Below are 57,671 nucleotides of genomic sequence, written 5' to 3' on the forward strand. Positions count from 1 at the left end.
TTCTATTGAATGATGATTCGTTAAGAATTTTCGAGAATCGTATGTGTTTCACTGTTTAGTTATCAAGGTTCTTTGTTGTCGTCTCGCTGACGACTTGTTTACTTTATCACATTGTTTTGTTCTTGTCAACAACTTTTTTCGTTTTTTTCAAAACTTTTCAAATTGTTTAATTTGTTTAGTCAGAAGAAACAATTCTCTGTGACAGCTCAGTTAGAATACCACTATAAACCAAATATGTCAACACCTTTTTTCACTTTTTTTATTTTTTTGTGTTATACTGATTAATATCTCTTCAAAACACAGAGATCACATTACAATAATAATAGAAGAAAGAGGTTTCTATCTTGAAAGAACAATCACTATCTCATTCAACAGCAGACACAGCAAATCCTCTGGGATGTGCTCCTGTCGGAAGTCTGATTGCCAAATTTGCAATCCCTGCCATCATCAGTATGCTGGTCAACGCTCTCTATAATATAGTAGATCAGATTTTTATCGGTCAGGGTGTTGGTATGCTTGGCAATGCCGCAACCAATATTGCATTTCCTGTCACCACGATTTCTACCGCAGCGGCCTTACTCCTTGGAATCGGCGGCGCTTCCAACTACAATCTGGAAATGGGAGCCGGCAATGAACGCAAGGCAAGTCAGATTGCAGGAAGTGCTCTGACCACGCTTATCGTGATCGGTGTATCAATAACCATGGGCATTCTTCTGTTTCTCCATCCATTGCTTATCTTTTTTGGAGCAACAGATAACGTTATGCCATATGCCACCGATTATATCAGCATTATTGCTGTCGGACTTCCATTTTTCACCTTATCCGTCGGAGGCAATCACCTGATTCGTGCTGACCGCAGTCCTACATATTCTATGATGTGTACTCTTACCGGTGCGATCATCAATACTATTCTTGATCCCTTATTTATTTTCGGTTTTAAATGGGGAATCAAGGGCGGAGCCTGGGCCACCGTCATCGGTCAGATGATTTCCGCATTTCTGGTCATACTTTATTTTGCAAAATTTCGCAACATGTATCTGGATCGCAGTATGCTGAAACCACAGCTGAAACTGCTAAAAGCAATTGTTTCCCTTGGTCTTGCCGCCTGCATCAACCAGATTGCAATCGCCGCTGTACAGATCGTCATGAATAATATTCTTCGCTACTACGGATCTGTTTCTGTTTATGGAAGCGATATTCCAATCGCCTGCGTAGGTATTGTTTCAAAAGTCAACATGGTTTTCCTGTCCATATGTATCGGAATCTCACAGGGATGTCAGCCAATTTGGGGCTTTAATTACGGAGCCAGGAAATTTGACCGTGTACGACAGACTTACCGTTATTCAGCAGCCACCTGTACAATTATAGCCACTGCGTTCTTTCTCTGTTTCCAGCTTTTCCCCCACCACATCATAGGTATGTTCGGTGGTGGAAGTGATCTTTATTTTAAATTTGCCGAAAATTATCTGAGGATCTTTATGCTTCTTACCTTCGCAAATGGTATCCAGCCAATGTCCTCCAGCTTTTTTACTTCTATTGGAAAAGCAACTCTCGGTATCATTATGTCTCTGACCAGACAGGTTATTTTTCTCCTGCCGCTGGTTATTATCTTTCCAATGTTTATGGGAATTGACGGCGTAATGTATGCAGGACCTATCGCAGATGCAGCCGCCTTTGTCCTTGCAGTTGTTTTTGCCCGCAGAGAACTTGGCGAAATGAAAAAAGCAGCATCCTGAGTTTAACCGCACCCATCAAAGAGGCTGACCGCAATATCGCGGCCAGCCTCTTTTTATAATTGAATGCTTGTAACTATTCAGAAGGTAGTATCCCGCGAGGCGTTTTGGCATGTTTTTTGCCAAAATCTCGAGACATGCAAGGCACTTTGATTGCTTCTGTATATTCTGTATCATATAATCCTGTAAAATTTCACAAAACTACAGTTTATATTCTTCTATTTCTGTTACTCTGTTTCTTTTCCGTTCCTTCCATATCATAAGATACAGTTTATAATCCAGCGAATCACGTGCAATGGTAAAAGGTTCTTCTCTCAGGATTTCTGCACGAATACCCTGCTTTTCTAATTCTGCCTGACGTTTCTTTATCTTTTCCAATGTCTTCTGGTACCTCTGCTCCACATCCTCCCCAAAAAAGCGTCTCGGATAACCGGCAGACGCCTGCCTTAGCCGTTCCGTCAGCAGATCCGCAATATTCCGGTGTTTCGTCCGATGCAGCATAATCGCAAGTCTCTTCGCCCAGAATTTCGACGGATGTTTTCTATATATACTGAGCAGTTTTGCAAAAGAAACATCTCCGCATTCTGCCGCCAGTTCTTCCATCAGCTCAATAGCCTCTTTTGATACATCCCACGGGTTTTCACGCGGAACAATATATTTCTCTGGGACCGCCGGATAACAGCAGTAATTCAATGGTGGAAATTCTGTAAGCACTGCAAGCTTTTTTTCTTCATCTGTACAGTACTCCGCTCCCAGATAGTCATATTTATCTCTCAGAATCGCAAACCTGTATTCCAGCTGACGCAGATATTCATATCCTTCTACCCAGAAATGTCCTGTATATGCGTATTCATATAAATGAACTTCTAAATCCAGCGTTTCAAAAAACAGAGTTACGACCGTATCTCCCTGCCTTACCACCAGAACAAATTCTTCTCCCTGCTTGTTCAAAGACGCTTCCAGTTCTCCCTCATAATCCGCATGATATTCTCCTGTCATCCGGGCATCACGAAATACAAGAAAACTTTCCACTGCATCATTCATCAGATATACCAGACGTATATCCTGTCCCTGCGGCACTTCTCTTTTTGAAGTCAAATCTTCTTTTTGTATTTTTTCTGAAAAAATCAGTTCAAACTGGTCCTGTTCCAAAAGCTGTGCCAGTTTTTTTAGTGTATTTTCTGTCATTTTTTTATCCTAACTGATCTGCCACCTTACACGGCTTCCATTTTCATCCTTGCTTACGATCAACTGATCCTCTATCTCCTGCTTCAACTCCGTCACATGAGAAATGATTCCTATCAGTCTTGAACCTTCCGCCATCTCCTGAAGCACTTTTACCGCCTGGTTTCGCGAATGTTCATCCAGGGAACCAAAGCCTTCATCTATAAACATCATATCCAGATTGACTGCTGCTGAACTCTCCTGAATCTGATCTGCCATGCCAAGTGCAAGAGATAATGCCGCCATAAAGGATTCTCCTCCCGAAAGAGTCCTGACTTCCCTCTCTTTTCCTGTCACTGCAGAATATATCATCAGATCCAGGCCTCTGTTTTTGCCTTCGCCTGCTTTCTCAATATCGTACATTCTGAATTCAAACTGCCCGGCAGACATCTCCCCGAAACGCCGATTCGCCGCATACAAAATCCGCTCCAGATAATACCTTTGCACATAAGTTTCCAGATCCATACGTGCTCCGCTCACATTACCTGAGGCCATGCGGTAAAGTGCATCAATTCGTGCATGCTCCTCCAGAATTTCCGTCCGGTTCTTCAGTCTTCCAAGAAGAATATCCTGAACTTCTGCATTGCTGCTGAATTCCTGTCTGAGATTGTCATACCGTATCTTTACTGCCTGATACTTCTGTTCCGCTTCCTCTTTTTCCTGCTCCAGTTTCTTAAGGTCCGGACGCACTTCCGTTCCTGCTGCCGCCTGGGCCGCTTCCTTTTGAGCCTGAGCCGCAGCCAGGTTTTCCCTGTACTGGTTCACAGCATCCTGGAATTCTTCTGCATCCTGCCGGGTATAGGTTTTGATTGTTTCCTGCCAGTTCTCTTCTGCCATTTTTTTGTTTTTCAGGATAAGCCTGTAATCTCCTTGTGTCTGCTCAGCATGTTCTTTCTGTTTTGGAATTTCTTTCATGTAACGCTGAATCAGTGCTTCTGTCTGTTTCTTTTCACTGACAGCTTTTTCTAAAGTTTTGGAGGCTTTCTGATACTGTTTTTCTGCCTTGTCTCGGAGTTTTCCTGCTTCTGTCAGGACACTCTCTGCTTCTCTCTCTGACTCAAATTCCACAGAATTCTTTAATTCTGTCAGAACAGCCTCACATGCCGCAGATTCTTCTGCCAGTTTCTTGCTTTCTTTTTGGCTTTTATCCAGTTTATCCCGGAGATTTTTCTTTTTGTCCTCAGAATCCTGAAGATTTCTTCGGATTTCTGACATCCGCTCAACCTCCGTCCGGCGTCTAAGAAGTTCTTTTTCTATCTCCTGGTTCCAGGCTTCTATCGCCTCTTTCATCTCCGGTATTCTGGCATCCTCCAAAAGTGAAGGGATATTCCTGCGTATATGCTCCTTAAGCTTTTTGACAGCCTCCAGATACGTATCTTTCCTTGTGTCAAACTCAGCCTTTACAGCCTTCGCATTTCCGGCTGCCTGTTCCTGTTTTTCACGCAGTTTATCCACATCTTCACTCATTTTTTTGAGGTTTTCTCTGGAGATATCCACATCTTCCCCACTCTTTTTGTGCGGATGCGGATGCTCTGTAGAACCGCATACCGGACATGGCTTCCCGGGCTTCAGTTCATCTGCAAGAAACCCCGCCTGCTCATCCAGAAAATGCTGCCTCTTCTCCTCATATTCACTGTTCAGTGCCAGATAGCCGTCCCTTGCCTGTATGTAATTTTCTCTGCACTTCAAAGTCCGTTTCCTGCATGCTTCTGCCTGTTTTCCAAGAGATTCTGCATCCTTAAGTTCCTGCTCGAGCACCTGTTCTTCCTGTTTTTTTGTCTCTGCCAGAACCAGTTTCTTTTCAGACTCAGCCAGTTCTTCTCTCTGTTTCTTCCATATCTGTTCCTTTTCTTCTAATTCATCCAGTTCCTTCTGCAGATCTGCTCCGGCCTGTTCTGCCTGTCTGCATACACTCTTATAATGTGCTGCTTTCCCTTCCTGTGTTTTTATCTTCTCAAAAACCTCACAGGATCTTTTTACTTTTTCCTCTGTTTTCGTATACTTCTGCTGCTTTATATCACGTGCAGCTTTTGTTTCTGCCTCTTCTCTTCTTGCTTTTTCCAGCATTTCTGTCAATAGCGGAAGTTGTCTCTGATGTTCTTCCAGTGTCTTTTCCATTTCCAGAACTGCCTTTTTTGCATCATCTGCACGAATGTGTTTTTCATTGATTTCATAGGCATCCCGAATCTGCGTGATCAGGAAAACCTTTTTATCTATCTTGGATTGCATATCCTGATATTCTTTTATCTTTTGTTCCGCTGCATCAAGCTGGATAAACCAGTTCAAAATCCCCTCTGCTTTTGTGACGGCATCACGTTTTTCATCACGATTCTTTTCTGCTTTAATGCATTCCTGTTCCATTTCACAGGTGCAGTCTTTCAGCCATATGCACAGTGCTCTCAGACTCTCGAGAAGCTCATTCAGCCCGGAGATCTGACCTGCTTCTACCAGTTCTTTGCAGGTTCTGAGCTGATCTGCATCCTCATATTCCTCCGATATCCGAATGCGCCCTGCGTCCCCCTGACACTGCGTTTTCAGAATTGCGATCTCTCGGTCTTTTTCTCTCTTCCTGTTCCCAAGTTCATTCACGATTTCCTGATACATTTCCGTGTTAAAAAGCTTCCGGAATATCACTTTTTTGTCATCTGACTTTGCTCTCAGAAGATCCATGAATTCACCCTGTGCTATCATTGCAACCTGCATAAACTGACCTTTTGTAAGACCCATGATCTCCTGCAGTTTCCTGTCTGTTTCCTTAGATGGATATTCTGTCCCATCCGGCATGACAAGACTTACAGATCCTGTTACTTCTCTCTGTTTTCCCTTTGCCGTACCCCGGGTGATCGTCTTCAGGTGTCTTGGGATCCGTCGAACGGTATAAATTTCCCGCTCCTCATCTCTTCCCTCTGCAAAGGTCAGTTCCACAAAAGGCTCCTCCGCAAAATCAACATACTGACTCTGCAGAACAACTCCTTCTTTTTTGTTTGACGAGGAACTTGCCTCTCCATATAATGCAAACACGATCGCGTCAAAAATCGTTGTTTTTCCTGCTCCTGTATCCCCTGTGATCAGAAACAGATTCTGATTTACTTTCTCAAAGTCAACAACCGTTTCTTTACCATATGAACCAAACGCCTGCATTTTTAATCTCAAAGGCTTCATCTATTTCACCCCCTGAACTGTATGAATCACATCCTGCAATATCTCTTTTTCCTTCTCATCCATATTTTTCAGAAATGAACAGCACAGTTCATATGGATTCAGCAGGGTCTCTGATTTTAATGCTCTTGCATAGTCTGCCTTTCTCTGATTTTCTCTTCGAATCTCCAGCAGATTCGGAAATGCCAGACGAATTCTTTCCTGCATATCGATCACATCCAGATCTTTTTTATCCGTCAGGATCACCGTCACATAATCCTGACTTTTCTCTGCCAGAATCTCTTCCAGTTCCCCTTTTATCACCCGCACCTGATGCAAAGGATATAGCGGAAGTACAGTCGTTTCGACCTCTCCCTTCGCCCCCATTTCGATCATAATAATGCCTTTTTGCTGCTGTGCTTCACTCACAGAACAGGCAAGGGGCGTTCCGCAATAACGCCAGTTTTCATTTCCAAGCTTCATCGGTTTATGGATATGGCCCAGTGCCGCATAATCAAAAATCTCCAGCACATCTGCGGATACTTCATCAATATTTCCAACGGTACGGATCTCTGAATCCATCCGTTCTATTTCTTCCACTTTCTTTCCAACAGGCAGATAAAACTGATGGCTGACAAGCACATTTCTTTCATCCTGATTGATGTTTTCCCGTTCGATCAGTCTGTGCAGTGTTTCATTATAAGAAAGATTATTTCCATTTTCATCTGTTCCCACCACCTGTTTCACCATGGATGGTTTTACAAAAGGAAGCAGATAAAAATTCACTTTTCCATACTTATCTTCCAGCGTAACCTTTTCGATAGATTCATCTTCCGTTCGCGGCGGCTGTCCGATCATGTGCACTTTCTGCCTGGAAAGCACCTTGCGGAAACAATCCACTCTCGGTGCACTGTCATGATTTCCGCTGATCATCATAATCACCGCAGACGGCACGGCTTCTGTCAGTTCCCCAAGAAACCGGTCAAAAATCTCAACCGCCTCTGCGGACGGAACCGCCTTATCATAAATGTCCCCTGCGATCACAATGGCATCCGGTTTTTCTTGGGCTGCCGCTTCAACAACTTCCGACAAAATATATTCCTGATCTTCACGAAGATCCCTGTTCATCAACTTCAGTCCAATATGTAAATCTGACAAATGAAAAAATTTCATATTTATTTCCCTTTCCAGCGATGCTGCTCACTTTGTTTCCTTCTTCTATCATATCATCTCAGTACTTTTGCCGCATCTTTTTCTTTTCGTTATTTATCGGTCTTTGTTTATCTTGTATTTTTCATTTCTTCTTTTATCTTTTGCACAAATCAGAGGCTTTAAAATAGCAAGAAAAAAGTTCCTGACAAAATGCCGGGAACTTTTTTCTGTCTTGCTTTTTATTTTCTCCTTTTCAGTATCCTTGTCTGCAGCGGAGCCATGACTTCGCTCTCGGTTCCATAGAGCAGTTCATACTCTGCCGGAACAGCAACCGTCTGTGGTTTGCGTGCATAGTTCTGGATGAAGAGGTATTCGGTATCTTCGCTCTCTCTTACCGTTACGGAAACGCCTTCCGGAATGAATTCAACTGGTGATTTCAGGCCGGCTTCTGCTGCTGCTCTGCCGTAGAAGTCCTGATAGAATCCAAGTTCCATATCCGCGCATACATAGTATACATGACCTTTACCAAATGCTTTGTGTGTCAGCACCGGATATCCCTGATAGAAGTCCTCGCCGTAGCGCATCAGTACTTCTGCATCGGAAACTTCAACCAGTTCGCAAAGGTTTTTGCAGGTATATACATTGCTGATCTTAAGATGATTTCCGGTTTCCGGAATTGCGTGGTTTTCTTCCCAGTCATACAGAGCATCGATCTCTGCACTGCGGATTCCTGTTACGTCCATCAATCCATATGGCGTTCCGTCAAGGAAGCACTTGTCTGTTCCGTCTACCAGTCCGGACCAGTAGGAAAGCACCAGAGTTCCACCGTTTTCTACATAGGTGCGAAGTTTTTTCTCGTATCCGTCTTTGAACATATATGCCATCGGAGCTGCCAGAACTTTGTAGTCTGCAAGGTCATGTTCCATTGCGATAACGTCAACATTCAGGCCTTGTTCTCTCAGTGCACGATAGTTCTTCTGCACGTTTTCACGATAATGCATATCTACATTTCTCGGTCCCTGCACATCCGCAATTGCCCAGTCGTTTTCACGGTCATAGAGAACAGCTGCCTGTGATCTCATAGTGGTTCCAACCGTCTCCTGGATCTGTTCCAGAACTTCTCCGACTTCTGTTACTTCGTGGAAAACACGGGTATCATCTTTGCCATAATGGTCGATCACTGCACCGTGGAATTTCTCGGAAGCACCCTGGCTCTGGCGGAGCTGGAAATACAGCACGCTGTCAGAACCGTGAGCAACTGCCTGCAAAGATCCTGCCAGAAGCATTCCCGGTTTCTTAAGTTTATTGATCGGTTTCCAGTTCGTCGCAGATGGACAGGATTCCATAAGAAGGAACGGTGCTTTCTTGATGCTGCGCATCAGATCGTGCTGCATTGCCGCATCAACAGCTGTGATATATTCCTCTTTTTTGTGCCATCCCGGATAGTTATCCCAGGATACAATATCCAGAACATCCTTGAATTTCTTGTAATCCAGACCGTCATAATCATACATCAAGTTTGCGGTTACAGGAAGTTCAGAACCACCCGCACGGATCGCATCGACCTCATTCTTGATAAAGTCAATCGTCTGATCGGTGACAAAACGTTTCCAGTCAAGCTTCAGTGCATGAAGTTCATTTTCCCCTTTTGTGGACGGGCTTTCAATCTGGTTAAAGCTGTTGTAAATATGACTCCAGAATGTGGTACACCAGCTCTTGTTGAGGTTTTCGATCGTGCCGTATTTCTCTTTCAGCCATTCACGGAACTTTGCCTGGCACAGCGGGCAGTGACATTCTCCACCGAACTCATTGGAGATGTGCCACAGCATAACTGCCGGATGGTTGCCGAATCTCTCGGCTAATTTCTTATCGATCGCATGGACTTTTTCTCTGTATACCGGAGAGGTAAAACAATGATTATGTCTGCCTCCGAAGAATCTTCTGGTTCTGTCCGGATCCATACGAAGGACTTCTTCGTACTTGTCTGCCATCCATTTTGGTCTTGCTCCTGACGGAGTTGCAAGAATGGTATAAATCCCCTCTTTATAGAGATTATTGATAATTTCTTCCAGCCAGTCGAAGTTATATTTTCCTTCTTCCGGTTCAAGAACAGCCCAGGAAAAAATCCCTACCGATACAGTGTTGATATGTGCTTTTTTGAAATATTCGATGTCTTTCTGAAGGATATCCGGGCGGTCAAGCCACTGCTCCGGGTTATAATCTCCACCATGAAGGTAACGTCCGTATTTCATCTGTTTCGCCATGTTGTCTCCTCTTAAAGTCCTTTAAATACAAAGGAAAATTCCATCTTTTTATCGGTTTCCAGTAAATATTCTTCGTGTGTGCGTGCTCCCCAGCTGTCATCTCCACCGATTCCCATCTGGTCTTTTGCAACACGTACAACAGTGTAATGAACCTCCGGAAGTTCGTATGGATGCATTGCATTTTCCATCTCATGCGGAGTGTATGGAAGTGCTGAGAACATCATTGGACCATTGTTCTCATCCATCTCAAAGAGCATTCCTCTTCCCTTGCGGTCAGTTACTTTTGCCCAGCGCACTTCTTCTTTTGCACCACATTCCTGCGGAACCATATATCTTGCAATATTGTCTGCGACTTTGTTTGCATACATGCCAAGTTTTGCTCCTTTTTTACGGTCAGAATAGGTCTCTGCCTCTCCAAGTCCGTACCATTCCACACGATCATAATCTGCATTAAATTTAAAGATCACACCAAATTCCGGCATGTCGCCAAGCTCTTTGACCGGGTCATAAGTAAGGGTTGTCTTTACTCTTCCATCACCGAACACTTCATAAGAAATACTGCATTCACTGAGCGGGGTTGTCGGCATAAGATAGGTGTATGTTACTTTCACTGTCTTTTCATTTACTTCTACCTTCGGCATATTTCCCGGTCCGTATGGTCCCTTGCGGAAGTCTTTGTGGCTCAGATACATGCTGGCAAGTTTCCACTGTCCGTAGCGCATTCCCATAAGATTTCCACAGTCGTTGTCAGTTGGTGCACGCCAGAAGTTTGGTTTCGGAATCGCCTCGATCATCTCTTTTCCGGCATATTTATAGGATACCAGTCCGCCGTTTAATACAGAGAAAAGCACTTCAAAATGTGTGCCTCTGACACCGATATTGTGTGTACTGTGGATTATTTCCACACCTTCCGGGCAGACCTTTTTCGGTTCTTCCACCTTGTATACATACTGTCCAAAAGCCACCTCATGTCCTGCTTCTGCCCATACTTTATCTTCTTTCAGATGGAAGGAGACTGTCACTGCATATTCGCCTGGTTTCTCTTCTTTTGCAAGAGGAAGTGCATAAACTTCTTCACTTAACGGAGCAACTGCTGTCGCAAGAGACGCTTTACGGATTACTTTACCATTCTTTGCAACTGTCACTTTGCAGTCAAACATATCTGTATTTACAAACAGATTTTTGTTGATGACTTTTACGCTGTCTGCACTGACTTCTGCAGTGATGTTCTGATAGTTAAATTTGACTTCCTGCATCTTCGGAGAAGCATCTCTGTTTCCGCCATATGCGATACCATTTCCACTGAAATTGTAGTCTGTCGGACGTTCTCCGAAGTCACCGCCGTATGCCTGAAATTCTTTGCCGTATCGGTCTTTTTTGTAGATAGACTGATCAATATAATCCCAGATAAATCCACCCTGATACTTCGGTTCTGTGTCGGTCAGGTCTGTATATTTGTGCATTGCACCACAGGAATTTCCCATTGCATGTGTATATTCACAGCAGACAAACGGTTTGGAGTCGTCCTTTGCAAGGAACTCTTTGATTGCTTCTACAGACGGATACATCTGGCTTTCCATATCACTGGTATCGTTGTATCTGCGGTCATGGCAGACTCCTTCATAGTGAACCAGGCGGGTTGGGTCTGCCTTATGGAAGAACTGTGACATTTCAAAAATATCCTTTCCTCCAAAGGACTCATTTCCGCAGGACCAGATCAGAATCGCTGCATGATTCTTATCTCTCTGATACATGGAGTTTGCACGGTCAAGCATCATATCCAGCCATTCCGGTTTGTCATGAGGAACGACATAGGTATAGTCTTTTGTAAACTCTGCTGTGTCCCAGGAACCATGAGATTCCAGATTTGTCTCATCGATCATATAGATTCCATACTCATCGCAGAGTTCATAGATCAAAGATGCATCCGGATAATGGCAGGTACGGATCGCATTGATATTGTTCTGCTTCATGATCTTAAGGTCTTTGCGAAGCTCTTCTTCGGAAACATGACGTCCGCTCACAGAACTGAATTCATGACGGTTGACACCCTTGAATACAATACGTTTTCCATTCAGTGTCATAATGCCGTCTTTCATCTCGAATCGTCTGAATCCAACTTTCTGCGGAATCACTTCCTGAAGTTCTCCGGCCTCGTTATAAATCTCCAGTGTCAGGTCGTAAAGCTGCGGATTCTCTGCACTCCAGAGTATCGGATTTTCCACTTTCCATGAATAAAGCTCTTCTCCATCGAGTGCTTTTTCATCTTCGACTACAGTCTCTCCATCTTTGGAAAGAACGATTTTTACTGTACCTTTACCCCAGGTATTTGTTCTGATCTCAAGTGCTGCTGCACCTAAAGTTTCATCCGGGATTGCACGGATCTGAAGATCATAAACATGAACTTCCGGTACTGTATAAAGATAAACATCTCTGTAAATTCCGGAGAAACGGAAGAAGTCCTGATCCTCACACCAGCTGCTTGCTGTCCATTTGAACACCTGTGCTGCAAGTTTGTTCTCACCTTCTTTTACATACTCGGTCAGTTCAAATTCTGACGGTGTAAAAGAATCCTCACTGTATCCGACAAAGTGTCCGTTAAGCCATAATGCAATGCCGCTCTCTGCTCCCTGAAAGGAGATAAAAAGACGTTTCCCCTGCATTTCTTCCGGCACCTCAAAGTATTTCACATAGCTTGCAACCGGGTTAAAATGCTCCGGAATCTCTCCCGGATGAATGTCTTCGTGACCTTCCCACGGATACTGTACGTTGGCATACTGTGGTGCATCATATCCTTCCATCTGGATATGTGCCGGCACGCGGATATCATCCCAGTCTCTGCAGCAATAGTCTTCTTTTTCGAATCCCGGAATTGCACTTCCATAGTTACGGGCATAGTGGAATTTCCAGATTCCGTTGAGATCATAACGGAAGGAAGTTTCTTTTTCCTTCGCTTCCTCTCCATCTCTGTAATATGTATGGTCAGAATGTGCGTCCATTCTTCCATCTTTGAAATACTGTGGATCCTTTACTAAAGAATAATCAAAAGTTTTCATTCTTATCCTCCTGTTATTGGATTTTGCAAAAAAAGGATGCCGCATAATCTGTACGGGACATATTATGCAATATACCCACTGGACCACGCAGCATCCTTTTTTAGTTCATTGTTGTAATCTCTCCCGAATTACTCCATTGCTTCGCAATTTCCGTAATTCTGTAAACATTCGAAATCCGCTGATTTACTTAACCGCTCCGGTAATACCTTCAGCGAACTGTTTCTGCAGTACGAAGAATACGACCATAGTCGGAATGGAACAGAACAATACGCCGCACATCAGCATACCATAGTCTGTTACATAACCTGTGATCAGGTTGGCGATCAACATTGGCATTGTCATCGCTTTGTTATCAGTCATGATTACCTTCGGCCACAGGTAAGAGTTCCATGCATTCATGAAGGTAATAACTGCTGCAGCTGCATATGTAGATTTCATAGTAGGAATGAACATCTGGAAGAAGATTCTTACTTCGCTCAGTCCATCAATACGAGCTGCCTCGATAATATCTACAGGGAAGGATCTTGCGTTCTGACGGAACATCATGATCATAAACGGTGTAGAAATGATCGGAAGGATAAAACCAACTGCTGTATTCAGAAGTCCTGCTTTGGAGAACATCTTGAATAACGGAACCATGGTAGCAACCTGAGGAACCATCATTGCCAGAAGCAGAACGGAGAACAGTCTGTCTTTTGCCTTATCATGATAAACTTCAAAACCATATCCTGCGATAGAGCAGATCAGCAGACAGATCACGGTTGTGAGGATCGCATAAAAGAAAGAGTTTCCAAGTGCTCTCCACAGTGGCTGCTGAGCTGTCAGATTATGGAAGTTTTCCATAAAATAGCTTCCCGGAATAATTCGTCCACGAGATACATCTGTTGATGTATTTGTTGCAGCTGAGATCATCCAGTATAACGGAAATACCGAAATAAATGACACGATGATCAGAAAAATATAGGTAGGAATCAATCTTCTCTGAATTGCTGATTTGTTTTTCTTAGTCACGTGTATCACCTACTTTCAAGTTGATAAATGCAAGTACAGCTACCATAATGAATATAAGGAATGACATTGCTGATGCATATCCAAAATTCGGTACGTTGATAAAACATGTATTGTAAACATAATGGGACATTGTGATCGTTGAGTTCGCCGGACCACCTTTTGTCAGGTTGACAGACTCATCAAACAGCTGCAGTGTACCATTGATAGACATAATAAATGTCATGATAATTGTCGGTTTCAGAAGCGGAACAGTAATCTTCCAGAAAGTCTTCCAGCCGTTGGCACCATCAATCTTTGCTGCCTCATATACAGAATATTCAATATTCTGAAGGCCGGCAAGATAGAATACCATGTTGTATCCTGTCCATCTCCAGATCAGGGCCAGGATGATAACAACCTTGGCACTGGCGGAATTTCCCAGGAAGTTATAGCCGGTAGATAAGATTCCAAGTTTGATCAGAATACTGTTGATCAGACCATCTGTAGCAAACATGGAACGGAAGATCAGTGAGTAGGAAACCAGAGATGTTGCACATGGAAGGAATACACATGTACGGAAAAATCCCTTGAATCTCAGGTCTTTATTGTTAAGAAGCTGTGCAAGTAAGATTGCAAGTACCAGCATGATCGGCACCTGAATGATCAGATACAGAAAGGTATTGGCGATTGACTGCTGAAATACCTTATCAGCCATAATACGTTTATAGTTACTGAAGATCGGTTCTGCGAACCGCATATTTGCTCCGGCACCTGTCTGTAAAGAAATGATAAATGCACGGATCATAGGATAAAAACTCATGATAGCGATCATCAGTGTTGCCGGTAACAGGAATATCCATCCGGCAGCTCTCTGTTTTGCTATCAATGTCATGCCTTTTTTCTTGGAATTCACAGGAACTCCCCCTTTCGAAGCTCAGTTTTGACGCACGACGGAGGACTGCAAGCAGTCCCCCGCCTTCATTAGCTGCAATTTGTGTTTACTTTTAGTCCTGATCAGATTACTCTGTCATCTTGAATGCAAGTGTATCCTGTGCTTCCTGAAGAGCATCCTCTACAGATGCACCATTTACGATATTAATAACTGCTGTGTTGACACATTCTCTTGATTCATAGTGGTACGGTGTTTTTGTGAACTCCGGAATATGAGAAGAGTATTCTACAATTGTTGAGAAGATTGGCTGTCCACCGAAGAATTCATTTGGCTCATTGTAAACTTTAGACTCACCAGCCGGCAGATAACAGGAGATTGCACCTGATGCCGGAAGGATTGCATCATAGAAGTCTGTGCTGGAACCAAAGGTACTTGCAAGGAAGTCTTCTGCGAGTTCTACGTTCTTGCAGTTGGATGTGATATACCAGGAAGATCCACCGTTGTTTGCATAGTTTGTAGCGCTCTCTACATCGTCAACTTTCGGCATTGTTGTAATCTGCCACAGACCCTTCTGGTCTTCTGTAGACATCAGAGTAGCTGTGATCCAGTTACCATTTACGATACCAGCAGCCTCGCCGCCTGTAATTGTTGAGATATATTCATCCCAGTTGTTTACCAGTTTAACAACATCATTTTTAACAAGATCTACATAAAGATTGATGCATTTCTCTGCGACATCATTTCCAACGATATAAGCTTCGCCATCTTCGTTTACGAAGTTAGCTCCACAGGACTGCATCATCATCATCAGAGTATCACCGCCTGTAGCTTCGCTTGTAAGGAGGTATTTGCCTGTTTTTTCATGAAGGTCTTTACCGATTTCCATGAACTTGGACCATGTGATGTCTGTCAGGTCATCCAGTGTGTATCCTGCTTCTTCAAGGACATCTGTACGATAGCATGCAATAACAGCACCGTTATCAAACGGAACACCGTAATGTGTGTCATCTACCATGGAATAGGACTGTTTCAGTTTTCCGAAATCATCCCAGTTAACATCCATATCTTTCAGATCTGTGAAAGCATCCGGATAGCTCTTCAGGTATTTCTGGAAGCTGTTGTCCTGCATAAGAACGATGTCCGGAAGTGTGCTGTAGTCACCTGCATTAGCTGCTGTTGTCAGTTTTGTCTGGCAGTCATCAGAAGATGTCTCAATAACGTCTACTGCAAATCCATCATGATCTTTTGCATACTGCTCACCAGCCATCTGCATGGATTTGATGTTGAAGTTCTGGTCCCATGCCCATACGGTTAATGTGTTGTCATCGTCTGCTGCATAAACAGATGTAGCAGTTCCTGCGAAAGATGCTGCCATAATACCGGTCATCAGCACTGCAAGTAATTTTTTCTTCATATTACATTTCCTCCTTTTATTAAGCGTATTCTTTATTCTCCGAATTGCTTATGAACCGATTATAGCATCCGATTCAATAGGATAGTTTGCATAACCGTGCACATAATGTGCATTTTCGACCATTTTGTATATTTCGCACTATTCATATGCTTCATTTTTGAATTTTTTGTTCGTTTTTCGTATTTCCTCATTTTTTGTCGTACTTTTTCAATAAAAAAATCTTCTCTTTTTGCCAGATTGCACATATTCATGCGGCTCAAGAGAAGACTTTGTTTCTATTTCATAAATTTAACATTCATTTTTTGTACATATTTTACATATTTTATGAGCTTTTATGCAAAATAGACCTTTTGCGGGTGCTGCGTCTTTATGGTATGCAGCATTTCCTCCGTCAGATCAAGAAGAAGTTTTATTTTATTCCCATCCTCAGTGACGATCATCGTGTAATACGGAACATCATCATCATAAGATGTGTAATCATATTTTTTTATTTTTTCTGTTCCGCCATTTTTCTTATATCTGGCAACACTTTCATGCCAGTGAGGTGCTGTCACCTCCATATTTCGAAGTTCCAGAATATGAGCTGTTTTGCGGTATTTTTTGCCATAGATCACATCGATCGTAAGCACATCATTCTCAAGCGTATACTCATAATCCTTTCTGCTGAAAATATCATAAACAAAATAAAGTCCCGCCAGAAGAAAACCTGCCAGCATGAAGGACTGCGAAATCGTGATTCCAAGCACCACGAAGAACACAGCAAAAATAACCATTACTTTTCGCAGAATTCCCGACATGCTCTTTTTCTTCCGGGATACCTGCTCCACTATCTTATAATTGTACATAATTCTCTCTCTTTCTGTCTTTTTCATGTATCGTAACTGTTCAGTCCTCACACAGTCGCGGAACACTTTACCATCCCTTTTCGGAATGAATATTGAAATTCAAAAGCTGCTGCTCATAATTCTCCGGCCGTTTCCTCCATTCAACCGGAGTAACTCCCATTAAATGCTTGAAATTTCGATTAAATGTCGAATTCGTCGTAAATCCACATTTATGTGCAATGTCCGCAACCGGTTCATCCGTTTTCTTCAGAAGATCACAGGCTGTCTGGATCCGCACAGTATTAACATATTCCAGAGGACTTACCTTCATATAAGATGTAAAAACTCTTCGAAAATGTGTCTCACTGATATGACAGTACTTCGCCAGATCTTCTACTCGAATATCCTCCATATAATAATAGGAAACATAATCCAATGCCCGTGTGATCATATTTGTAACTTTTCCTGTTTCTTCTTCCACCCTGTCTTCTTCGGATTGTCTGTTCATTCTTGCAATTTCTGCCAGGAGCGCACCAAGTACTCCTTTCGCTTCCTCCAGGTAAAACTCCTCTCCGTTTCTCATAATATTTAGGATCTCAAGAACTTTGGCCGCAATAGACGGATACTCTTCCTCCTGAAAGAATAACGCCCTGGAATATATGCGCTGGATCATTTTTTCTGCTTTGACCGGACTGTCCAGGATTTTTTTCATAAATCCTTCCACATCTATAAACAGGTATTCCCATTTACTCACTGTTCCAACATCACTGTTTGTCGTGTGTGCATAGTTTGGTGGAATAACCGTAAATTCTCCTCCGTTAAAAAACACCTTATCTTCTCCCAGGATCATATGTCCCTGACCTCCATAACAATATCCTATTTCCAGATAATTATGAAAATGAAGATAATTCACACCGCTCCCATAGGTCTGAACCCATTTCTGTCCAAGAAGTGCCAGAATAGGACTTCCCTCTGACATCTGGTAATATCGAAACTCTATCTTCGGTTTTTTTCTTTTTTTTGCCATTTACTCACCCCGTTTCAGATGTTTACTCATTATTGTACTATAGAATCTCCAACAAAAAAAGATTACCTTTTACAAATTCGGCAATCTTTTTCTGTCGCTTATCCAGGATTATTATTTATTTTTGCTGACCATCTCTCCGATCACATAACACAGTGCTGCAACAACCATACCATTGATGGATGCAATTCCCCATGTGACCACATTTGCCACGACTGCTCCAAGAACGACACCTGCAACTGCAAACCAGTTGACTGTTACGATCTTAAATGTATCTGTATCGTAAGCTTTCTTGTTCATAAAATAAGAAACTACCAGAATAATACCAACCGGCGGCAGTGTACAGTTCAGGATGTTCAGCCATCCACAGAAGTTGTAGTACAGCCATACAGAAAGCAGTGTTCCGATGACACCGGAGATCAGAACCATCGGTTTCTTTCTCTTATTGAAAATATTTGCAAGACCAAGACCTGCTGTATACAAAGCATTGTCATTTGTTGTCCAGATATTCAGTCCCAGAACCAGGATTGCAAGATAGAACAGGTTCAGACGAATCATTACTTCAAAAATATCATTTCCGCCAACAAAAATATAAGAAATTGCTCCGAAGAAGAACATCAGAGAGTTTCCGATAAAGAAAGCAACTACTGTTGCAATTGTTCCCTGTTTACCGTTTTTGGCAAATCGTGTAAAGTTCGGTGTCGCAGTTCCTCCTGATACAAAAGAACCAATCGCAAGTCCTGCACCGCCAATCACACTCAGAGATCCGCTGGATACGGCAAACTGATCAATGATCGTTCCATCTCCCTGTTTTACTGCCATGATCATTGCGACTGTTCCAAGGATTGCAACAAGCGGTACGGCAATATAACTGATGATGGTCAGAGACTTGATTCCAAAATATGCAGATGCCGTCATACATGCTCCCGCAAGCAGGATCAATACCCATTCTACTGTAGTACTTCCGCCAAAAAGTTCACGTGCTACCGGAATCGCAAACATTGCAATACCTACACCAAACCATCCGATCTGTGTGAAGCTTGTTAACGCAGAAGAAATATAAGAACCTTTTTCTCCAAACGCTCTCTTGGAGAGCAGGTCAAGACTTAAGCCTGTCTCTGCACCTACATAACCAAGCAGCCCTGTATAGACACCAAGGATCGCACCTCCCAGAAGAAGGGCTTTGATAAATCCCCAGAAATCAAGTCCGGCTGCCATTTCCTGTCCTACCCACATACTTGCGGAAAAGAACGTAAATCCAAGCATGATCATAAACATTGTCATAAATCTGCGTCGGCTCCACTTCGGAACCGCACACTTTGCATAGTCAATGTCTACAACTCCCTGCTCTGCACTATTTGCTGTTGTCATTTTTTCACTCATCTTTTCTCCCCGTTTAACTTAATCCAGAATATATTTTCGCAGTGCATCCGTAAATTCACCGATACGCTGCTCTGCAAGTTCTTTTAATGTAATATCCTTCATGCTTTCAATATATCCAAGCTCCTGACGATACAGCCACTTTGCATCCGCCGGGCGGATTTCCTGATAATGATTGGCCTTTACCCAGTCTTCATAGCTGATCGGTGTCGGATAACCAAGCTTCTCATCCAGAAGTTCCCTGAAATCAATCTTGTCTGCTCTTTCCTTGATTCCTTCCCAGAATTCCAGAACTTCCTCCACATGCTCATGGATCTCATAACGTCTTGCACCACCATCATAGATGATACATTTTTCAAAAAGAGGACTGCACATGGAAAGTGTCTCTCTTCTGAATTCAGGTGCAACGATACCGCCCTTCCAGTAGAAATCCACATCCGGAAGGTTGATTCCGGAAACACCCTTGTCCTGATATGTGCTGAAGATTCCTTCATAATAAACAGTGATAAATCCTTCGAATTCCGGCCAGAATTCACGGATCTCTGCGGTAAGCTTCTCAAGGATATCGATTCCCTTGGTTCCGCCGATTGTAAAAATAATGATATTACGGAGTCTTGCACCATGATCTCTGTAAAAATCAGTTACATAGCGAAGGCAGTGGATCAGAGTCTCTCCACTTGCAATGATGTCACCGATCATCAGTGTGCTGTCCGGCACCATAGTAAGTTTGCTGTACTTGATCTCCAGGCCTGCGATCTCTTCTTTTTCAAATACACGCTCACTGGAAAGAAAGCTGATATCGTGAACACGGATATGCTCTCTGTAGCATGCCTCTTCCAGAGGATAGTTCAGTGCGCCTCTAAGAATAGAAAGAATATTTGCTGTCGTAACCTTCTTCTGTTCCTTCAGATAATAAAGCATCTGAGAAGTGGAAGAAACAAGGCAGTTGTATACCTCATAACCTACTATTTCCGGTGTATTCAGAAGCTTTCTTGATTCTGCTTCAGAAATAATATAATACTCATTTTCATAATCTCCGCCTTCCAGACGATAGCAGGCAACACCCTGCTCGTCGAACTCCGGCACCAAAACCACATTGTTCCAGTTTTTCATTTGTACCTTTTCCCTTTCCTCTACATTCTTCACTCAAACCTCTTAGTTATTGTTTATTCCATTCACAATAACACATCTACAAAAGAGTATGATGAACTGCCCGGAATGTCAAGTAGAAAAAGCATTTCCAGACATTTTATTCTACACAAAAAAGATCTCTCTGACATCACTGGCATTGAGATCTTTTTTATTTCCAGTCTTCTGACCGGTTTATATCGCTCCCAGAATTTCTCTGGCGTTGTCGATCCGTTCCTTCGAAGGTGGTCTGACACCTTCCAGCGGATAAGGAATTCCTAGCTGTTCCCACTTAAATACACCAAGTGTATGGTACGGAAGCACTTCGACTCTCTCCACTGTTTTTAAAGTATGGATAAAATCTGCAAGCCTGTGGAGATACTCATCTTTATCACTGCCTCCCGGAACCAGTACGTGGCGAATCCACATCGGTTTTCCCATATCTGACAATTTCCGTGCCATTGCCAGAATATTTTTGTTGGACTGTCCTGTAAGCTTGATATGTTCTTCTTCGTCAATCTGCTTGATATCCAGAAGAACAAGATCAGTATACTTCATAAGCTCCAGCCATTTGGAATAAAAAGGTTCCTTTTCTGTGTAAGGATTGGCACTGGTATCAAGAGTCGTATGAACTCCTGCGGCCTTTGCCTGACGGAAAAATTCAATCAGGAAATCAATCTGAAGAAGAGGTTCTCCTCCACTCACAGTGATCCCGCCTTTGTTACCCCAGTAATTCTTATAGCGAAGAGCCTGTTTCAGAAGCTGAGACGGGGTGTACTGCTGCCCCTCTCCCATTTTCCAGGTGTCCGGATTATGGCAGAACTGGCAGCGCATTGCACATCCACTCAGGAATATCACATATCTGACGCCCGGTCCGTCTACTGATCCGAAGCTTTCCAGAGAATGGACATATCCTTTGATTTCTTCACTCATTATTACATTCTGTCGTGGCAGGTTCTGGCAATAACATCCAGCTGCTGCTCTCTTGTAAGGTCGATGAATTTAACAGCATATCCGGATACACGGATTGTGAAGTTTGCATACTCTTCTTTTTCCGGATGTTCCATAGCATCGATCAGTTTTTCTTTACCGAATACGTTAACATTGAGGTGATGAGCACCCTGATCAAAGTATCCGTCAAGTACACGAACAAGGTTCTCTGTACGTTCTTCTTCTGTATGTCCCAGAGCATCAGGGTTGATGGTCTGAGTATTGGAGATACCGTCAAGGGCATCTTCATAGTCCAGTTTTGCAACAGAGTTGAGGGAAGCAAGAAGTCCGTTCTGCTCTGCTCCGTAGGACGGGTTGGCACCAGGTGCAAGCGGTTCGCCTGCTTTTCTTCCATCCGGAAGGGATCCTGTAGCTTTACCATAAACAACATTGGATGTAATGGTAAGAATGGAAGTAGTAGGTTTGGAATCACGATAGGTATGGATGTGTTTCAGTTTCTCAAGGAATGTAGAAAGCAGTGTTGTTGCGATCTCATCTGCTCTGTCATCATCGTTACCATAACGTGGGAAGTCACCTTCTACAATGAAGTCTGTTGTGATTCCGTCTTCGTCACGAACAGCTTTAACTTTTGCATATTTGATAGCGGACAAGGAGTCTACTACGTGAGAGAATCCAGCGATACCAGTTGCGAAAGAACGGTCAACCTTTGTATCGATCAGAGCCATCTCTGCTGCTTCATAGTAGTATTTGTCATGCATGTAGTGGATCATGTTCAGTGTTCCAACATACAGATGAGCCAGCCAGTCCATCATCTTGTCATATTTAGCAACTACTTCGTCATAATCAAGATACTCAGAAGTAATCGGCTGATAGTTCGGTCCTACCTGCTGTTTTGTCTTCTCATCAACACCACCGTTGATAGCATACAGAAGGCATTTTGCAAGGTTTGCACGCGCTCCGAAGAACTGCATTTCCTTACCTGTCTCAGTAGCGGATACACAGCAGCAGATGCTGTAGTCATCGCCCCATACCGGACGCATAACATCATCATTCTCATACTGAACAGAGCTTGTCAGCACGGAGATGTCAGCTGTATATTTTTTGAAGTTTTCAGGCAGTCTTGAAGAATACAGAACTGTAAGGTTCGGTTCCGGAGCCGGTCCCATGTTTTCCAGTGTATGCAGGAAACGGAAGTCGTTCTTTGTTACCATGGAACGTCCGTCCTGTCCCATACCTGCTACTTCCAGAGTTGCCCATACCGGGTCACCGGAGAACAGCTGGTTGTAAGAAGGAATACGGGCGAATTTAACCATACGGAATTTCATTACCATGTGGTCAACAAGCTCCTGAGCTTCTTTCTCTGTAAGAGTTCCGTTAGCAAGGTCTCTTTCGATATAAACATCAAGGAATGTGGAGATACGTCCAACACTCATTGCAGCACCGTTCTGAGTCTTGATTGCTGCCAGATATCCAAAGTACAGCCACTGGAATGCTTCTCTTGCATTTTTAGCCGGCTCGGAAATATCAAATCCGTATGCTTCAGCCATAACTTTCATTCCTTTAAGAGCACGGATCTGATCTGCGATCTCTTCACGAAGCTGGAAGTCATAACGTCTCATACCCTGACGGTCGCATGCTGCGAAGTCTTTCTGTTTTCCTTCGATCAGAGCATCGATACCATACAGAGCAACTCGTCTGTAGTCACCAACGATACGTCCACGTCCGTAAGTATCCGGAAGACCTGTCAGGATCTTGCTGTGACGGGCTAATTTCATCTCTGGTGTGTAGATATCAAATACACCCTGGTTATGTGTTTTGAATTCATAGTTGTGGAATACGTCTTTGATCTTGTCACTTACCTTGTATCCGTAAGTTTCGCAGGCCTGCTCTGCCATTTTGATTCCACCGTATGGCATAAATGCACGTTTCAGCGGTTTGTCAGTCTGAAGACCAACAACTGTTTCAAGATCTTTGAGATCTTCGTCGATGTATCCTGGGCCATATGCTGTCAGAGATGTAACAACCTCTGTTTCCATATCCAGAACTCCGCCTTTGGCACGTTCTTCTTTCTGCAGTTCCTGAAGTTTTCCCCACAGTTTATTTGTTGCTTCTGTTGGTCCTTCCAGGAAGGAAGCGTCTCCGTCATATGGTGTGTAGTTCATCGAGATAAAGTTACGGACGTCGATTTTTTCTTTCCAACGGTTTCCTTTGAAACCTTCCCACTGTGAAAAGTTTTTCATTTTGCACCTCTCTAAAATATAATTTATTCCGCGTATGTCCAGTCTAACTTTCTTGACAAAAAGAAAAATAAGACCGGAATCTTATTAGTTTCAAGTGAACACTCCCTTGTTCACGACGCTAGTGTACACTATGGCATATGCCCTTGTCAATTCTTTAACGTATGCTTTTAATTTAGTACAATTTCTGGACGTATTTGGATGTTTTTTATCAATATCTTGTGGTTTCATACGTTTTTCAGTCCCATAAAGTTCGTAAAAAAGTACAAAAAAAGCAGCTCTCGCTGCTTTTATATTTCCCCATTCCATACATCAATATGCAGTAGATGAAACAGCAAGGCAAATATGGACTGATAGATCGTTCGTTCCTTAAGTGCTGTACTGTCCATATATCCAAGATGCATCTTAACAGCTACAGACACTGTACTGTCAACAATATTGGAAACGATCACTTCAGCATCCATAAGATCAGATACTCCAGACAGTTTCCCAAGTGTTTCTACATAATCAATAAGCACTTTATATTCCTGCTGGCGGACCTTCAAAATCTCCCTGGTATAACGTGCAGACTGATAAAATCTCCAGTAAAACACTGTCCGCTCAGGATCACTCATGAGAAATTTCCAATAAGCACTCCACAAAGTCCAGCACGTTTCTTCTGATTCCTGTGCGGTCCTTTGTTCGGTTGTCTGCTTCTCGATCAGCGCTTTCATCATCCCTGCAATTTCACTGTCTATCTCAAGAAAAGAGGTTTCCATCAGATCAAAGAGATCTCTGTAACACTGGTAAATATATGGATCGGAAAGTTCACATCCTTTGGACACTTTACGAACAGTAACCCCCTCGATTCCATCTTCTGTTACTACCTTGTACACTGAACGCCGAAGCCTTTCTCTCAGTTCTTCCCGAGTATATTTACGAGCCATTCCTTCCTCCTGTAATTCTGCAACTGGCTGGCTCGTTTACGGCCCCTATAGCTTTGCGTCACTGCGTTACCACAGTTTTGCCCTTTATAAAGTTAAATTTATCATATCCTAATTTTTTCCTTTTTTCAACTGCTGCGTCAAAAATTAACAAAAATTAATGTAATTACAAATTTATTTGCTAAACTCGTTTATCCAATTTTTATAAAAATATTATTACTCCCTCTGCCCCATAACATGATATGATAAAAACAGAAAACAACCTGACAGTTAACACAGGGAGGTAGATCATGCTTCAAATTCCCACCAAAACAAAACCGGCATACAATGCCGGAAATATATTGACGCTCAATCAGAAAAGCCAGTGCCTTGCTTCACCTGTTGCCCCCGCAAAGCACAGCACTCCACAGCTTCGTAACCTCATCCAGAAGGGCCAGAAAGTCCGGATCGGCATGGTCGGGCAGCTCCCGCGGCTGCGGGTTGCCCTTGGCTGGAATGTCTCCAATCTTCAGTGTGACATAGACCTTTCAGCCTATCTTCTGGATGCTTCGGGCAAAGTTCCAGGTGATGACTGGTTCGTTTTTTATGGACAGACTTCAAGCCCGAACAAAAGCGTCACTCTGCATATCAATGAGTCCTCTTCTGACCGTGAATATGCAGACATTGATTTTTTCAGACTTGATCCTTCCATCCGCAAGATTGTTTTTGTCCTCACAATCAATGAGGCTCTGGAGCGAAATTTGAATTTCAGCATGGTCCAGGACGCTTATATCCGCATTCTCAATCCGGATTCCGGTCAGGAAATCTACAGTTTTATGCTGACAGATTATTATGACAACGTCACCTCCATGATGCTCGGAGAGATTTATCTACATAACACAGAATGGAAATTCAATGCCATCGGAAACGGAGTCGCCAGAGATCTTGCCGGACTCTGCCAGCTGTATGGTGTTGAAACAAACTAACGGGAGGTAATTTTATGCTTACTTTTGAAACAGTAAATGAACTGACACTCAAGGTCACCAGCACAGGAAATGATACTATCTTTACCAAAGCCGGTGCTTTTATCGCAGGTGACTGCGGCGGAAATACAAACTATCGCTTCGAAAAGGTTCTCCTCGGGCCACAGAAGAGTCTTGCACAGGCGGCTCTCGGCTCTCTGATGCGCCGCGTCACAGGCGAGAATATTCCCCTGATGAAAGTTACTATGAACGGACCTTCTGAGACTTTCTATGCAGTAAATGCACAGCATGTTGTTATCTATAAGCTGGAACCGGGTGAGACTATCTCTGTTGAATCCGAGAATCTTCTCGCATTTACGCAGGACTGCAAATACAGTGTACGCTTTATCGGTGTCGGTGTTTTGTCTCAGAAAGGTTTTGCCACCACAACACTTACCGGAACCGGAAGTGAAGCCTATGTAGCCATCCTCACCGATGGAAACCCGATTGCCCTCAGCAATGTACAGACACACAATACTATTTCTGTCGATCCGGACGCGGTGATCTGCTGGATGGGCGATGGCTCCTGTGATCCACGCATTACCACAGACGTAAACTGGAAGACCTTTATCGGTCAGGCCTCCGGTGAATCCTATTCCTTTGAATGGCACGGCAATCTGCCCGTAACCGTCATTATTCAGCCTTCTGAGCGCAGAGGCGGCATCCGCATCGGAATTGATTAACATTTCTTTACTATAAAGAACATAAAGAAAGCCCTCTGTCACTCGACAGAGGGTTTTCTGGGTTTAACGTAACTTTTTATTTACCGGATTTCACGATTGCTTTTCGTACCATATCCACTGGGATGATCAGTGCACCCAGTACCATGGAGACAAGCAGTGCTTTCAGTGTCAGTGGAGTTGTACTGAATACTTCACCACCAATCTGGATCAGAACTGTCTGCATGACAAAGATTGCACCCATGACCAGGACAAATCTCTTATTCTCTCCAATATGCTCAAACAGATTGAATTTCTCAGATCTGGTATTCAGACTGTTAAAGATGATGGAATAGATAAAGAATGCAAACATAAATGTCTTCTCATAAAGTTCCGGATCAGCACATCCTGCCGGCATAACTGCCGTTGTGATCCCGCCGATATTCTCCAGAATCAGAATGGAACCAAGTGTGATAAATACCGCACTCACCCCAATTGCAGATTTGATGTAGCCTGTCAGGATATCATCACTTCTCTTTGCCGGCTGTTCATTCATATAACGATTCAGGATTGGCTCACCACCAAATGCCATAGCTGCCAGCGTATCCATGATCAGGTTGATCCACAGGATCTGAACAATGGAAAACGGCTCTGTCCATCCAAGAATCGGTGCAAGAATATTCATCAGCAGAGTACTGATATTTACAGTCAGCTGGAAGATCAGGAACTTGCCGACAGATTTCGCCATGGTTCGGCTGTTTAATACACAGTCCTTGATGGAAGTCAGACTGTTGTTCAGAATAACAACATCTCCTGCCTCCTGTGCAACTGCTGTTCCATCTCCCATTGCAAATCCGATATCCGCCTGTTTCAGTGCCGGTGCATCATTGACACCGTCTCCTGTCATACCACAGACATCGTCAAGCTGCTGTGCAATTGTGACAAGACGTTTCTTATCCAGAGGTTTCGCACGACTGACAACACGAAGCATCGGAAGTTTTTTCTTAAGTTCTTCGTCGGAAAGCTGTTCCAGTTCATCATGAGTAAGAACAACTTCTGTCTTCTCATCCTTGAGGATTCCGGCTTCTTTTGCAATTGCAACAGCTGTTTCTTCTGCATCACCTGTAACCATAACCACCTGGATTCCGGCATGGTTCAGAACCTCAACTGTCTCAATCGCATCTTTTCTTACGTTATCTCTCAGGCTGAGAACTGCAAGGAGGATTTTCTGGCTTCCTGTGATCTTCACTACAGAAAGAAGCTTCATGGTTCTCTTTGCCTGTGCAACCATCTGCTCTTCTACTTTTGCCTTTTCAGAAGGAGTGAAGTCTATAACCCTGCCGTCTTCTGTCATATAATGTGTCACTTCATTGATGATGTTCTCCGTAGCACCTTTCCAGTAAACCGTTCCATCATTCAATTCTACAGTCGCACATTTTTTCTCGGAATCAAATCCGCTGATTTCCTTTACCTTAGATGCATCAACCTTCTCCGGACCGCCCTTTGTGATGGAATAAGTCAGAAGAGCACGGTCCATGTTGTTGCTTCCGATCGCCCTGCCTTCAGAAATCTTTGCAAGGTTATTCAGAGTGATCGCTTCCAGAAAATCATTATGTGAAATATGATCAACAATTCTTCCATCTCCCAGCACAAACTCTACCAGAGAAAGATTTCCCTCCGTGATAGTTCCTGTCTTGTCACTGAACAGAAGATTCATATAAGCAGAATCTGAAAAAGCAGCCTTGTGACTTACAAGGATATTCTTTTTGTACATGGATTCTGTATTCATGGACTGAACCAGACTGTTCATCATCGGAAGACCTTCCGGCACTGCCATGATAACGATAGAAGCCATCAGCATAACTGCCTCTGCGATCAGAAGGATCACAAATACAGGTGTGATTGCTTCATCTGCACGGATAATGGAAAGGAACACCTGAAGCACACCTGCGATCACAGCTGCTGAAACACCAAGCTTACCGATTCCTCCGGCAACAACCTCAAGCTTAAGACTGGAAGTATCCTTACGTTCTTCTTCCTCATTGTCATCCGTAAGAGCTTTATTGATCTTACCAAGCTCAGATGCATCACCGATCACCGTTGCCACCATATAAGCTTCCCCACTGGTTACAACAGATCCCATAAATACCTTGTGTGCAGAAGAGTAATCCGTGGATTCTGCCTCTTCCATACTGTCAGCAGCCGTCTTGGATTCATCACGTGACTCTCCATTCAGTGCTGCCTGGGACACCTTCACATTTCCTTTAAACAAAAGTCCGTCAACCGGAACCTTGTCACCTGCCTGGATCAGGATCGTGTCTCCCTTTACAATGTCACTTGTCAGGATTTTGACAAGTTTTCCGTTTCGAAATACCTTAGCGTAGGTTTTGTTGTACTCTTCCTGCAAAGCCTCGCTTCTTGATGTATTTCTGTATTCGGACAGGGTGCTGAATCCTGTTGCAAGTGCAATCGCAATTACAATACTGATAATCTCGATAACATCATTCTCGCCGCCCAGTGCCGGAACGATCACTCCAAGAATCGCCAAAACGATCTTAAGTACCAGTGCAAGGCAGAGAACCTTGATCCAGATATCATTAAAAGCACCGATAAACATAGACCAGAGCGATTCCGCTTCTTTCTTGGCAAGTGCATTCGTTCCATACTGCTGTTTACTCTGTGCAGCCTGTTCTTCCGTCAAGCCCTGTTCAAGGGTTTTTCTGTTCAGCAGTTCCTTCGTCAGAACTGCTTTGTTTTGATTCTCACTCATCCGGTGAATACCTCCATTACACATATCGTCTGCAAAGATCGCCGATCGATGTGTCCTTTGTACCCTGGCCAATGGCTCCAAATTTCCATTCGCCGTTGTGTCTGTATATCTCTCCAAATATCATCGCCGTCATTCCGGAATAATTCTCGGTAAGATCATATTTACACATCTCTTTATTCGTACTTCCATCTACGATTCTGATAAATGCATTTCTGATCATTCCAAAATGCTGCTTTCTCTGAACTGCAGAATAGATATTTACAACAATCACGATTTTGTCATATTCCTGTGGAACCCTGGACAGTTCAATGAGGATCTGCTCATCATCTCCGTCACCGTCACCTGTCAGGTTATCTCCCATATGACGGACAGTGCCTGACTTGTGTGTAAGATTTCCAAAATATACAACATCATTCTTGTCTGTAAATTTACCATTCTTAAGCAGGATTGCTGTTGCGTCACAGTCAATATCCGCCGCCTTAAAAAGCCCAAATAATCCTGATTTCTGCTCTACCGCATCCCATCCAAGACCTACGAGTACATTTGACAGACCTTTACTTTCTTTACTAAGACTGACCTTCTGTCCCTTTTGCAAACTAATTGACATATTTTTCTCCTCCCGGCAAACTGCCAGTTGTTACTGTTCACTCCGTTCACAGTATCTCTTATTCAGGAATTATTATGCAACCTCAATTCCAAAATGTCCGCACAGTGCTGCGAGTCCACCCTGGAACCCACTTCCGATCGCATTAAACTTCCATTCACCGTTATGTTTGTAAAGTTCTCCTACCACAATTGCTGTCTCAATAGAAAAATCTTCACCCAGATCATAGTGGATCAGTTCCTGGTTTGTGTCCTTGTCCACGATACGGATATATGCATTGGAAACCTGTCCGAAATTCTGTCTTCTGGCCTCTGCCTCATAGATTGTAACAGTGAATGCGATTCTTTCAACATTTGCCGGAACATCTGCAAGTGCGATCTCCATCTCTTCGTCATCGCCTTCGCCGTCACCTGTGCGGTTATCACCCATATGCTTTACAGCTCCTGACGGATGTTCCAGGTTTCCATAGAAGACAAATTCCTTGTCTGTCGGGCATTTACCATTGGAACCAAGCATAAATGCTGCTGCATCAAGGTCAAAGTCTGCACCTGTGTCGAATGCATTGACATCCCAGCCAAGGCCTACCATGATATTCTTTAATCCCGGATTCCCCTTGGTAAGATCTACTTTCTGTCCTTTTGATAAATTGATTGGCATAATCGTTTCCTCCTTTATACTTTGATGTTGGATTATTTTAACATGCTTTATCTGCCTGCTCCACCATAGGTTTTGAGAAATTCCTGCTTGATGTTTTCGAGCCGGGCCGCATCGTCAATCCTCTGTTTTCTGGCTGTTTCCTGAATGTTCTGTGTTTCCTCGATACCGTTGACGATCGTTCTCCAGGTAGTCTCCAGAGTCTCGATCTTGACAGAGCTTCCGCTTGCCAGTCTGGCTGTCATCTTGGACTGTTCTACGGTATTACGTGCATTCTTGATCAGCATCTCGTTTGTCTTCTTGTCAAGCTCCGACAGTGCCTCCGCCTGGATCTTCTGACGCTTGAGCATAACTGCCTGGGCCAGTCCCTGCTTAAACACCGGAAGCGTAACAATGAACGCCGAGTTGATTTTTCTTACAAGGTTCATATTACTGTATGCCATTGTCTTGATCATCGGAATAGACTGTATCGCGATATTCTCTGCCACCCTCAGATCCTGTGTACGCTGTTCCAGCATCATCAGAGCATTATTCAGCCCTGCCAGTTCCAGCTGTATGGAATTGTCCCCGGTTGCCTCAAAATCAGCCTGACGCTGTGCAATATAGGCTTCCAGTTCCCTGCATCCCTGCTCTCCGGCAAGAATATATTTTACAAGCTGATGATAATAATCAACATTTGCATCAAACATCTGCTCCAGCTTGCGGTTGGACTGTTTGATCTCACCCTCATACTCACGGAGCTGAACATAGATTTTGTCCACTTCCTCTCCCATGGTATGATATTTATCGAGGATTTTTTCGAGCTGTTTCTTCATATTTCCAAACAGTTTGTTAAACAGCCCTGTACTTTCCTTGAGTTCACTCGGATCAAACTTTGACATGATCTTTGACAGTGAAGTCAGCATTTCACTGGACTCATCCAGCTGGCTCATGTTCATGCTGTTCAGAACAATATCCGATGCCTTCGCCACCTCCTCGGCAGCATCTGCTCCAAAACAAACAATCGTTTCCAGATTATTTACTTCGATCGTGCTTACAAGTGCATCCACCTCATCAGAATTTACCAGCGTTTCATTCATCTGCTTCCTGTCAGCCACAATATCATATGGCTTTACAGTCTCAATCTCTGTCCCCGCCTCTCCTGTCGGTGATGCAGGTGGTGTTACCTTACTGAAATCAAGTCCCATAACGCTTACCCCTTCCTGAATATTCTGTCACGCCATGACGTGCGTGCTGTTAATGAAATCGTATTCCAGTCAGGAACCTGCAGATCATACATATAAGTTCCTGTCTGATGTTCTTCCATTAATTTCTGGTTAAAATGATTATCTATGTTGTATCCTGTCGGAATAAAGAAAAGCACATCAAATCCCAGCAGGTTCAGAAAAGCCGTATAAATAGAATCCTCAAGCGTGATCAGTACCTCTGATGTATTAATATATATCAGTTTCGGATTCTTTTTTGTAAAATCAAAATTCTGTATCAGACGCGTAACCTGTTTCGGAAGATTCAGTGCAACAGATATGATCGTATATTCTGTTCCATTTTCAAACGTTCCACGGATCAGACGCTGTTCTATCATTGTCTCCAGCTTATCCAGAATATAATCCTGCATTTCTTCTCTGAGAAATCCATACGGATATGCCGGATGAGTTTTTATCTTCCTTCGCTGCAGTTTTCCGTTTCTGAAAAATTCTGCCACATACATTTTAATCGGATTCGGTGATACGGAGGTAAAAAACGGCGGCTGATCGATCACCACTGTTTCCGGAGTCATCAGCTGCTTGACAGAAATCCAATATTCTTCTATTTTTTGATCCTTCACACCCGATATTTTTGAAAAGATGACCGGCAGGTTTACAACGCCGTCCACTGTACTGAAATTAGGACGATATTTCATCTCCGTATTCCAGAGAAGCCTGATCTCCCGATCCATTGTCTGCAATGATATGGTATTTGCCTGGACAAACTGCCTGTCTCGAAATATCACAGAATCATTGTACATCAGTGTATCCAGTTCCCGTTCTGCATGATACGCCGCCGTTCCTATATGAAGCTGTGCATTCTGTTCCGGAAATCGTTGCATCACCATAGATGTATCATGATTGATTTCATATAAAAGCGGATCCTCAAGCATGACCGGTTCATTTCGGTCCGGGTGCAGGATCAGGACATCTGCCGGTACTCTCGCCAGAAATTTTATAAAAAGCACTTCATTGACACTCCGGCAACTGCCCATATGAACAAAACAACCTGTGTCGTTTTTCTTCCAGTTCTTAAAAAGCTGTCCCTGATATCTTTTGATCCAGCACAGAAGATACACTCCTTTATTCATCAGTCGGTTAAGGCTGATATCCGGTTCAGTTGCCTCCCGCATCATCACTTCTGCAAAGGCTCTGCAAAAAACCGCCTGCAGGATCTTACTTGCCGGATACTGAATATTCATCTGGAGATCTGCGATCATCTGCTCTGCCCCTGTATAATGAGTCCGGCGGATCTTCATGATCTCATCCGTTGTCGGATTCGGGATACTGCCATTCACAACAACAATCTGCCGCTTCCGGTTCTTTAGTTCCAGATAAAACTGATACAGTTCATTCGCATAAGTAAGTTTGTCTTCCACACCATTGATCCGAAGATAACAGTTATAAAAAAATCCCTCCCGATCGCCTCTGGCTGCTGGTTCCTTCAGGATATCCGAAAGACCGCCACCCTCGATCCATGCATTTGTACAGTTGGTAAAACCACCTTCTGAGCCAAATATCTTCTGATTCTGCACGGTCTTCTCAATATTCTGCCGTAGCTTTGCAAGCGAAAAGTCTGCCGGAATTTCTCCGAAGTTCTCACCTTCGTATCTGTCTGATTTCTGCGACTGTGGATCGAGCTTCAGATATGATTCATCTCCTGATGGCTGCACCAGAACCACATCACATCCTGCATTGGAGAGAACGCCCAGCAGCAGCAGTTCATAATTGCTGACTGAACCGACATATAAGATCTTTGGAAGTCGTTCCTGTCCCAGCTGGTTTACGATCCGCTCAAACTTGTAATAGAGCCAGCACATAAACTTGATATACGCATTCCTGAGCATATTTTCTGTTTTTCCTGATCTTCTCAGTTCCTCCAGTGAATCGTAAATGGAAGCTGCCACATTCTCATTCTGCGAACGGTTCATCCTGGGAAGCCATTTCTTCAGACTACACATGATAAACCCCATGCCAAGCTGGAAATCATTTCCCATCATTTCATAGTAATAAGCCAGATTCCCCTCTGTAGGATTCGGTATCTTACCCTCGATGATCACTCCACACTTCCTTGCAGCATCATAATAGTCATATAGAAATTTCCCAATTTCTTCGGAATAACCATTAATACGATAAAAATATACTCCCTTTTCCCTGCGCTTCCCCAACTCTGTAAAAAAATCACTGAGGTTTTGAATCTTTTTATGTTCTAACATCAACTATTCTCACCTCAATATCAACTTATAGGTAATATTGTGACACTCCTCTGATCAAAGTGTCACTGTAGATTATTTTATCACACTCAACTTCCAATTACTACTCTTCCAACCTCTTTTTACAGAATTTTTAGATAATTAGCTACTGTTTACTCCGTCCCTTCTTCTCCCATAAAATACGAAAGGGTGCCATGCATTCTTCACATGGCACCCTTTCGTATTTTATCTGTATTTTCACCATTCTTCCGGCCTTACTTTATTCCGGTCATTTCTTTTAACTCATATATATATCCCTGGAATTTCTCTGCCTCCAGTTTTACGGTCTGAGACATTTTTTCCGGATAATATCTTGTAGAAAAAACAATTTCTCCGTGATTCAAATAGATCTCCACTGCCGTTGTATCCACAAGCATACGAAGTTCTTTCAGGCTTCCTGACGGAAGGATCGCATTGCGTTGTCTTCGCCCTGCGCCGGCCTCTTTGGAGAGCCTTAACCAAACCTTCGGCCCATCTGCCTCCAGTATCAGATCCGTTCCAAAGGATATTCTGCATATCCTTGTATCCAGTTTCATTTCCAGCTCAAACGGTCTGAAGACTTCAATATTTTCCTGCGTTTCATCTATTCTGAAGTCTCTTCCTCTAAGCACCTTAAGCTCTTCTACCGGATATTGATATAATCTTCCATTATACAGACGAATCTCTCTTGGAACAGTCAGACAATGCTGCCAGCCCTCTTTCTCTACTGTCGGATTCGTATATTCTCCTTCAACATCCGGAAGTCCCATCCAGCCGATCAGAATTCTCCTTCCCTTTGCGTCCTCAAATGTCTGAGGCGCATAAAAGTCAAATCCCATATCCCACTCCTGAAACTCTTTCACATCCATTTTTCCGTCTTTCAAAAGGAAATATCCTGACTGATAAACATTCTGAAATCTGTATTCTTCGCGCTTCAGCCCCTGTGGAGAAACAGCCAACACCTGCTGTCCTTCTATCTTAAACATATCCGGACATTCCCACATATATCCAAATGGTTCTTCTGTAGTGATTTCCCTTTCGTAAGTCCAGTTCTTGAGATTCTCTGATCTGTAGATCAGTACAGCTCCCTGATCATTCTTTTTGCGTCCGCCGAGTGCCATAAAATAAGCATCATCATCTTTCCATACTTTTGGATCCCTCACATGACGGGTATATGTTTCCGGATAATCCTGATAATCGACCGCTACTTCTTTTACGCCAAAATGTATCCCATCTTCACTCTCTACATGAAGGGTACTGGCTTCCCTCCCGTTATTGATGTGATCATAGTCCCCGTCCATTTTGACGTTTCCCGTAAAAAAAAGATGTAATTTCTCATCCTCCACTATTGCAGAACCGGAATAGACCCCATGACAGTCATAACTGCTGTCCGGATATAACGGTACTCCCTCATATCTCCAGGAAACCAGGTCTTCACTGGAATAATGACCCCAGAGCTTCAGTCCTCCCTCTGCATCAAACGGTGAATACTGAAAAAACACATGATATCTTCCTTTAAAATAACATAATCCATTCGGATCATTCAGCCATCCGGTCGGAGGCATCAGATGATGGGTAAGACGCTGTTTCTGAAGTTCTCGATCCATTGCTGCGGTTTCTTCGATTTTAATCAGTTCTGCGGCAAGTATGCTTGTTAATGCACTCATTTCTGACCTCCTGTTATTTTTCGGATTTTGATATCCGGCTTCATATCTATGGTATCATTATCATTTAATTATCATATGTATTTCATGTATTATATGTAGGTTATTTCATATGTATGTGTAATCGTTTTCACTTTCCGCTATTATACACTTGCCATCTGCAATTGTAAATACGCATGATGTCACAAAAAGTCATCAGAATCTGTACATTTTAGCTAAATACACCTATAAAGCCAAAAACAGCCCCACAGCATGATGATCATGCTGCAGGACTGTTCTATAAACTTATATTTGTAACTGTTCAATACCCTCACAGTCACCTATATTCTATTCAGATATTCAGAAGATCACTGAATACCCTAAGTGCTCCATCTGTTTCATGGGCAAGCACACGTTTTGCAAGGACTTTACCAAGCTGTACACCCTCCTGGTCAAAGCTGTTTACATTCCACAGGAATCCCTGGAACATAACCTTATTCTCAAAGTGTGCAAGAAGTGCACCAAGAGCTTCCGGTGTCAGCTGCTCACCGATGATGATGCTTGACGGACGTCCGCCCTCGAAGTTCTTATTGCGGTTTTCATCTTCTTTACCGCAGGCAAATGCTACGATCTGAGCAGCAACATTGGCACAGAGTTTCTGCTGGCTTGTGCTGTCCTGGATCACTACATCCGTACCAATCTGACTGTTTTTGAATCCGATGAACTGAAGCGGTACAATGTCAGTTCCCTGATGCAGAAGCTGATAGAAGGAATGCTGTCCGTTGGTTCCTGGCTCACCGAAGATAACCGGTCCTGTCACATAATCTACAGGCTCACCAAAACGGTTTACGGATTTACCGTTGGATTCCATATCAAGCTGCTGAAGGTGTGCCGGGAAACGGCTCAGTGCCTGAGAATATGGAAGAACTGCTGTGCTTGGATATCCAAGTACGTTACGCTCATAAACACCGATCAGTGCATCCAGCATAGCCGGGTTCTGCATTACATCTTTGTTTGTTGCAAGTTTATCCTCTGCTGCTGCTCCATCCAGGAACTGTGCGAAGACTTCCGGTCCGAATGCCAGAGATAATACAGCACCGCCTACAGCAGATGTGGAAGAATAACGTCCTCCGATATAGTCATCCATAAAGAATGCTGCAAGATAGTCATCACTCTTTGCAAGAGGTGATGTCTCACTTGTAACTGCGATCATATGTCTGGATGCATCCAGTCCTGCATTCTTAAGGGCATCTTTTACAAAGGATTCATTTGTCAGAGTTTCCAGAGTTGTTCCTGATTTGGAAACCAGTACAAAAATGGAATGTGCAACATCGATAGAGTTCAGGACTGCTGCTGCATCATCAGGGTCTACATTGCTGATGAACTTCGCTTCCATTTTGAATTTACCGTTTTTCTTTGCCCAGTTCTCAAGTGCAAGATACATTGCACGAGGACCAAGGTCACTTCCACCGATACCGATCTGAACAACTGTTGTAAATTTCTCTCCAGCTGCGTTTGTGATTTCTCCGGCATGTACCTTATCTGCAAATTCTGCAATTCTCTTCTGCTGCTCTGTATAGAAAGCTCTCTTGTCAGCTCCGTCAGCCTCAACTGCATTTCCAAGCTGACCGCGTGTCATATGATGAAGAACAAGACGTTTCTCTCCTGTGTTGATCACTTCTCCATTGTAAAGAGCTTCAAATTTCTCAGTAAGCTGTGCTTCCTCTGCCAGTTTCTTAAGTCCTTCCAGAACTTCATCGTCTACCTTTTTGGCTGCAAAGTTATAGGAAAGTCCCTCTGTCATCGAAACGCTGTAATTCTTTACACGTTCTGCTCCATTCTCTCCTGCCATAACCTCTGCAAGGTCTACTTTTTTAACTCCTGCAAGTTCTTTAAAAGATGCAAGTGTATCCAGATTGTTCCAGGTAATCATACTAGATTCCTGCTACTTGAAACATATACAACTACGTATATGCCAGATGATTCGCTATAATCTCGCGATTTATAGTTACTGCTTCAATGTGTATGCTTTGGTAATCACTAAGTGATTTACTACTCGCAGATCCATGTACACTCCACAGTCGTAAATTCCCGACTAAGCCATCGGTACATACCTATAAATTCATAACTTGATTAGATATAGGTTTTGTCTTCATCTGAAATAGCTTTTCCTTTCCTAGTTTTTAATATTTTGCCACTTGGTTTTCGTGGACTTATACCATTGCTCAGCTGTTACCATCGGGATTCTATTCCTTAGTTAGCAAGACTGTTTCAACTTGCACTGGCTTTTTTCCTACAACTCCAGCTGCTGTTACGTCAGCACGAACGAATACCTCGGATTTCAGGTATCTTTGAGTATATTAACTCACTATTATAATTGTCTTCAGCTGCTTATACAATTCTCCCTATTAGAAAACATTTCTTTTTTATTATAATACAACTGCATTCTTCAAACAAGCATCTTTACTCTTTTTAGAGAATTATTTTCAGTCGCAGATAAGTGTCTGTCTGGAATCTGCGCCATCTTTCTTGAAGTCAGAATTTACGAATTCGATTTTCTTTGGTTTTATTTTGATAAGGTTCATCGGATGCGGCATTTTTTCCAGAGCCTTCAGTGGAATCTTTCGGAAATCTGCCGCCTGTACATATTCCTGTGAAAATGGCTCTACAATAGATGCCAGGCCTGTGACCTGCATTCCTTTGAGTTTGCCGAAACCTTCATATTTATCAAAGATGACCAGGCATACGTTCTTGTTCTTTTCCAGTGCATAAAACTTCTCGCCACCTTCAGAAAAAATCCAGAAGCAGTCGTCATGATACGTATATTCCAGCGGCGTACAGCGCACAAAATCTCCTGCCGCGGTTGCCAGTGCGCAGGTGTTGTTTGCCTGAATATACTCCTCCACGGTCTTTTTTAGAGCATCCTGATCCAGTTTTTTTGACTGTGCATCTTTTTCTTTCCAGTAGTTTGCAGCTCTTTCGTATTCCTCGTGAGAAAGATCTGTATTCTCAGGGATTTCCTCATATTCATCTTTGTCCAGACAGAGTGGGATTCCTGTCTTGCTGTTTACATTGATCCCGCCATACCAGGTTCCTGTCACTTCCAGGATATCGCCAACCTGATAATCCATGGAATAGTCGTCATTTTTCTTGATTACTCTGATCTTTGCCATTTTTATGCCTCACTTTTTTGTAGTCGGATTATTTTTTCTCCAGGGTAAACTGTAACTTTTCATCGTCCCAGTATTTTACATTCAGTCCTTTATCCAGGAAATACTGTTCGATCACCTGATGCATCTCATCATAACGTCCCTCGCAGGCACAGTTTCCCAGTGGTTCGATCCACAAAGCCTGTGCTCCGCAGGCATCGCGAAGGTGGAGTTTGAAATTCAGATGTTTTTGTTCCAGTATTCCGTTTACTTCTATGATTTCGTTGAAAGTGATAATTGCCATCGTTGTTCCTCCTGATATTAAATTTTTCTGAATGGGATCTCCTTTCCATCATGTGATAAAACAATTTTATTTTGCTTTAATTCATATTCGAATTTATATATTGGTATTATTGAATTACCAGTAAAAGGAGCAAATCCAAAATCTGTTTCCAGTGGATTCAGCCACAATGTTACTGTATTATCATTTAATCCGATGATCCATCCTCTGACCCCTGGATTTGCTGCTTCGGAATCATAAACATCCAAATATGGCTTCTTTTCTGAGCTAATTATAAGGTCGTAACAACTGTTATAATCAAAAACGTCACTGTCCTCATCGTCCTTGCGAATCTCTGTTCCATCTTCTCTCAGGTTTATTCCTGTGTAATAGCCTGATATTTCTCCCAGTCTTTTCGCATTTACCAGGATTCCCCCGATACTAAAATAAACGACTGTAATAACAAGTATCACTATTACTGCCACTGTAATAACTATTTTCTTTTTCTTTGTATACACTGATATCCCCCTTCTGGTAATTGCAATTTCTGGTTTTATTATAATCTCTCTTTTTGTGAATGTACAAACAAATTTTTGTATAAAAAAATGAAATTTTCAGAGAAAAAAAAGAACAAATCCGAAAAACGTTTTTGCTAAATTCTCCAATTCTTTACCATTAACATAATAATTTATAAATCCCTCAGTGCTGTATAGCCACAGATCCCCCTCCATATTCAGCCACTGCGTCAAATCTTCAATGTACACTGATCTTACACTGTCTCCAAAAGCATCACCTCCGCAGATCTTTAAATTTTTAGGAAAATAAGCAGACATGCCACCGGCACCTCTTCGATATACCAGGCAAAGAAAAAAGCAGCTACTCTCCCTGTCTGTCGGAATTATAGCCGCTTTCTTATCATTCAAATAAAATTTTATTTTACTTCCACAAGTTCAATCTTGAAGTTCAGTTCTTTACCTGCCATCTCATGGTTTGCATCGAAAGTAATGGTAGTTTCTTCCTTTGCAGTTACCTTAACCGGGAATGGCTGTCCATACTGATTAGACAGATATACCTGCTGTCCTACTGTAAGATCCTCGGAACCCGGAAGCTGAGCGATCTCAAGTGTAAAGATTGCATTCGGATCCGGCATGCCATATGCTTCTTCTGGCATCAGATGGATTTCTCTGATCTCTCCGACTTCCATACCAGCTACTGCTGCATCGAATCCTTTGATCATCTGTCCTGCTCCGCAGATAAATTCAAGCGGTTCTCCACGATCATAAGAAGAATCAAACTGTGTTCCATCGTTAAAAGTTCCCCTATAATGGGTACGGCAGGTTTTGCCTACGTTCGGGCCTGTAAATGCCGGCTTGTGTGAACCACATCCACCACCGCAGGTTCCTCCGCAGGAATGTCCCTCTTCATGATCGCCACAGGAATGACCTTCCTCATGGTGATGATGGTCACAGGTTGTTCCTGCTGAAACCAGTTCACCCTTAAGGTAAGACTCTACCACCTCGTCTGTGTTTCCCTGAGCACCTGAGCATAACTGAACCCCGGCCTCTGCAAGTGCATTCTGTGCACCGCCGCCGATTCCGCCACAGATCAGGACATCAATTCCCTGCTCTGCAAGAAGTCCTGCAAGTGCACCGTGTCCTGTCCCATTAGAACCGATCACTTCACTGGAAACAACCTTATTATCCTCCACCTCATAAACCTTGAAATTCTCTGTTTTTCCAAAGTGCTGGAAAACATTGCCGTTATCATAAGTTACTGCAATTTTCATGTAAAAAGTCCTCCAATTCATACTATATCTATCAGATTAGTATAGCTTGTTGAGAAGATAAAAGCAAGGGAAGAGTGTTTTTCGGATTTTTCTAAACCACAGGTTCATTGTTTTGCACTGGAAGCTATGCTAATCTTAATGCATCGAAGGAACACATTCCTTCAAAAGAAGTTTTGCAGAAGGCAGACTTCACAGACGTTTTAAAAAAATCTTATATTAAAATCAGGCGCATACAGCAGCGAAACAAATCAGCTTATGAGTTTTCTATTGTTACTCAGGTAATCTTTTATCCATGACACAGATAACTTCTGATCGGAGGTGATCCACGTTGAAGTGGTATAAAGAAAGGTATTTACGCCAAAAAAACAATACATATATCAGATGAAATCTTACATTGCGTCTCGCTCATAATAATATAAGTCAAGCAGCAGGCAGTATCCCGCGAGGGTACTAAACAGCTACGATATAATTTATTAAAAAGTCTGGAAGCTTCTGCAAATCATGACCAGACTAATTCACAGAAAGGAGCAGCATATGTCATTTCTTGATAATCTTAAAGAAGAAGCAAGCTTTACAGAGACATTGAACGGGGCAAAAACTCATGCTTCATCCGGCGATGCCTGTCTGGATCTGTTTGCTGTCGCTGGCGGTATGCGTCATCGTTCATACCGTGACCAGATTCATCTCTTTGATCGTGCTTATATCGAAAATCCAGAGCTGGCAATGAAGCTCCTTTTCTATATCCGCGATATCCGGGAGGGCCTTGGTGAGCGTGAGCTTTTCCGCAACCTGATCCGGCATACCGCCAAAACATGGCCGGAATCTGCCAGAAAAAATATTGCTTTAATTTCTGAATACGGACGTTTCGATGACCTCATGTGTCTGATGGGGACTCCGTCTGAGAAAGCTGTTGTTGAGCTGATCCGCACTCAGTTAAACCAGGACTGTGAAGCTCTCAAAGAGCGAAAAGCAGGAAATATCAATGCACATATTTCACTTCTTGCCAAATGGCTTCCTTCCATCAATACCTCAAGTGCCCGTAAAAGAGGACAGGCAAAAGTTCTCGCCTCTGCACTTGGGATGGGTGCCGGTCAGTACCGCAAGCTTCTTTCCACGCTTCGTGCAAATATTGCCCTGACGGAGCGTTACCTCACCAGCCAAAAACTGGACAAAATCAATTATGAAGCGGTTCCGGCAGGAGCAATGCTCAAATATCACAAATCTTTTCATCAGCAGGATGCCGAGCGTTTTTCTAAGTTCCTGTCAGATGTCGATAACGGTCAGAAATCTATCCACTGTGGTACGCTTTATCCATATGAGATCCTGCGTCCATTAATGTCACATGGCCGTATACTTCCACATTGCGAACCTGACGCTGCAAATGCTGCTCTGGAAACTCTCTGGAATCAGCAGACTTCCAAAGTATGTGAACAGAATGCAATTTCTGTGATCGATGTTTCCGGCTCCATGTATTGCCACCGCTACGGAACTCCAAGTCCGGCTCTGATCTCACAGGCATTGGGGCTGTATCATGCAGAACACTGCACTGGTACTTTTCACAATACATTCATTACTTTTTCATCGACACCTGAACTGGTGGAAATTCATGGCCGGACACTTGAGGAGAAGCTTCGCTATATCCAGAGCAGCAAGTGGGAATTTTCAACAAACCTTGAAGCGGTTTTTGATCTGATCCTCCGGACAGCGGTTAATGCTGGCACACCTCAGGAAGAAATGCCTTCCACCTTATTCATCATCTCTGACATGGAATTTGACAGTGCGATGAAAAATCCGGATAAAACCATTTATGACAACGCAAAAGCTGCATTTGAAGCCAAAGGCTATCATCTGCCAGCTGTTGTATTTCATAATGTCAACAGCTGGCAGATGCAGACTCCGGTCAGATCTCACACCAGGGGTACTGCTCTCGCGAGTGGTGCCGGAACCAACTCCTTCAACTACAAATTTGATGGAAACATTACCCCGATGGATCACATGCTCCGCGTCTTAACCAGTCCCCGTTATGCAGCTGTGCATGCATAACCAGATACTGTACCACTGATATCTCCTCGATATTCACTAATAAAACAAGAAGAGGCCATCTCGGCCTCTTCGTATACCAGCAGGTCTTCCATCTGTACATGGTACAGATGGCTGAGTGCCAGCAGGTTATCGATTGTAGGAAGACACGCTCCCGTCTCCCTTAATTAAAGATATTGTTGGGTAAAAAAGAAAGGTCAGTCGATTTTGCCGATGAAGCGGTAGTAGATTTCTACTTCCTGCTCACGGCTTCCGTCCTCGCCCTTGACAGCTTCGTGGACGGTTATTTTTTCAATTAGAGTGTTCAGAAGTTCGGCGGTCAGCTCCACAGGGTTGACATACTGTTTCATCAGGGCAATCCACTTTTCAGCATCCGCTGCGGTCTGTACGGCGGCTTCCATCGTTTCGTGAAGCTGTCTTATTTTTGTTTCAAGCTCCTTTTGCTCGTTCTGGTACTTCTCGGACAGCATATTGAAGTTATACTCGGTTATGCGTCCGGCAGACCAGTCCTCATACATTTTAGCAAACAGCCCGTCAACCTCGGCTTTACGCTTCTCTGCCTTTTTCAGCTCCGCAGCCTGCTTTTTCTTCGCAGAGTTTCTTTCCCTGTCGCTGGCATTGAGCAGGCGTTTCAGCAGATTGTCCTCGTCTTTCTGTGCCAGCATAGACCAGTATTGCAGTCTTGCAAGCACATAGGCATACAGTACATCATAGCGGATATAGTGCATGGAACACTGGCGTAATCCCTGCCCGTGCTTGCTGCAATGGTAGTACCCGTATGGGTTCTTATTCTGCTTGTTTTCCCCATAGGCTAAAGACCATCCGCAGTCTGCACATTTTATCAATCCTGCGAAAATCTGTGTCGTACCGTTTCTGCGTTTCCTGCGTCTGCTTGCAATCAGCTCCTGAACTTTTTGGAACACTTCTTCAGAAATGATGGCTTCGTGGGTATTTTCCACACGATACCATTCTTCCTGCGGCTTCCGCACCTTTTTCTTGTTCTTGAATGAAATGTTGCTCTGCTTGTTGTGAATGCTGTGACCGATGTAGGTTTCCTCTTTCAAAATGCTCTTGACCTGTGCTATCGTCCACGCATAGGCTTTTTCTGCGGGCGCACCGGCGTAGATATTGGCGAAAGTCCCGTATCTTTCATAGTTCAGCCAGCCGGGGGTAGGTACTTTTTCCTCCACCAGAATCCGTGTAATGCTGGCGGCTCCACGCCCGTGTACAGCAAGGTCAAAAATCTTCTCTACAATCCAGCGTGTTTCCGGGTCGATCAGAAGATGACCTTTTTTGTCCGGGTCTTTTACATAGCCCAGCGGTGCATAGGCTCCATAGTGTGCGCCATTGGCAAATCTTGTGTGCATGGCAGCCTTGACCTTTTTGCTGGTCTGTCGGGCGTGCATTTCATTCAGGATGTTTAAGAACGGTGCAAGCTCGCTTTCTCCGTTGATGGTGTCCACATTGTCATTGATGGCAATGTAGCGTACTCCCTTGCTGGGGAAATAGATTTCCGTGTACTGACCGGTCAGGATATAGTTTCTTCCCAGACGGGATAAGTCCTTTGTGACAACGCAGTTGATTTTCCCGTCTTCGATGTCATCAATCATCCTTTGGAAACTTGGACGCTCGAAATTTGTCCCACTCCATCCGTCGTCAATGTACTCGTCTACAACGGTCAGCCCATGCTCTGCGGCATACTGTCTAAGCATCATGCGCTGGGTCTGGATACTGCCGCTTTCCCCCTGTAATTCATCGTCACGGCTCAATCTCAAATATAGTGCAGTGTTATAAATCGTTGTATTGTATGGTTGTTTCACGGTTAAAAATCCTCCTTCTAAAAGAAACAACCCACGCTTATACAATACTCGCTGGTACAAGTATATCATAAGCGTGGGCTGATTGACAGTCGTTATTCCGTATTTTTTCAGGAAGCGGCGGCAGCGTGCTGGATCACATCTTCCAGCAAGCTGTCAAGCGGCTTCCCATCCTGTGCGAAATGCTCCGATACCTTGATACGGACTTTCCCCATGACAAAATACTGGGTGCCGTCTTTTTCGGTAAGCAGGGTGCCGCTGTTTTTGTTATTGCTCTCGTTTTTGCTTTTTGCCATAGGCAGTTACCTCCATAAATGAAATATGCCCGACAAGGGAATGTCAGACAGGTGTACAGCCGCAGACTGTCTCCGTGTCAACCAAACCGTGTCAACCGGCAGAAAAGACTTTGAAAACAATCCATAGGCGCTCTATTATTACTTTTTACTTTTTCTTTGATTTCTTGGTTGACATGGTTGACAAAGGAGAGAAATGCCCCAAATATCAGGCTTTTCCCCGTCAACCGGCTGTCAACCAAAGCGTCAACCAAACTGTCAACCGGTGGCTTTTCAGAATGGAAGTTCCATTTGCCGGGCTTCTTCTTCCGTGATTTCCTGAAAACCGTCCCCCTCCGGCGGAGCTTGGTTGACACGCTCCCAGCCTTTTTGAGAACCGTATTTCTTATACCGCTTCGGGCTTTTGTAGGCTACCCAGCCCTGTATGATGCCGCCCGCAATGCCGGTATTCATAATCTCGCAGATTGCCCGTGTCTCCCAGTCTGCCGGGGAATTTAAGTTCCCCAGCGCTTCCTCATAAAGCTGCTTGGAACATACCCTGTCGCCGGTGTAGTCCTCCAAATAGGCGTAGATCATGCCGGCCTGTGTGTCTTCCTGCATAAAGTCCTGCTGGTGGGCGTTCAGGTATCGGTTCATTTCCATGCTGAATGACAGCTTATACTTCCCACTGCGATAAACCGTCATGGCTTCCGCCCACATCTGTTCGATATACGCCCTCGCCGCCGCTTCATCGTCCAGTATGTGAACCTCCGCCCGTTCCGGGTACACCGTCACGGGGAGAAAGCGCCGGTTGCCGGTGCGGTCACGGGGCAAAAAGTCCTGCCGGTTGGTCGTCCCTCCAAATACACATTGCCGCAGCCGGTCTGCCGGATGTGTCTCATACGGCACTTTGTAGGTTTCTTTCTGGCGGCTTAAGAATGACTTGATTTCCTCAATACTCTTGGCGTTGGCTGTGGCAATCATCTCCGACATCTCGATAATCCAATGCCCTTGCAGCTTGCGGTACACATTTTCATCGTCCAGCTTTTTCAAATCGTCTGAAAACCATTCGTCCCTGCCTGCCAGCAGCCGGAAAAAGGTAGATTTCCCGGCTCCCTGACCACCAACCAGACAGAGCATGACCTCAAACTTGCTCCCCGGTCTGAATACCCGCCGGATGGCTCCCATCAGGAACAGTTTCAAGGCTTCATAGGTGTATTCGTCCGTATCGGCTCCCAGAAAGTGATGCAGGGCGTAACGGATGCGCTCTGTGCCGTCCCATTGCAGGCTGTTCAGGTAATCCCTGACTGGATGGTAGCGGTTTTCATTGGCAACAATCTTGATGGCGCTCTGCACCTTTTTCTCGCTGGTAAGCCCGTAATTTTCTTCCAGATACAAAAGCAGGTAGTTCATGTCCATGTCGGTCAGCGTGGTACTGGTGCGCTCCCAGCCCAGCGGCTTCACAATGTCAATCTGCTCCGTCAAAAGGTTCAGGCGCAGCGCCCCGCGAAACAGAGGGTCACGCTGGAACACCGTCAGGCAGTTTCGGATGCTGTTCTTCACGCCGCCTTTCTGCGTCCCCTCTAATGTTTCCCGGATTTCTTCCGGTGTCTGCGCCGGTTCCATTGTGTCCATCGTCCTTTTGACCGCTTCCTGCGTTTCCGGCGGCAAGCTCTGAAATTCGCTGTTCAAGCCGCAACACCTCCTTTCCCTGTGCGGCGATCAATGCCGCTTTTTCTTCTATTTCTCCGTATAACAAAATATCCAAAAGGTATTCTGTGTAGCTTATCCTCTGCAACGCTTCCACAAAAAGAGGATGCCAGATGGCATCCTGCGGCTGTGGGGCGTGTGCTGTTTTCCAATGCTCCAGCAGGCGCAGATAATCGCATAGCACCCGGAAACAATACCGTTCCGTTTCCTGAAATCTCTGCTCCGCTGATTTTTGTCGGGGCTGTGACCTGTTGTGACGCTTCCTATCTGGCGGCGCATTGCCGGATTTCTCATAGGAAACGCCGAAGTCCTCCGCAAGCCTGACCGCAGCTTCCCGTTTCCCCAATCCATGCAGCAAAGCGGCAAAGTCGATCACATCCCCGGAAGCCCCGCAGCCGAAGCAGTAAAAGCGGCTGTCCACTTTCATGCTGGGCGTGCGGTCATTGTGGAATGGACAGCAGACCATGCCGTTTCTCCCCACCCGGATTCCATAGAATGAAGCAGCCTGCCGGGTGGTAACAGACTGTTTCACCGCTTCAAATACATTCAAATGCTCCCTCCATAAAAATACTGGTAGCGGTAAAGCTGCCGGTTATATCATAGCTCCATCTCATGTTTCTTTCTCTGTACTGCCTGTGGCTGCTCCCTCCGGCGCAGTGCGGTATCTACGGCGTTCTGCACCTGCCGTAGCCGTATGACTTCCTCCCGGAGTGGCTTGTGCTGCGGAGACAGTTCGGCATACTCTGTTTTTAACTGTGCGTATTCCTGTTTCCATGCTTTCAGGGCAATGGGTTTTCCGTCCAGTTTTTCTTTCAAAATACGGCGGGCGGCATAAAACAGCCGTAACTCCGCATCGTGGGATGTTTCAAATTTCTCCCTCTGTTTCTTAAACTTGATATTGTTCAATTCCGTATGAACAGGTTTTAGCCGCTGGTAATTCTCGCCCTCCCGTATCAATTCCTGCAATTCCTTTATCCGGGCAGATTTCTTTTTCATGGAGTCGCTTAACGCTTCAAATTCTTCGTTGACAGAGGAAAGACGCTCCTGCAAATCCTCTAATGTGAGCAGCTTGTTTTCCGTCAGATAATTGACGGCTTCGGCAAACTGCTTTAAGTTTCCGGTTCTGGCTTTATTGCTCCATGCCCCTGCGTTGCGCTGGTTGTAATAAGCGATCAACAGGTCGGCAAGGCTCGGTGTCTGCGGTTTGGAAAGTTCTTCTTTTACCTCTGCCATCCAGACAAACAGGGCTTTGATCTTCTTCCTCACATCCTGCATGAGCCGGTTGGTGGCTTTAATCCAGCGGTTCAGTTCCCCTTTCTCGGTGCGGATGCCCTTTGCTTCCATCTGCCGGACATTAGCTCCCTCGTGGACAGTAGGTATCAGGTCAAGCCCCTGCCGCACATAGGAACGGTGGTCGATACGCACATCCAGCCCTTTTTCCTCAAATTTTGTATTAACGGCAGCCGCCCACTGCTCCCGCCAGTGTTCCAGCGTTTCCGGCTCATGCCAGTCTGTTGTATGGACAGCGTTAAACATATAATCGCCGTTTTTATCCCGGATTCGGTTTCCATCTTCATCAAGAAGATATTCCCGACGCTGTTTTTGTCCCCATGTGCCATCCGGGTTCAAAGGGCGCATGGTTGTCATCACATGAAAATGCGGGTTAGGGATGCCGCCGTCCTCTTTCTCCGGGCTGTGAAAAGCAAGGTCGGCAATCATGCCTTTTGTCACAAACTGCTCCTGTACGAACTTCCTCGCCAGCTCCATGTTTTCTTCCAGCGTCAATTCATTCTGCATGGCAATATCAAAGGAATAGGCAAGCTGTGCTTTTGGATGTTTCTCGCAGTTCTCCACAGCATTCCAGAGGGTCGCCCGGTCAAGATATATTTCCGGCGCATGGGGCGGCAGCATGATTTCCGAAGCGATCACGCCGCCCTTTTTGGTGTAGTCGCTGACTTCTCCATAGTAGCTGCTGTAAAGACGCTCCCCGGCTCGATAGGCTGCGCTGGCAATGGCGCTCTGACCGGCGCTGCGCTTGATCTGTGCGATTGAAAAATGATAAAGTGCTATCCTTAGTCACCGCCTTTCTCCTGCCCGGAAATACGGGCGTGGTTCTCTGTGGCAGACCGGATGAAATGCTCCGCCTGCGGCAGATTCAAAATGCTTTCCATGAGGGAATAAAATTCCGCTTCGGATAGCTCCTTTGTCTGTGGTGCAATGCTCTCAATAGCTGCCCCACGGGTAATCAGCCGGTGCGTCCTCTGTTTCCGGGAACCGCTTTCCAGATACGCCTGCCGGTTTTTCAAACGCTGCATTTTCCGTTTTTCCTGTTCCAGCAGGACAGTGGTTTTTTCATATTCCTGCTTCAACTGTTCCAAAGATTTTTCCATGTTCTCACATCCTTTGCTGATAAGATAAAGAAAGACCATCCGCAGACAGTCCGTGTGTCAGTGCTTCTATAAAACCCGATGAAAAGGGAAAACCGCAGAGCGGATTTCTCTTTGCGGCGAGTACACAGGGGATAGCCGCTTTAGCGGCGCAAGGGGGTGTAGCCACCTTGTCGGAGCGAAGCGAACGCAGGCCTCGGATTGCTGATTTTATCAGCGGCAGAGGTAAGCTCCGCAGGACGCACGATACATGGTCTTTAGACTATGTATAGAAGTGCGCCCTTAGTTCCTAAGGGATTTTGCCGTTTCCGGCAGTCTTGTCCTTTTTCTTGGAACGCTTGGAAAGATACTTCGGGCAGTCAACCACAACCGCCCGGAAGCTCTGTTTACATTCGTGCTGGCATTTCCGGCACAGTTCGTTGTAAGTGATACGGCTGCGGTCATTTAAGAAGAAAGACCATTCCAACCGCCGCTTGTTACTCATTCTTGCCATAACCGGCTCCTTTCTCCGTTTCTATCTGATGTACGCAGATAGGCTGTTTTGATGTAGCGTCTCGGTATCATTTTTAAGTTTTTTTCCCTCTGTATGCCCCTTTGGAAAGTGCGGCAGTATTGCAAGTCAGGGAATGATACCTCACGCTTATTTGTCGCTTCCCGGTACGGTTTCGGAGCCTTTTGCCATCCATTCAAAGAAAGCAATTTTGCTGACCTTGATAAGTCTGCCCCTGCGGAACGCTGGAAAGCCGGGTGTGTGTACCAGCTCATAGGCGCTCGCTCTTGAAATTCCCATAATCCACTGAATGTCCGCCACATCCAGAACCAGCGGTAAATCCTCGTAGCTGTTCAATCTCTTTTTATCGTTCATTCTGTTCCTCCCATAAATCAAATAATATCAATGTTAGCTTGTGATGCGGTGATTTGCTTTAATTCTTGCAGTATACTTTCGTCATGTTGACCATCCGTATCAAAGGCCACGCGGAACACTCTATTTGCCGTTCTGCTCGATGGGGCGGATGGGGCAAAGCACATGAAAATGTGGATTGGGTATGCCGCCGTCCTCACGGTCTGGCTGGTGTACGGCGAAGTCAACCACCATGCCACGGCTCACAAAGTTCTCCAACAAAAATTGCCTTGCAAGAGCGATGTTTTCCTCAAGGGAAAATTCATTCTGCAAGGCAATGTCAAAGCTGTATGCAAGCTGGGCGTTCTTTCCACGCTCGGCTTTTTCCACGGCGTTCCATAGCGTCTGGCGGTCTGCGTATTCGGGCGGTGCATGGGACGGCAGGAGAATGTCGGAGCAGATCACGCCGCCCTTGCGTGTGTAGTCGCTGTACTCGCCGTAATACTCGCTATACAATCGCTCCCCGGCACGGTAGGCGGCAGAAGCAATAGCGGACTGTCCTGCGCTTCGCTTAGTCTGCGTGACGCTCAGATGAAATAGTGCCATCGGCTTTCAACTCCTTTTCTCTGTTCGCTTGGTTGGTGTGAGTAATCGCCATGTGACGGACGGCTCGCTGGACTTCTGCCAGAGAAAAGATGTATTCCATCAGCTCTGTCATTTCTGTGCGTGTGAGATCTTTGACCTCCGGGGCAAGGCTCTCAATCGTGCCGTCCAGATTGCAAAGACGATGGGTGCGTTTCTGCCTTTCGCCTTTCTCCAGATATTTCTTTCTGTTCTCAAGACGGTTGAGCTTGTGCTTCTCCTGTGCAAGCTGCGTCTCGGCTCGTTCCTTTTCGGCTCGGAGCTGTTCAAGGGTTTTCGGTTTTGTCATTGTGATTGACCTCCTTTTTTGATTTTTGGGATAAAAAAAGACCGTCAACTTTTCGCAGATTGCGACCAGTCAACGGTCTAATTTTCGGTATTCGGTTTTTTCAAACTTGCTGGCGGCGAACAACAGTTATGTTGTTTGCGGACGGCAAGTCCACAAGGGATAGCCGCATAAGCGGCGCAAGGGGGTGTAGCCACCTTGACGGAACGAAGTGACGAAACATTCTCGGTCGAGCAGTTTTCTTCTGCTGACCGGGAATGAAGCTCCGCAGGACGCACTACTCTCGACAGAGAGTATAGAAGTGCGCCCTTTAGTTCCTAAAGGGATTTTCTTCTGACCCAAATTATATAAAATGTAGATCAAGACATTTCTAAGAGGTACTCTCAGATTTTCACAACATAAGGTTCATCTTCAATAATACCCTGATCGTGGGTAACAATGATAACCGTTTTACCTTCTTCATTGAGTTCGTGCAATAACCTCATAACAATATCTCTATTTTTCTTGTCAAGTGAGCCAGTAGGTTCATCTGCCAAAACAACAGAACATTTTTTCATCATAAGACGAGCTAAAGCAACTCTCTGTTGTTCACCACCGGAAAGCTGATAAACTTTTTTGTTAACTTCCTTTGATAACCCCACACGATTAAGAGCTTCTTTAAGTGATACTTTAGTTCGGCTTGATTTTTTAATCAAACTTAAATTTTCTTTAACTGTCTTATTTTCAAGCAGTGCAAAATTCTGAAAAAGAAACCCCACTGTATCCGCAAAAAAACTGTTTTTATTTTTAAGCCGGGTAATATTCAGCCCTTCGATTATGATACTGCCGCTATCCGGTTTTTCGATACCACCAATCATATTGAGTAAAGTGCTTTTTCCACTGCCGCTATCGCCGCTGATTACTACAAAACTTCCATCCGGAATTTCTAAATTAAAGTTAGAGAAAATTATTTTCTCTCCAAATGCTTTATTTAAGCCACGAATTATAATCATAAACATCCACCTTTCAAGGACTTTGAGATATTTGTTTTTTCAACCCACATAACATTTGTGAAAATGATTGCCATTTCAATAATGGTGAGCAATGCTCCAACCAGTAAAGCAATCCCGACACTTGCGTTAGATATAAAAAGCGAAACAATGCAAATCAATATCACAACGGCTATATTTTCTAAGAGATTAACGGAAATAAATCTTTTGTGCCTTTCATAAAAGCGATAGCCCAAAACCTTTTTGAGGGAGATTTCCATCGCATTAAGTCTAAATTCCATTTTCACTTCAGATATGATGATAGCGATATCTAACAGCAATACTAATACGCAAAGAGAGCTTATAAAGCCAATCAGTTTCACGAGGAAACTATGACTATAAGTATAATCCTCCCCGACATTCGTCAGCATAAAATAGTGTGGACCAAGCTGTTCTGCATATTTTTTCGCAGCATTACGAATTGTGCTTTCATCGCATCCGTAGATCACCTCACCATTATATGTTCCTGTTTCGATATAACTTCCATTCAAAGCAACAGCCTCATTTGCCTGATAAATAACAATCGGATTTGTTGCTCTTGACAATCCGTCAATAGCCTCTTCTCTGTTCGAATTGAGATAATAAAATTGCTCTCTGCCAGAATATTCTTTATAAACAACACGCAGTTCTTCTGCATTTGGGGTAAGAGAGTCAATTTCCTCTTTTGCGATATCTTTGTATGATTCCGCATTTTTTCCCTTTGGCACGAAGACCACGATATCCTCTTTTTCATCATCTTCAGTAAGCATATCAGAAAACCCTTGCAGCATATCTCTGGCATTATGATTTACAAAAATATAATTATCCGTATCGCTTATCCGGCTGCCTATGCAGACCACCGGATTTATAGTGTTGTATTCATTTTCGTAAAGGTCATTCCAAAATTCGCTCTCTTTGGATTCCTCCTCATTTTCTTCAAAAGGAGGTTCAATCTGCATAACTCCAAAATAGTAATCATTATAATGATTTTCTAAAAGAGTAGTGTTTGTAAGTAAATTACCTTGAATGCTACTGAGATTTGTAGTTATTGTAAAAATCGTCATAGCAGTAGCAAATACTTTAAGACCGTTCAGAAGATAAAACATACCTTTTTTATCTGAAGCATTGGCAAAGGCTTTTTTTACATCAAAGCGGACAAAAGCAGCATAAGGAATTACGGAAAGAACTGCTCCGGCACAATACACTGCCAAAATGAGATGATCTTCATACGCTCCCGATATAAATTGAGAAACAAGCAACTTTGCTAAGACGAATAATGCAGCATATGAAATCATATCAGCCACTACAGCTTTTAGAGCAATCACAGCAGCATTTTCGCCCAGAGAAGCTCGTACAACTACTTCCTTTTGTCTGCGTATCACCTCAATCATATTAAGTACAATCATCAATATGGCAACCAGGCCCCAAACAATGAACATCATATCAGTTTCGGTTGATTGCCAAAACTCTGGCTGCGATATAGAATATTCTTTTGCCAAATCTTGATATGTGGCAATAATGTCATCATCGTCACCGATATAGCTGACCATTATTTCCTGTCCATTGCCTGTGTTTTTTGCTTCTCTAAAATCTTCAAATTCTATTACGGTGATTCCGCCTATCAAAGCCGTATATGTTTTTTCCTCAATATCCATTGTGCTTTTAAGACTATCCCGAACAACGGTATCATCACCATAAATATAAAGTCTTGTCTGATAATTAGAAACTCTCTGATTAAAAGTCGAAAAAATATGAACACCATGCTTCTCAGCTGTATCTTCTGCATTGGCTAAAAATGAATCCATATCGTCATTAGTAGTTGTGTATCTGGACGATAAATAATAAGCACCATTAAAGTTCCAGAGCATATTTTGATATACTTCAGCTTGCATAACAAAAGCAAAAATAATCGTAATCAACAGCAATATATTTCTTATATGTTTCATTTAAAATTCTTAAACCTCCTTTGAATAGGTAACAGACACACGATTGCCCAAAATACTAATATGGATTTTTTCATACAACCACATTCTCTTGTTAGATTCTAATTTTCCGTTTTCTTTATTCGCATAAATTGTACCATAAAACTCGTGAACAATTCTACCGCAACTTTGGACTACATGAGAAAAGTCCGAACAGTTTTCTGCCCGGACTTCCTCGCTCAATCATAAATCAATTCCACTTTCACAATCTCCTCTGCCTGTGCCTTGCAAGCGTTCATCTGCCGCACCCATTCCATTTGGTTTTCGGCTTTCAGTTGCTCGGTCACGCCGTTTTGCTCTGCCAGTGACCGCACGATCAGCTCCATGCGGTTTCGTGCTGTTTCGTCAATCTCGGCGCAATGCTCAAAGAGCTTGTCGGATAGCACCAGCTCATTGAACAGTATCGGACGGTGCATTTCCAGATACGCCTTGCGAAGTCTGCCGTAGTGTCCGAGGGGCTTGGTCTTGCGGATAATGATGTTTGGGATAAGATAATCGCCGTTCTGTGTGTAAGTGATATTCATGCTGTTTGTACTCCTTTCATCGGCTCTCTCTGCGGTAAACTGCTGACAGGGACGAACACGCCCTTTGCAATGTCCTCCGCACGAATGGCGGCTTTCTTGGCTTCGATTTCTGCCTTTTTCCGCTTTTTGATTTTGTCCTCGTATCGCTTCTGTGCTCCGCTGGCTTTCCGCTTCAAGTAGTTCTGGTGGAGCCTGTCCTTGCGTTCCTCACGCTTGCGGATTTCCTCTAATTCCTCCGGGGTAAGCTCCACTTCGCCAAACGCAGGGGGAACGAAACGACCCACGAAATTGAAGTAAATCTCGACCTCCTGTGTGGTCTGAATACTGCCCTTGCGGTCACGCTCATGCACAAGGATTTTCTCAATAAACTCATTGAGCATGGCAATGGTCAGCTTGTCGAAGTTCTCATATTTGTCAATCAGAGCGATAAAACGGTCAGCGTCCTTTTCGTGCTTCTCATAGCTCTTGATAGCCTTTTCCAGAGCAGAGATTTCAGCGGTAAGCTCGGACTGTTCCTTTTCGTATTGAGCGTCCAGAGTGGCGTATCTGCTGTCGGACAGCTTGCCTAAAATGTTGTCCTCATAGATTTTGCAGAGCAGGACTTCCAGCTCGGAAACTCTCTGCTTTGCTGTGGCAAGGCGTGTGCGCTGTTTTCTGACCTCTGCCGTCTGCTGGCTGGACTGCGCTTCCTGCACCACACGGACAAACTCGGCTCGGTCATGCTTGGCATACTCGGCAATAGCTTTGAGCATTTCGGAAACAAGGGACAGTACCACATCTTCATTGATACGGTGCTGTGTCATGCAGAGCTTTCCAACTGGGACTTTGCTGTATTGGGAACAGGTATATTGAGAAATGCGCTTGCCGTTGTTGGTGCGGTGGACATACATCTTGCCGCCGCAATCGGCACAATAAAGCAAGCCTGTGAGGGGAGCTGCTTCGCCCCAGCCGTCCGGGTAGCGTCTGACATTCCCACGGATTTTCTGCACAAGGTCAAAGGTCTGCTGGTCAATAATGGCTTCGTGCGTATTCTCAAAAATCGTCCATTCGTCCTCCGGGACATAATGGCTTTTCTTGTCCTTGAAGTGCTTTCGGGTCTTGAAATTGATGGTGTGTCCCAGATATTCACGCTTTTCAAGAAGGTTGCAGATGGTGGAAGAACTCCAGCCGTACACATCTTTGAAAGTCTTGTTTTTGTTCACGCCCTCGCCGTGTTGGGCAAGGTAAGCAGACGGAATAAGCACCTTTTCCGATTTCAGTTTGCTGGCGATCTGATACGGACCGTAGCCGTCAATCGTCATGGCAAAGATGCGCTTGACCACATCAGCGGCTTCGGGGTCAACCAACCATTGGTCTCTGGCTTCGTTCCAGAGATAGCCGTAAATGACCGTGCCTGTGAGGTGCTTGCCGGACTTGCCTTTTGACTGGAAAGTGGAACGGATTTTACGGCTGGTGTCTCTGGCGTAATACTCGTTCATAATGTTGCGGAAAGGGGTAAAATCATCGTCCCCTCTGGCACTGTCCACGCCGTCATTGATGGCGATAAGGCGAACGCCACGCTGACGCAGGATTTCCATAATCTGACCGACTTTCAGATAGTCACGACCCATGCGGCTCATGTCCTTGATGCACAAATACTCCACATTCCCGGCTTCCACTTCTTTCATCATTGCTAAAAATCCGGGACGGTCAAAGCAAGTACCACTAATACCATCGTCCGTGAAATGGACAATGTTTGTAAAGCCCTGCCGTGCGGCGAACTCCTCCAACATAGCCTTTTGATTGGAAATGGAATTGCTCTCACGCTGTTGGTCATCATCTTTGCCAAAGTCATCACGGCTCAGTCGTTCGTACAGAGCTGTGATTTTCTCATTTTTTCTCATAACTTGCGCTCCTTTCTTCGGTTTTAGGTTGTGTGTTCTAAGAGACTTCCCAACTGCTTGATTAAGAAGTCTTTTAGAGCATACAACACCTGCCGCCAGTTTGTATTTTTTGTACTGTCGCACAGCAAAGTGTTCCGGGTTTTCTGCCTCCAATTCCTCAAACAGCTCGTCCACCGCATTTTTAAATTCCTCATCATCCTCTCTTGCCTCAGAAGCATTGATAAATTCAAGCAGTGTGGCAAAATTCTGTTCGTCCTCCGGTGCTTCATAATAGATGTACCCAATCAGGGCACAATACAGAAGCCTTTCGGCCTTTACCCAAAAATCTTCGGAAGATTTTTCTCCTTCGCCTTTGGTATTGGCAATGATGGTATTGACCAGCTTTAAGATGTCTTTTTCACTGCGGATATAGCGGAAGGGATTATAATGCATACTTTTTTTGAAATTTATGGTATTCAACACTTTAATCCGGTATGGTTCATAAATAACCTTTCCCTGTTTATCCCTGACTGGCTTGCCGTTTTTCATCTTCGGTGTACCACGGCGGAGCATTTTCCCGCACTCCACCAGAATCGTCCCCTTCGGATCAGTTACAACATAGGAAACATTGGATGGCATCTGCATTAAATTCGGCTTTACATAGAACCTTGTTTTACCGGAACCGGAACCGCCGATAATGATTACATTTTTGTTTCTTGCATATTTAGGCTGTTTCGGGCGGCTGTTCATGGTAAGCCGTTCCGTCTGTGTCAAAAGGATATTATTTTCAAACACTGGATCAATAAAAGGTGCGATGTCTTTCTGGTTTCCCCATCGGGCAGAACCGTATTCCTCTCCCTGCCGGAATTTCTTTGCATTTTTCCCTTTCAGGTACACCATTGCCTTAATCACTACAGTGGTAATCATCCCAACTGCCATATCAAAGATATGGAGACTGAGAATTGGATTTGAGAACGCCATCTGGAAATTCAAAAACAGCACCCCCAGACGTTCTATTGCGGATTCCCCAACACAGAACCGATACAGCCATGCCAGCTTATCTGCCAGGTAAAAAACAATTACATAGGGAATATTCATCATAAGCAGACGTTTCTTATCCACCGCAGGCATCTGTCCGGCAATGTCCTGTCCTATTTTTTTCAAAACTGTCATAACTTCTGACTCCGGCTTCTTTTTATGCTTCCTGCTCAATGTTCCTGCCCCCGATTCTTCTGTTTCATCTTTTCCCTCTGCCTGTGCTTTGCCACACGTTCCATTGCCAAATACAGTTTCTTCCGGACAGATACTTTTTTGCTTTTCTTTAACTGCCATCCGGTATATTCCTTAAAAGCGGCAGTTATGGAATCCACTTCTTTCGCCTTAAAAAAGACATAATATTTCGGAGGTTCTGCCGACCTGTCTTTCTTCAGGCAGTAGTCTATATCATATTTTCTGGCATATTTTTCAAAAGACCGGATATTCCCATCTGTAACCTCAATATTAGAAAGCTCCTGATTGTGTGCTTTCAGTTTTTCCATGCTCTGTTTCCCATGATATACGGTTTCTTTTTTCTGCCCCTTTCCAGAAATTTTTTGCCGCTTTTGGGACTGTTCCATCTTCCTGAGCAGCTTCTGCAGCGATGCTTTTAAAATCTGTGCAGAAATTTTCCCTCCCCGTATACACAAAGACACCACCTTTTCATTTACTTCATCCTGCAAGACAATCACCTTCCTTCTCCCTGACTGCTTTCTTCTGTTTTATTTCCAGCAGAATCTTCTGCAGGCAGTACCCGATGCAAGGAGAATATCTTCCATAAGGGCATCCCTCACAGCACCAAGTCTCCTCTTTCTCTTCAAAAGGTTCCTCCGGCAAAAGCCGATAATAGCATTCTTCTTTGGAACATCCATTCTTCCGGCTATTCCAAAAATAACAGTAAGAGCAGTCCTTTGG

Annotated in this window: 46 protein-coding genes, 1 pseudogene and 1 riboswitch (1 of these 48 running past the window's edge); of the genes and pseudogenes, 4 read left to right on the forward strand and 43 right to left on the reverse strand. The window is 44.0% G+C overall.

Annotation, left to right across the window (positions count from 1 at the left end; translation table 11 throughout):
• The first annotated feature begins 344 nt into the window (after window positions 1-344).
• Entirely contained in the window at window positions 345-1,736 is a 1,392-nt protein-coding gene (locus GT674_RS05405; RefSeq protein ID WP_330585475.1) for an MATE family efflux transporter, read from the forward strand.
• A gap of 198 nt (window positions 1,737-1,934) precedes the next feature.
• Here the strand turns inward: GT674_RS05405 and GT674_RS05410 are convergent, their stop codons facing one another.
• The 15 genes from GT674_RS05410 to GT674_RS05480 form a co-directional block, all read right to left on the reverse strand.
• Complete coding sequence (locus GT674_RS05410) at window positions 1,935-2,921, reverse strand: DUF3878 family protein (RefSeq protein WP_161284785.1); 987 nt, start codon at window positions 2,919-2,921, stop codon at window positions 1,935-1,937.
• Window positions 2,922-2,930: 9 nt separating this feature from the next.
• Window positions 2,931-6,119, reverse strand: coding sequence for an AAA family ATPase (locus tag GT674_RS05415; RefSeq protein WP_161284786.1), 3,189 nt, complete (start codon window positions 6,117-6,119; stop codon window positions 2,931-2,933).
• Window positions 6,120-7,268, reverse strand: a complete 1,149-nt coding sequence (locus GT674_RS05420) for an exonuclease SbcCD subunit D (protein WP_161284787.1) — start codon at window positions 7,266-7,268, stop codon at window positions 6,120-6,122. It abuts the gene before it with no gap.
• A gap of 218 nt (window positions 7,269-7,486) precedes the next feature.
• Window positions 7,487-9,511 (reverse strand): beta-galactosidase, encoded by a 2,025-nt coding sequence (locus GT674_RS05425; RefSeq protein WP_161284788.1) that lies wholly within the window; start codon window positions 9,509-9,511, stop codon window positions 7,487-7,489.
• Between the two features lie 11 nt (window positions 9,512-9,522).
• Window positions 9,523-12,567, reverse strand: a complete 3,045-nt coding sequence (locus tag GT674_RS05430; protein WP_161284789.1) for a glycoside hydrolase family 2 TIM barrel-domain containing protein — start codon at window positions 12,565-12,567, stop codon at window positions 9,523-9,525.
• A 183-nt stretch (window positions 12,568-12,750) separates the two neighbouring features.
• Entirely contained in the window at window positions 12,751-13,578 is an 828-nt protein-coding gene (locus GT674_RS05435; protein ID WP_227240404.1) for a carbohydrate ABC transporter permease, read from the reverse strand.
• The gene (locus GT674_RS05440) at window positions 13,571-14,470 is read right to left on the reverse strand and encodes a carbohydrate ABC transporter permease (RefSeq protein WP_161284790.1); all 900 of its coding nucleotides are present in this window, start codon (window positions 14,468-14,470) and stop codon (window positions 13,571-13,573) included. Before GT674_RS05440 ends, GT674_RS05435 begins: the two co-directional genes overlap by 8 nt.
• A gap of 106 nt (window positions 14,471-14,576) precedes the next feature.
• Window positions 14,577-15,863 (reverse strand): ABC transporter substrate-binding protein, encoded by a 1,287-nt coding sequence (locus GT674_RS05445; protein WP_161284791.1) that lies wholly within the window; start codon window positions 15,861-15,863, stop codon window positions 14,577-14,579.
• Between the two features lie 332 nt (window positions 15,864-16,195).
• Window positions 16,196-16,708: a hypothetical protein gene (locus GT674_RS05450; protein ID WP_161284792.1), complete on the reverse strand. Its 513-nt coding sequence runs from the start codon at window positions 16,706-16,708 to the stop codon at window positions 16,196-16,198.
• 67 nt (window positions 16,709-16,775) lie between these two features.
• On the reverse strand, window positions 16,776-17,714 hold the full coding sequence (locus GT674_RS05455) for an AraC family transcriptional regulator (RefSeq protein ID WP_161284793.1): 939 nt from the start codon (window positions 17,712-17,714) through the stop codon (window positions 16,776-16,778).
• Window positions 17,715-17,825: 111 nt separating this feature from the next.
• A complete protein-coding gene (gene codB, locus GT674_RS05460; protein WP_161284794.1) occupies window positions 17,826-19,094 on the reverse strand; it encodes a cytosine permease in 1,269 nt (422 codons plus the stop codon).
• Window positions 19,095-19,112: 18 nt separating this feature from the next.
• Complete coding sequence (locus GT674_RS05465; RefSeq protein ID WP_161284795.1) at window positions 19,113-20,204, reverse strand: hypothetical protein; 1,092 nt, start codon at window positions 20,202-20,204, stop codon at window positions 19,113-19,115.
• Between the two features lie 210 nt (window positions 20,205-20,414).
• The gene (gene pflA / locus GT674_RS05470) at window positions 20,415-21,152 is read right to left on the reverse strand and encodes a pyruvate formate-lyase-activating protein (RefSeq protein WP_118252685.1); all 738 of its coding nucleotides are present in this window, start codon (window positions 21,150-21,152) and stop codon (window positions 20,415-20,417) included.
• Window positions 21,153-21,154: 2 nt separating this feature from the next.
• On the reverse strand, window positions 21,155-23,410 hold the full coding sequence (gene pflB, locus GT674_RS05475; protein ID WP_161284796.1) for a formate C-acetyltransferase: 2,256 nt from the start codon (window positions 23,408-23,410) through the stop codon (window positions 21,155-21,157).
• 287 nt (window positions 23,411-23,697) lie between these two features.
• The gene (locus tag GT674_RS05480; protein WP_161284797.1) at window positions 23,698-24,333 is read right to left on the reverse strand and encodes a TetR/AcrR family transcriptional regulator; all 636 of its coding nucleotides are present in this window, start codon (window positions 24,331-24,333) and stop codon (window positions 23,698-23,700) included.
• A 15-nt stretch (window positions 24,334-24,348) separates the two neighbouring features.
• A riboswitch (cyclic di-GMP riboswitch) is annotated at window positions 24,349-24,425 on the reverse strand.
• 195 nt (window positions 24,426-24,620) lie between these two features.
• Between GT674_RS05480 and GT674_RS05485 the strand changes: the two genes are divergently transcribed.
• A complete protein-coding gene (locus GT674_RS05485; protein ID WP_161284798.1) occupies window positions 24,621-25,295 on the forward strand; it encodes a TerD family protein in 675 nt (224 codons plus the stop codon).
• A 14-nt stretch (window positions 25,296-25,309) separates the two neighbouring features.
• A complete protein-coding gene (locus GT674_RS05490; RefSeq protein WP_161284799.1) occupies window positions 25,310-26,014 on the forward strand; it encodes an AIM24 family protein in 705 nt (234 codons plus the stop codon).
• A gap of 76 nt (window positions 26,015-26,090) precedes the next feature.
• Here GT674_RS05490 and GT674_RS05495 read toward each other — a convergent pair whose 3' ends face one another.
• From GT674_RS05495 to GT674_RS05550, 12 genes are all read right to left on the reverse strand, one after another.
• Complete coding sequence (locus GT674_RS05495; RefSeq protein WP_161284800.1) at window positions 26,091-28,760, reverse strand: cation-translocating P-type ATPase; 2,670 nt, start codon at window positions 28,758-28,760, stop codon at window positions 26,091-26,093.
• A 16-nt stretch (window positions 28,761-28,776) separates the two neighbouring features.
• Entirely contained in the window at window positions 28,777-29,367 is a 591-nt protein-coding gene (locus GT674_RS05500; protein ID WP_161284801.1) for a TerD family protein, read from the reverse strand.
• Between the two features lie 72 nt (window positions 29,368-29,439).
• Window positions 29,440-30,021: a TerD family protein gene (locus GT674_RS05505; RefSeq protein WP_161284802.1), complete on the reverse strand. Its 582-nt coding sequence runs from the start codon at window positions 30,019-30,021 to the stop codon at window positions 29,440-29,442.
• A 47-nt stretch (window positions 30,022-30,068) separates the two neighbouring features.
• Window positions 30,069-31,205, reverse strand: coding sequence for a toxic anion resistance protein (locus tag GT674_RS05510; protein ID WP_161284803.1), 1,137 nt, complete (start codon window positions 31,203-31,205; stop codon window positions 30,069-30,071).
• Between the two features lie 5 nt (window positions 31,206-31,210).
• Window positions 31,211-33,478: a YceG family protein gene (locus GT674_RS05515; RefSeq protein WP_161284804.1), complete on the reverse strand. Its 2,268-nt coding sequence runs from the start codon at window positions 33,476-33,478 to the stop codon at window positions 31,211-31,213.
• A 251-nt stretch (window positions 33,479-33,729) separates the two neighbouring features.
• Window positions 33,730-35,160 carry a glycoside hydrolase family 32 protein gene (locus GT674_RS05520; protein WP_161284805.1) on the reverse strand — a complete coding sequence of 477 codons (1,431 nt, stop codon included), beginning with the start codon at window positions 35,158-35,160 and terminating at the stop codon, window positions 33,730-33,732.
• 328 nt (window positions 35,161-35,488) lie between these two features.
• Complete coding sequence (locus GT674_RS05525) at window positions 35,489-37,069, reverse strand: glucose-6-phosphate isomerase (RefSeq protein ID WP_161284806.1); 1,581 nt, start codon at window positions 37,067-37,069, stop codon at window positions 35,489-35,491.
• A gap of 553 nt (window positions 37,070-37,622) precedes the next feature.
• A complete protein-coding gene (locus tag GT674_RS05530) occupies window positions 37,623-38,309 on the reverse strand; it encodes a pyridoxamine 5'-phosphate oxidase family protein (protein ID WP_330585476.1) in 687 nt (228 codons plus the stop codon).
• Window positions 38,310-38,337: 28 nt separating this feature from the next.
• Window positions 38,338-38,589, reverse strand: coding sequence for an RDAC family protein (locus tag GT674_RS05535; protein WP_161284807.1), 252 nt, complete (start codon window positions 38,587-38,589; stop codon window positions 38,338-38,340).
• Window positions 38,590-38,606: 17 nt separating this feature from the next.
• A complete protein-coding gene (locus tag GT674_RS05540) occupies window positions 38,607-39,083 on the reverse strand; it encodes a hypothetical protein (protein ID WP_161284808.1) in 477 nt (158 codons plus the stop codon).
• A gap of 96 nt (window positions 39,084-39,179) precedes the next feature.
• Window positions 39,180-39,398, reverse strand: coding sequence for a hypothetical protein (locus tag GT674_RS05545; protein WP_161284809.1), 219 nt, complete (start codon window positions 39,396-39,398; stop codon window positions 39,180-39,182).
• A 98-nt stretch (window positions 39,399-39,496) separates the two neighbouring features.
• Entirely contained in the window at window positions 39,497-40,351 is an 855-nt protein-coding gene (locus tag GT674_RS05550) for an FKBP-type peptidyl-prolyl cis-trans isomerase (protein WP_161284810.1), read from the reverse strand.
• A 534-nt stretch (window positions 40,352-40,885) separates the two neighbouring features.
• On the opposite strand from GT674_RS05550, the gene GT674_RS05555 reads away from it, so the two are divergent.
• Window positions 40,886-42,394 carry a DUF2828 family protein gene (locus GT674_RS05555; RefSeq protein WP_161284811.1) on the forward strand — a complete coding sequence of 503 codons (1,509 nt, stop codon included), beginning with the start codon at window positions 40,886-40,888 and terminating at the stop codon, window positions 42,392-42,394.
• 194 nt (window positions 42,395-42,588) lie between these two features.
• Here the strand turns inward: GT674_RS05555 and GT674_RS05560 are convergent, their stop codons facing one another.
• The 16 genes and pseudogenes from GT674_RS05560 to GT674_RS05645 all read right to left on the reverse strand — a co-directional run.
• Window positions 42,589-44,211 (reverse strand): recombinase family protein, encoded by a 1,623-nt coding sequence (locus GT674_RS05560; protein ID WP_118703324.1) that lies wholly within the window; start codon window positions 44,209-44,211, stop codon window positions 42,589-42,591.
• A gap of 107 nt (window positions 44,212-44,318) precedes the next feature.
• Complete coding sequence (locus tag GT674_RS05565) at window positions 44,319-44,504, reverse strand: hypothetical protein (protein ID WP_004849804.1); 186 nt, start codon at window positions 44,502-44,504, stop codon at window positions 44,319-44,321.
• Window positions 44,505-44,774: 270 nt separating this feature from the next.
• Window positions 44,775-46,115 (reverse strand): virulence-associated E family protein, encoded by a 1,341-nt coding sequence (locus GT674_RS05570; RefSeq protein WP_147593827.1) that lies wholly within the window; start codon window positions 46,113-46,115, stop codon window positions 44,775-44,777.
• Window positions 46,000-46,740, reverse strand: coding sequence for a CHC2 zinc finger domain-containing protein (locus GT674_RS05575; RefSeq protein ID WP_014079457.1), 741 nt, complete (start codon window positions 46,738-46,740; stop codon window positions 46,000-46,002). The genes GT674_RS05570 and GT674_RS05575 overlap by 116 nt, the downstream gene beginning before the upstream one ends.
• 47 nt (window positions 46,741-46,787) lie before the next feature.
• The gene (gene mobQ / locus GT674_RS05580; protein ID WP_074104019.1) at window positions 46,788-48,260 is read right to left on the reverse strand and encodes a MobQ family relaxase; all 1,473 of its coding nucleotides are present in this window, start codon (window positions 48,258-48,260) and stop codon (window positions 46,788-46,790) included.
• Window positions 48,261-48,262: 2 nt separating this feature from the next.
• A complete protein-coding gene (locus tag GT674_RS05585; RefSeq protein ID WP_008816380.1) occupies window positions 48,263-48,580 on the reverse strand; it encodes a DUF3847 domain-containing protein in 318 nt (105 codons plus the stop codon).
• A 286-nt stretch (window positions 48,581-48,866) separates the two neighbouring features.
• Window positions 48,867-49,070 carry a hypothetical protein gene (locus GT674_RS05590; RefSeq protein ID WP_004614949.1) on the reverse strand — a complete coding sequence of 68 codons (204 nt, stop codon included), beginning with the start codon at window positions 49,068-49,070 and terminating at the stop codon, window positions 48,867-48,869.
• Between the two features lie 147 nt (window positions 49,071-49,217).
• Window positions 49,218-49,442, reverse strand: a complete 225-nt coding sequence (locus GT674_RS05595) for a helix-turn-helix domain-containing protein (RefSeq protein ID WP_024726897.1) — start codon at window positions 49,440-49,442, stop codon at window positions 49,218-49,220.
• Between the two features lie 123 nt (window positions 49,443-49,565).
• Window positions 49,566-50,024, reverse strand: a pseudogene (gene mobQ / locus GT674_RS05600) (MobQ family relaxase); the annotation flags it as partial.
• The gene (locus GT674_RS05605) at window positions 49,990-50,349 is read right to left on the reverse strand and encodes a DUF3847 domain-containing protein (protein WP_161284812.1); all 360 of its coding nucleotides are present in this window, start codon (window positions 50,347-50,349) and stop codon (window positions 49,990-49,992) included. The pseudogene mobQ (GT674_RS05600) and the gene GT674_RS05605, both read right to left, overlap by 35 nt.
• Before the next feature lie 380 nt (window positions 50,350-50,729).
• Entirely contained in the window at window positions 50,730-51,338 is a 609-nt protein-coding gene (locus GT674_RS05615; protein WP_002593328.1) for an ATP-binding cassette domain-containing protein, read from the reverse strand.
• Entirely contained in the window at window positions 51,335-53,299 is a 1,965-nt protein-coding gene (locus GT674_RS05620; protein ID WP_161284814.1) for a DUF1430 domain-containing protein, read from the reverse strand. The genes GT674_RS05615 and GT674_RS05620 overlap by 4 nt, the downstream gene beginning before the upstream one ends.
• A 215-nt stretch (window positions 53,300-53,514) precedes the next feature.
• Complete coding sequence (locus tag GT674_RS05630; RefSeq protein ID WP_002593326.1) at window positions 53,515-53,859, reverse strand: TnpV protein; 345 nt, start codon at window positions 53,857-53,859, stop codon at window positions 53,515-53,517.
• Window positions 53,856-56,894, reverse strand: a complete 3,039-nt coding sequence (locus GT674_RS05635) for a DUF4368 domain-containing protein (RefSeq protein ID WP_442859855.1) — start codon at window positions 56,892-56,894, stop codon at window positions 53,856-53,858. The genes GT674_RS05630 and GT674_RS05635 overlap by 4 nt, the downstream gene beginning before the upstream one ends.
• A 35-nt stretch (window positions 56,895-56,929) precedes the next feature.
• On the reverse strand, window positions 56,930-57,439 hold the full coding sequence (locus GT674_RS05640; protein ID WP_161284842.1) for a PcfB family protein: 510 nt from the start codon (window positions 57,437-57,439) through the stop codon (window positions 56,930-56,932).
• On the reverse strand, window positions 57,429-57,671 hold the 3' portion of the coding sequence (locus tag GT674_RS05645) for a hypothetical protein (protein ID WP_158422086.1). The gene runs 42 nt beyond the window's last position; 243 of the gene's 285 nt are visible here — the last part of the coding sequence; its start codon lies off the right edge, out of view; it ends in the stop codon at window positions 57,429-57,431. Before GT674_RS05645 ends, GT674_RS05640 begins: the two co-directional genes overlap by 11 nt.

This window comes from Blautia sp. BIOML-A1 (genome assembly GCF_009883055.1).
Lineage (GTDB): Bacteria > Bacillota > Clostridia > Lachnospirales > Lachnospiraceae > Blautia_A.

Excerpts from the sequence above, each read along its gene's own strand:
- GT674_RS05555 (WP_161284811.1), top strand. The coding sequence starts at position 40,886 with ATGTCATTTCTTGATAATCTTAAAGAAGAAGCAAGCTTTACAGAGACA.
- GT674_RS05605 (WP_161284812.1), bottom strand. The coding sequence starts at position 50,349 with ATGACAAAACCGAAAACCCTTGAACAGCTCCGAGCCGAAAAGGAACGA.
- GT674_RS05450 (WP_161284792.1), bottom strand. The coding sequence starts at position 16,708 with ATGTACAATTATAAGATAGTGGAGCAGGTATCCCGGAAGAAAAAGAGC.
- GT674_RS05635 (WP_442859855.1), bottom strand. The coding sequence starts at position 56,894 with ATGACAGTTTTGAAAAAAATAGGACAGGACATTGCCGGACAGATGCCT.
- GT674_RS05495 (WP_161284800.1), bottom strand. The coding sequence starts at position 28,760 with ATGAGTGAGAATCAAAACAAAGCAGTTCTGACGAAGGAACTGCTGAAC.
- GT674_RS05480 (WP_161284797.1), bottom strand. The coding sequence starts at position 24,333 with ATGGCTCGTAAATATACTCGGGAAGAACTGAGAGAAAGGCTTCGGCGT.
- GT674_RS05615 (WP_002593328.1), bottom strand. The coding sequence starts at position 51,338 with ATGATTATAATTCGTGGCTTAAATAAAGCATTTGGAGAGAAAATAATT.
- GT674_RS05415 (WP_161284786.1), bottom strand. The coding sequence starts at position 6,119 with ATGAAGCCTTTGAGATTAAAAATGCAGGCGTTTGGTTCATATGGTAAA.
- GT674_RS05520 (WP_161284805.1), bottom strand. The coding sequence starts at position 35,160 with ATGAGTGCATTAACAAGCATACTTGCCGCAGAACTGATTAAAATCGAA.
- GT674_RS05510 (WP_161284803.1), bottom strand. The coding sequence starts at position 31,205 with ATGGGACTTGATTTCAGTAAGGTAACACCACCTGCATCACCGACAGGA.
- pflB (WP_161284796.1), bottom strand. The coding sequence starts at position 23,410 with ATGAAAAACTTTTCACAGTGGGAAGGTTTCAAAGGAAACCGTTGGAAA.
- GT674_RS05485 (WP_161284798.1), top strand. The coding sequence starts at position 24,621 with ATGCTTCAAATTCCCACCAAAACAAAACCGGCATACAATGCCGGAAAT.
- GT674_RS05425 (WP_161284788.1), bottom strand. The coding sequence starts at position 9,511 with ATGGCGAAACAGATGAAATACGGACGTTACCTTCATGGTGGAGATTAT.
- pflA (WP_118252685.1), bottom strand. The coding sequence starts at position 21,152 with ATGAGTGAAGAAATCAAAGGATATGTCCATTCTCTGGAAAGCTTCGGA.
- GT674_RS05570 (WP_147593827.1), bottom strand. The coding sequence starts at position 46,115 with ATGGACACAATGGAACCGGCGCAGACACCGGAAGAAATCCGGGAAACA.
- GT674_RS05535 (WP_161284807.1), bottom strand. The coding sequence starts at position 38,589 with ATGGCAATTATCACTTTCAACGAAATCATAGAAGTAAACGGAATACTG.
- GT674_RS05585 (WP_008816380.1), bottom strand. The coding sequence starts at position 48,580 with ATGGAAAAATCTTTGGAACAGTTGAAGCAGGAATATGAAAAAACCACT.
- GT674_RS05530 (WP_330585476.1), bottom strand. The coding sequence starts at position 38,309 with ATGGCAAAGATCAGAGTAATCAAGAAAAATGACGACTATTCCATGGAT.
- GT674_RS05630 (WP_002593326.1), bottom strand. The coding sequence starts at position 53,859 with ATGAATATCACTTACACACAGAACGGCGATTATCTTATCCCAAACATC.
- GT674_RS05590 (WP_004614949.1), bottom strand. The coding sequence starts at position 49,070 with ATGGCAAGAATGAGTAACAAGCGGCGGTTGGAATGGTCTTTCTTCTTA.
- GT674_RS05525 (WP_161284806.1), bottom strand. The coding sequence starts at position 37,069 with ATGATTACCTGGAACAATCTGGATACACTTGCATCTTTTAAAGAACTT.
- GT674_RS05595 (WP_024726897.1), bottom strand. The coding sequence starts at position 49,442 with ATGAACGATAAAAAGAGATTGAACAGCTACGAGGATTTACCGCTGGTT.
- codB (WP_161284794.1), bottom strand. The coding sequence starts at position 19,094 with ATGAGTGAAAAAATGACAACAGCAAATAGTGCAGAGCAGGGAGTTGTA.
- GT674_RS05500 (WP_161284801.1), bottom strand. The coding sequence starts at position 29,367 with ATGTCAATTAGTTTGCAAAAGGGACAGAAGGTCAGTCTTAGTAAAGAA.
- GT674_RS05505 (WP_161284802.1), bottom strand. The coding sequence starts at position 30,021 with ATGCCAATCAATTTATCAAAAGGACAGAAAGTAGATCTTACCAAGGGG.
- GT674_RS05620 (WP_161284814.1), bottom strand. The coding sequence starts at position 53,299 with ATGAAACATATAAGAAATATATTGCTGTTGATTACGATTATTTTTGCT.
- GT674_RS05550 (WP_161284810.1), bottom strand. The coding sequence starts at position 40,351 with ATGAAAATTGCAGTAACTTATGATAACGGCAATGTTTTCCAGCACTTT.
- GT674_RS05445 (WP_161284791.1), bottom strand. The coding sequence starts at position 15,863 with ATGAAGAAAAAATTACTTGCAGTGCTGATGACCGGTATTATGGCAGCA.
- GT674_RS05565 (WP_004849804.1), bottom strand. The coding sequence starts at position 44,504 with ATGGCAAAAAGCAAAAACGAGAGCAATAACAAAAACAGCGGCACCCTG.
- GT674_RS05455 (WP_161284793.1), bottom strand. The coding sequence starts at position 17,714 with ATGGCAAAAAAAAGAAAAAAACCGAAGATAGAGTTTCGATATTACCAG.
- GT674_RS05410 (WP_161284785.1), bottom strand. The coding sequence starts at position 2,921 with ATGACAGAAAATACACTAAAAAAACTGGCACAGCTTTTGGAACAGGAC.
- GT674_RS05490 (WP_161284799.1), top strand. The coding sequence starts at position 25,310 with ATGCTTACTTTTGAAACAGTAAATGAACTGACACTCAAGGTCACCAGC.
- GT674_RS05465 (WP_161284795.1), bottom strand. The coding sequence starts at position 20,204 with ATGAAAAACTGGAACAATGTGGTTTTGGTGCCGGAGTTCGACGAGCAG.
- GT674_RS05430 (WP_161284789.1), bottom strand. The coding sequence starts at position 12,567 with ATGAAAACTTTTGATTATTCTTTAGTAAAGGATCCACAGTATTTCAAA.
- GT674_RS05545 (WP_161284809.1), bottom strand. The coding sequence starts at position 39,398 with ATGTCTGCTTATTTTCCTAAAAATTTAAAGATCTGCGGAGGTGATGCT.
- GT674_RS05515 (WP_161284804.1), bottom strand. The coding sequence starts at position 33,478 with ATGTTAGAACATAAAAAGATTCAAAACCTCAGTGATTTTTTTACAGAG.
- GT674_RS05420 (WP_161284787.1), bottom strand. The coding sequence starts at position 7,268 with ATGAAATTTTTTCATTTGTCAGATTTACATATTGGACTGAAGTTGATG.